Consider the following 55,822-nt stretch of genomic DNA (forward strand, 5'->3'; position numbering starts at 1 on the left):
GAGACGTTTGCCCGGGCAGGGCATCCATGGGCGGTGCTGACTGTGGAGCGTGCATGATGGAAGCGACGTGGCAAACTCTCGCGACGTGGTTCGGCCCGACTTGGCCGGCGGTTTGGGTGCTATTGAAGATCATCGCCCTCCTCATCCCCTTGATGCTGGCGGTGGCGTACCTGACCTTTGCCGAGCGCAAAGTCATCGGCTACATGCAGGTGCGCATCGGTCCGAACCGTGTCGGCCCCAAGGGGTGGTTGCAACCGATCGCCGACGCCTTGAAGCTCCTTTTCAAGGAAGTGATTTTCCCGACCCAGGCGAACAAAGGGCTGTACGTGATCGGTCCGATCATGGCGCTCACACCGGCCCTGCTCGCCTGGGTGGCGATTCCTTTCGGCGAGAACACGTGGATCGCCAACCTCAACGCGGGTGTCCTCTTCGTCTTGGCCGTTACGTCGTTGGAAGTCTACGGGGTGATCATCGCAGGCTGGGCCTCGAACTCCAAATATCCGTTTCTCGGAGCGATGCGTGCCTCGGCCCAGATGGTTTCCTACGAAGTGGCGATGGGGTTCGGCCTGATCTCGGTGCTGCTCGTGGCTGGTAGCCTCAATTTCATCGATATCGTGCATTCACAGGCTCAGGGTCGGTTCGCCGAGATGGGCCTGGGGTTCCTGTCCTGGAACTGGCTGCCGCTCTTGCCGCTCGCGGTGGTGTATTTCATCTCGGGCGTGGCCGAGACCAACCGTGCACCCTTCGACGTGGTCGAGGGTGAATCCGAGATCGTGGCCGGGCACATGGTGGAGTATTCGGGGATGGCGTTCGCGCTCTTCTTCCTCGCCGAATACGCCAACATGATCCTGGTTTCTTTCCTCACCTCGATCTTCTTCTTCGGCGGCTGGCTTTCCCCGGTGGGATTCCTGCCTGACGGCCTGCACTGGCTGCTCATCAAGGCGGCGGTGTTCCTCTTCCTCTTTCTGTGGTTCCGCGCCACCTTCCCGCGGTTCCGTTATGACCATATCATGCGTCTGGGGTGGAAGATCTTCGTCCCGATCACCTTGATCTGGCTGTTCGTGGTGACGGTGTGGCTGCTCTCGCCACTGTCGATCTGGCGCTGAGGAGAATACGATGGGCGCGCACAACCTGATCGGAACCTTGTTCCTCAAAGAGCTCTTCAAAGGGCTCGCCGTGACCGGGCGGCACTTTTTCGCCCGCAAGATCACGGTGCAATATCCCGAAGAGCGCACGCCGCAGAGTCCTCGTTTTCGCGGGTTGCACGCGCTGCGTCGCTATCCCAACGGCGAAGAGCGCTGCATCGCCTGTAAGCTGTGCGAGGCGATCTGTCCGGCCATGGCCATCACCATCGAGGCCGAGCCGCGTGCCGATGGCTCGCGCCGTACCACGCGCTACGACATCGACCTGACCAAGTGCATCTTCTGCGGCTTTTGTGAGGAGGCCTGCCCCGTGGATGCCATCGTCGAGACGCGGGTGTTCGAGTACCACGGGGAGCAGCGCGGCGATCTCTATTACACCAAGCAGATGCTGCTGGCAGTGGGCGACAAGTACGAAGCGCAGATCGCTGCCGATCGTGCGGCCGACGCGAAGTATCGTTGAGCCGGGAAAAGGACAGGCCATGGAATTCCAAACCGTCGTTTTTTATCTCTTTGGCGCGATCGCGGTAGCCGCAGCCCTAGGGGTGATTCTGGTGCGTAATCCGGTGCATGCCGCCCTGTGCCTGGTGCTCGTTTTCTTCTCTTCCGCGGCGATCTGGCTCTTGCTCGAGGCAGAATTCCTGGCCATCACCTTGGTGCTCGTCTATGTGGGCGCCGTGATGGTGCTCTTCCTCTTCGTCGTGATGATGCTCGACATCAACGTCGATCGTTTGCGCGAGGGATTCTGGTCCAACCTACCGCTGGGTTTGTTGGTGGCGGCGGTGCTGGTAGTCGAGATGCTGCTCGTGCTCACGGGAGATGTCTTCCGCCAGGCTTCCTCTCCACCCGCCTTGCCAACCGATGCGAGCAATACCGAATCGATCGGTCGAGTGCTCTACACCCTCTATTCCTATCCCTTCGAGCTGGCGGCGATGATCCTGCTCGTGGCGATGGTGGCTGCGGTGAGCCTGACGCTGCGCAAGCGCAAGGACGTGCGTTATCTCGATCCGGCCGAACAGGTGAAGGTGAAAGCAGCCGATCGGTTGCGGGTGATCTCCATGCCCGCAGAAAAAGAGTGAGCGGGGAGACATTATGCTGACTTTGTCCCATTATCTGGTGTTCGGCGCCATCCTGTTCGCGATCAGCGTGGTCGGAATTTTCCTCAACCGCAAGAACCTGATCGTGTTGTTGATGGCCATCGAGTTGATGCTGCTGGCGGTGAATACGAATTTCGTGGCTTTTTCCCGCTACCTGGGAGACATCCATGGACAGATCTTCGTCTTCTTCATCCTGACGGTGGCGGCGGCCGAGGCCGCGATCGGGCTGGCGATCCTGGTGGTGCTGTTCCGCAACCGCCGCTCCATCCACGTCGATGACCTCGACCAACTGAAGGGTTGATTGCGATGAGCGCGATGAACGAAATGAAAACGCTCTATCTCCTGGTCCCGTTCGCGCCGCTGGTGGGTTCCATCGTGGCGGGGCTCTTCGGTCGCTGGGTGGGGCGCCGTGGGGCGCATACGGTCACCATCCTCGGTGTGCTCGTGTCCTTCCTCGCCTCGATCGCGATCTATTTCGACGTGCAGGCGGGTAACACGTTCAACGGGCCGCTCTATGTCTGGGGTACGAGCGATGGGCTCTCCTTCCAGGTGGGATTCCTCATCGACCCGCTCACGGTGATGATGATGCTCGTGGTCACTTTCGTGTCGCTGATGGTGCATATCTACACCATCGGCTACATGGCCGATGATCCGGGCTATACGCGCTTTTTCAGCTACATCTCGCTCTTTACCTTCTCGATGCTGATGTTGGTGATGGCCAACAACTTCCTGCAGCTCTTCTTCGGCTGGGAAGCGGTGGGCTTGGTGTCGTACTTGTTGATCGGTTTCTGGTACACGCGTCCTAGTGCCATCTACGCCAATCTCAAGGCCTTCTTGGTCAATCGCGTCGGCGACTTCGGCTTCCTCTTGGGTATCGGTCTGGTGGCGGCCTATGCGGGTTCTCTCGATTATGTCGAAGTATTTGCCAAGGCCGAGCATCTGGCGGGGCTCACCGAGACGGTCACCGGTTGGCCGCTCGTGACCGCCATCTGTATCGCGCTCTTCGTCGGCGCCATGGGCAAATCGGCCCAGGTCCCCTTGCACGTGTGGCTGCCGGATTCGATGGAAGGTCCGACGCCGATCTCGGCGCTCATCCACGCCGCGACCATGGTCACGGCCGGTATCTTCATGGTGGCGCGTATGTCGCCGCTCTTCGAGCTCTCCGACACCGCGCTCTCCTTCGTGCTGATCATCGGCGCCACGACCGCGCTCTTCATGGGTTTTCTCGGGATCGTGCAGAACGACATCAAGCGCGTGGTGGCCTATTCGACCCTGTCGCAGCTCGGTTACATGACGGTGGCGCTGGGCGCGTCGGCCTATTCGGCGGCGGTGTTCCACCTCATGACGCACGCATTCTTCAAGGCGCTGCTCTTCCTCGCCGCCGGTTCGGTCATCATCGGCATGCACCACGACCAGGACATGCGGAACATGGGGGGCTTGCGCAAGTACATGCCCATCACCTGGATCACGGCGCTCATCGGCTCGCTCGCGCTCATCGGCACGCCCTTCTTCTCCGGGTTCTACTCCAAAGACACCATCATCGAGGCGGTGGCCGAGGCGAACGTCTTCGGCGCGGGGTACGCCTATTTCTGCGTGCTCGCCGGCGTCTTCGTCACGGCGTTCTACACCTTCCGCATGTATTTCCTCGTCTTCCACGGCAAGGAGCGTTTCGGGAAGGCGCACCATGGGCACGAGGCGCATGGTCACGACGAGCATCATGGGCTGGCGCCGGGCGAGAAACCGCATGAATCCCCTGCCGTGGTGACGGTGCCGCTGGTGCTCTTGGCCATTCCCTCGGTGGTGATCGGCTACTTCACGATCGAGCCCATGCTCTACGGCGGTTGGTTCGGTGACGCGATTCAGGTGCTCGCCGAGAAACACCCGGCCATGGAGAAACTCGCCGAGGAATTCCACGGGCCTCTGGCGATGGCTTTGCACGGTTTCACCACGGCACCGTTCTGGCTCGCGCTCGCCGGAGTCGTGTTCGCTTGGTTCTGCTACCTGGTACGTCCACAGGTGCCGGAATTCTTCGCGCGCACGTTCCGCCCGATCTACGTGCTGCTGGAGAACAAGTACTATTTCGACCGATTCAACGAGGTGGTCTTCGCCGGCGGGGCGCGGTTGCTCGGGCGTTTCCTCTGGCAGATCGGCGATCGCACCATCATCGACGGAGCCGTGGTCAATGGCTCGGCCTCCATGGTGGGTGAGATCGCTGCTGCGGCGCGCACCTTGCAGTCCGGGCGGCTCTACCACTACGCCTTCGCGATGATCGTCGGCATGGTAGTGTTGCTCTGGTTCATCTACGGCGGACATTGAGGCGGGATCAGGTCCCGATTTTTACGATACCAAGACGACGCGCACACGGAAGAGCGATATGGCGGGAATTCCTTTATTGAGTTTGGCGATCTGGATTCCGATCCTCGGGGGGCTGCTGGTGCTGGCGGTGGGAGGGAACGACCGCAACGCGCCTTTGGCGCGGGTGACGAGTCTCTTCGCGGCGGCGCTCGGCTTCGCGGTGACGCTTCCCTTGTGGTTCCAGTTCGATGCGGGCACTTCGGCGCTGCAGTTCGTCGAGATCCGCGACTGGATTCCCCGCTATTCAGTGCGCTATCACCTCGGCGTGGATGGCATCTCGATGCCTTTCGTGCTGCTCAATTCCTTCATCACGCTCATCGTCGTGATCGCCGGCTGGCAGGTGATCCAGGAGCGGGTGGCGCAGTACATGGCCGCCTTCCTCATCATGTCCGGCATCATCAACGGCATTTTCTCGGCGATGGATGCCGTGCTCTTCTACGTCTTCTTCGAGGCTTCCCTCATTCCGCTGTATCTCATCATCGGCATCTGGGGCGGACCGAACCGGGTCTACGCGGCGATCAAGTTCTTCCTTTATACGCTCGCCGGCTCGCTTCTGATGCTGGTGGCGTTGCTCTATCTCTTCTACGCCTCCAACGGCAGTTTCGAGATCCTCGACTGGCACCGGCTGCCGCTCGATCTGCGCACGCAGCAGCTGCTCTTCCTGGCGTTCCTCGTGGCCTTTGCCGTCAAGGTGCCGATGTGGCCGGTGCACACCTGGTTGCCGGATGCGCACGTCGAAGCGCCCACCGGTGGCTCGGTGGTGCTGGCGGCGATCGCGTTGAAACTCGGGGCTTATGGTTTCCTGCGCTTTTCCCTGCCGATCGCGCCGGATGCCTCCATGAGCTTCCAGTGGCTGATGGTGACCCTGTCCCTGATCGCTGTGGTCTACATCGGCTTCGTCGCCCTGGTGCAGGAGGACATGAAGAAACTCGTGGCCTACTCCTCCATCGCGCACATGGGATTCGTCACCTTGGGCTTTTTCCTGTTCAACCGGCTTGGGGTGGAAGGAGCCATCGTGCAGATGATCTCGCATGGGTTCGTATCGGGGGCGATGTTCCTGTGCATCGGCGTCCTCTACGATCGGATGCACTCTCGGCGCATCGCCGACTACGGCGGGGTGGTGAACGTCATGCCCAAGTTCGCGGCCTTCTTCCTGCTCTTCGCCATGGCCAACTCGGGTCTGCCGGCGACCAGCGGTTTCGTCGGGGAATTCATGGTGGCGCTCGCCGCGGTGAAGACCAACTTCTGGATCGGCTTCGTGGCCGCCACCACGCTCATCCTCGGCGCGGCCTACTCGCTGTGGATGTACAAGCGCGTCGTCTTCGGTCCGGTGGCCAATGACCGCGTCGCGGCGCTCGACGACATCGGGGCGCGCGAATTTTGGATGCTGGCGGTGCTCGCGTTCTTCGTGTTGCTGCTGGGGGTGTATCCGGCGCCGCTCTTGGACGTGATGCACGCCTCCGTCGATGAACTGCTGCGGCACGTGGCCGCCGGCAAACTGCACTGAGTCAAGCCCTCTACGCTGGGACGGGATAGAACATGGAATTCGAACGACCGGACTTCTCCTTGGCAGCTGCCGAGATCTTCGTGGCGGTGATGGCGCTCGTCGTCATGGTGACGGGGACTTTCCTGCGCCGCATCAGCCGGGAGCTCGGCTATGCGCTGGCGCAGCTCACCGTCATCGGCGCTGCCTTCATCACGGTCTTTTCGGTCGACGACCCGACGGTGCGCTACACCTTCGGCACGATGTACGTTTCGGACTGGCTCGGCCAGGTGCTCAAGCTCTTCATCTACCTGTCGGTGTTCGCCTCGCTTCTCTACGGACGGCTCTACCTCATCGAACGGCGGCTGGAGAAAGCGGAGTATTATGTGTTGATGCTGCTGTCGATGCTGGGAGCGATGATCCTGGTGTCGGCCAACAACCTGCTCGTCCTCTATCTCGGCCTGGAGATGATGACGCTGGCGCTCTACGCTCTGGTTGCTTTCGACCGGGACAATGGTTTGCGTTCCGAGGCGGCGATCAAGTATTTCGTTCTGGGGGCGATCTCCTCGGGACTGCTCCTCTACGGTATGTCGATGATCTATGGCGCCACTGGCTCGCTCGATCTGGGCGTGGTGGGCCAGGCGGTGTCCCTGGGGGCAGGCGATGAGCTGGTGTTCAAGTTCGGTCTCGCCTTCCTCGTGGCCGGCATCGCCTTCAAGTTCGGCGTGGTGCCCTTCCACATGTGGGTGGCCGACGTCTATCACGGTGCTCCGACGCCGGTGACGCTGCTCATCTCGTCGGCGCCCAAGCTGGCAGCCTTTGCCCTGGCGGTGCGATTGCTCGTTGGTGGTTTTTTCGGTCTGGCCGAGACCTGGCAACCCATGCTGATGCTGCTCGCGGTGGCCTCTATCGTGCTCGGCAACCTCGCGGCGATCGCCCAGAGCAACATCAAGCGCATGCTCGCCTACTCGGGCATCTCCCACATGGGGTTCGTGCTGCTTGGCTTGCTCGCCGGCGTCACCGATGGCGGTCATCAACAGGTCTTCAATGCCTATAGCTCGGCGCTCTTCTACGCCGTGTCCTACGCACTCATGAGCCTGGCGAGCTTCGGCATGGTGTTGTTGCTCGCACGTACCGGGTTCGAGGCCGAGCACATCGACGACTTCAAGGGGCTCAACCGCCGTAGTCCCTGGTTCGCGGCGATGATGATGCTCGTCATGTTCTCCATGGCCGGCATCCCCTTTTTCCTCGGCTTTTTCGCCAAGTTCGCCGTGCTCGAAGCGGTGGTCAGCGCGGGGCATACCTGGCTCGCCGTGCTCGCCGTGATCATGTCGGTGATCGGTGCATACTACTACCTACGGGTGGTCAAAGTGATGTACTTCGATGAGCCGATGGATCGCACGGCGCTCATCGCCTCCAGCGAGACGCGCGTGCTGCTCTCGGCCAATGCCCTGACGCTGGCGGTGGCGGGACTCATGCCGCAGGGGTTGATGGCGGTGTGTGGCTACGCCGTGCTCACGTCCTTCTGAGCGAGGCGTGCCCGTGTCCTCGGCCGACGACCTCCTGCGCGAGCGGACGCTGGCCTCGGACACGGTATGGGAAGGAAGTTTTCTGCGCGTGCTGCGCGATCGCGTGCGTCTCCCCGATGGGCACGAGACGACGCGCGAATATCTGCGCCATCCTGGCGCCGCGGCGATGATCGCGCTCACCGACGCAGGCGAAGTGGTGCTGGAACGCCAGTTCCGCTATCCCCTGGGATGCAGCATCGTCGAGCTGCCGGCAGGCAAGCTCGATGCAGGCGAACCCGCGCTCGATTGTGCGCGGCGCGAGCTGGAAGAGGAGACTGGTTATACGGCCGAGCACTGGGAAGCGATCGGGCGCTTCCATCCCTGTGTCGGCTATTCCGACGAGGTGATTCACGTCTTTCTCGCCCGCGGGCTGCGTGCCGGTCGCCGTCGTCTCGATCATGGCGAATTCCTCGAAGTGCTGCACTGGCCGCTGCCGCGCCTGTGGCAGGCGATCTTCGCCGGTGAGATCATCGACGGCAAGACGCTCTCGGCGCTCCTGCTTGCGCTGCCGCGGCTACGTGCGCTCGGGCTGTCCACACCATGAGCGCGCTCCTCTACGCCCAATCGGGCGGAATGACGGCGGTGATCAACGCGAGCGCCGTGGGCGTGATGCGCGCCTGCGCTGCGGCGGGGGTGTCGTTTCTCGCCGCACGGCACGGCATCCTCGGTGTGCTCGAAGAGGAGCTCGTCGCGCCCGGTACGCTCGATTCTTCCGTGCTCGCGCGCATCTCGCGCACGCCGGGCGGGACTTTCGGCTCCTGCCGTTTCGACTTGCCTCCGCTCGATGAAGCGCCAGCGCTCCACGAGCGGCTCTTTGCCGTGCTCGAGGCGCATGAAGTGCGCTGGTTGCTCTACAACGGCGGCAACGGCTCGATGGATACGGTGCGCCAGTTGCACCTGAGCGCGCAACGCCTGGGTTATCCCCTCACGGTGGTTGGTGTGCCCAAGACCATCGACAACGACCTTCTCGGCACCGATTTTTCTCCCGGTTATCCTTCGGCGGCGAAGTATCTTGCCACGAGCTATCTCGAAGCGAGCCTCGATCTGGCCTCTCTTTATGTGCGTAAGCCTCGGCTCTTCGTCATGGAGACGATGGGGCGCAACGTCGGTTGGCTCGCCGCCAGCACCTCGCTCGTGCAGCGGTTCGCGCCCGACGAAGGGCCGCACCTGGTGTTGCTGCCGGAGACGCCTTTTCGTCCTGAAGCGGTTTTCCCTCGCGTGGAGGAGGCGCTCTCCCGCCTCGGTTTTTGCTCCCTCGTCATCGCCGAAGGGGTCAAGGACGAAACGGGGCGACTGCTGTCGATGCGCGGGGTGGAGGAGGGGCGCTACGTGCAACTCGGCGGGGCGGGAATGGCGCTCGCGCAGCGGCTTGCGCAGGAATTCGGTGTGAAGTATCACGTTGCCGTGCCGGATTATCTGCAGCGGGCCGCGGCGCATTGGGCAAGCCCAGTCGATTACGAGGTGGCCGCTCGCCTGGGTGAATTCGCCGTGGAAACGGCGCTCGGGGGCAGTTCGGCGGTGATGGTGGCGGTGGAGCGCCTCGACGAAGCCCCTTGCCGTCATCGGTGCGTGACGGTGCCGATCGATACGCCGGCCAACCGCGAGCGAGGCTTTCCGCCCCAATGGATCGATACCGCCGGCTGTGGCGTAAACGAGGCTTTTTCGCGCTGGCTCTTGCCCCTCATCGAAGGAACCTTGTCTACCCCTTGCCGTGGTGGGTTGCCGGACGTGCATTTGCCTGTCTGGGAGAGCCTGCCGAAGCGCTGTACGCCTTGGTCCATGCCTTGATCGGATGGCGGGACTATAATTTCCTTGAGACTATGGAGACAGGAGACGAGGATGCGCGCCCGGTTATTGCCCGTCGTTGTCATCGTTGCGGTGCTGCTGGGGGCATGCACCACACCGCTCATCCATACGCCCGTCTTCGAGACGGAGGCGCAGCTCCTTGCCGCACGCGGTTCGCCCACGCGGGTTTGGGAAAATCCCGACGGCACGCGCACCCTGGAATACGCCACGCAACCTTATGGTTGGACCTGTTGGATGTACACGGTGGATGCTGAGGGGCGTATCGTCGAGCAGTACGATGCTCTTGCGCCCGAGAACCTGGAGCGGGTCAAGCCGGGTATGACCAAGGCCGAGGTCTCCCGTATTCTGGGGACGCATCGCCGCGAACGTTACTTCAGGCTTTCGGGCGAGGAAGTGTGGGACTGGAACATCAAGACCGAGTGGCGCGGGGTGCTCTTCACACTTTTCAACGTGCATTTCCGCAATGGCGTGGTCGAGCGCACCAGCGTGAGCTACGTCTATGGTTGGCTCGATCCCGACGCGATGTAGGCGCACCGTGCCTCGTCACGCACCGCCTTGGCGGCGGAACTCGGCCAATCTCATCCCCAAGGCGTAGAGCGTGCCGAAATAGGCGAGGCCGCAGGCGGCCAGGAGCACAGAAAGCCATAGGGCGCGTTCGAGGGAGGGTAGATGGGGCCAGTCGCCAGCCATTTGCGCCCCGATCCAGGCGATGGCTCCGAGCACGATCGTAGCCGACATGACTCGGAAAAGAAATTTTCCCCAGCCCGGCAGGGGGCGGTAGGTGTTGCGCTGCCACAACCCTCGCAGCAGCAGCGCCGCATTGAGCCAGGCCGCGAGACTGATCGACAGCGCCAGACCCGCGTGCGCGAGCTGCAGGACGAAGACGAACACCACGTTCATGGCTTGAGTGGCCACGAGCGAGATCACGGCGATTTGCACGGGCGTGCGCACGTTTTGTTGGGCATAGAATCCCGGGGCGAGGATTTTTACGGCGATCAAGGGCGTAAGCCCGATGGCATAGGCGAGGAGCGCGCGGCTGGTGGCTGCTACGTCTGGTACCCCGAAGGCCCCACGCTGAAAGAGGGTGCTCACGAGGGGTTCGGCCAGCAGGGCCATGCCCGCCGCTGCGGGCAGCGTGAGGAGCACCGTCAGGCGAAGTCCCCAGTCGAGTAGAGCTCGGTAGTCTGCTTGGCTGGCGCGCGCGTGGGCTCGGGACAGGCTCGGCAAGAGGATGGTGCCGAGCGCCGCTCCCAAGAGCCCGGCGGGAAACTCCATGAGGCGATCTGCATAGTAGAGCCAGGAGACGCTGCCGCTGGGTAGCAAGGAGGCGAATACGGTGTTGATGAGCAGCGAGAGCTGGGCGACCGAAACCCCGAGTACGGCTGGGGCCATGAGCCGTAGCACGCGGCGCACGCCTTCGTCGCGCGGTGCCCAGTCCCAACGAGGCCAGATGCCGATCCGCCGTAAGGCAACGGCGTGAATCAACACCTGGGCGAGTCCCCCGACGAGCACGGCCCACGCGAGCGCCTTCACCGGCACGGAGAAGAGGGGCGGGCCAGCGAGCACGAGCGCCGTGAAAGCGATGAAGGAGATGTTGAGCGCCACAGGCGTGACTGCCGGTACCGCGAACCGGCCCCACGTGTTGAGGATGGCCGAAGAAAACGCCACCAGGGTCATGCACAAGATGTAGGGAAAGGTGATTCGCGTCAGCGACACGGCGAGCGCGAAGGTTTCGGGCTGAGCGAGGAATCCGGGAGCGGAAACGGAGATGAGGACCGCGGCGGCGAGGATTCCCAAGAGCGTTACGGCGCTCACGGAGGTGAAGAGCAGGGTGAAGATGCGATCGATCAGCGTTTGCGTGGCGCGAGCGCCGTGGCGCTCGCGGGTGTGCCCGAGCACCGGCACGAACGCTTGGGAAAACGCCCCTTCGGCAAAGAGCCGCCGCAAGAGATTCGGCAGTCGAAAGGCGACGAAGAAGGCGTCGGTGGCAGGGCCGGCACCGAAGACGGCGGCGATCAGAAGGTCGCGCACGAAACCGAGGATGCGGGATGCCAGGGTAAAGCCGCTGACGGTGGCCAGCGCGCGCAACAGATTCATCGTGTTGGTTGCATCGGAATGGCGGAAAGGCTAAAATTATAGTTTCTTCCAAGTATTTCGGGGTTGAAGGACATGGCCAACACGGCTCAAGCTCGCAAGCGCGCCCGTCAAGCGCTCAAGCGCCGCGCGCACAACCGCAGTCTGCGCTCGCGTCTGCGTACCGCGATCAAAGCGGTTCGGCGGGCGCTTTCCGCTGGTGACAAGCAACAAGCGCTCGTTGCTTTCCAGTCCTCTCAGGGTGTGATCGATTCGATGGCTGGCAAGGGCATCATTCACAAGAATGCCGCTGCACGCTACAAGAGTCGGTTGATGGCGCGGATCAAGGCGCTCGGCTGAGAAGTCGCCCGACAGGGATCGCCACATCGGTGCGAAAAAGGCAGCTCAAAGGCTGCCTTTTTCATTTTCCCGCTCGCCGCCGTTGGAAATCGAGGATTCTTCTTCGAGGAATCTTAGCTGAAGGTCGTTGTCTTTGGCGAAATTGAGCAAGAAGTGGTAGGCGAGCGGTTCGATGTCGTAGAGACGGGCGTCGACTCGTACGGTCTTGGCGCCGTTTTCGTCGGGGCCGGGTTGGACGTAGGGGGAATAGCGCATCTTGTGGTCGGCGCCGAACTGCGACATGATGCCGCACAGGCGTTCGGCCCAGTCGCTGGGGCGGAACCGTTTGCCTTCGGAAGTGAGCCCGATGATCAAGAAATTATGTACATTGGGTTTCATGGATGGCCTGCCAAATTGTCGTCCCGGCCTCGAACAGAAAAAGCCATTATAGCCCAGCCCGCCACACCCCCACTCATCCAAAGTTTGATGCGATAATCGCCCTTTCGTTGCAGGGGCGCATGGCCGTCCTGCGCTCATCGTAAAGGAAGGCGGTTCCATGTTCGAGGTCATTCGCAAGAAGAAACGCATCGCCCAAGGCATCCTGCTGTTGTTGATTCTGCCTTTTGCTTTCTTTGGAGTCGAGCACTACTTCTCCGGCGGGCCCAATCGTCTGGAGGTGGCCAAGGTAGGGGATACGGTCGTGACCGTGGCCGAATTGCAGCGCGCACTGGAAGATCGTACGGCGCAATTGCGTCAGCAGTTCGGCGCGAACTTCGACGTGCGCATCGCACGCGACCCCGCCTTCGTCGAGATGATACTGCGCGAGCTCATCGAACGTCGTCTGATTCAGGCCGAGGCTGCCCGGGCGCGGGTGGTGGTGACGCCCGAGACCTTGCAGCGCGCGATTGCATCCTTCGAGGTGTTCCAGCAGGACGGTCAATTTTCCTACACGCGCTATGAGACCGTGTTACGAGCGCAGGGACTGACTCCCAAGGCGTTCGAAGCGATGCTCGCACAGGATCTCGCGGTCCAGCGTCTGGTGGAGCCGATCGCGCAGGGGGCCATCGTTCCGCGCGAACAAATGCTGCAATTGGTGGCACAGCAGCTCGAAGAGCGTGAAGTGCGCGTGGCGGTACGTACGGCGCTGCACGAAGCCGATCCCGCTCGCCTCTCGGAGGATGACTTGCGTGCCTACTACGAGGCGAATGCCTCGCGCTACGTCGAGCCGGCCAAGGTCCGGCTGCAATACTTGCTCGTCGATGAAGCAGAGATCGGACGGTCGCTGACGCCGAGCGAGTCCGACTTGCGCTCCCTCTATGAGCAGGCGCCAGAGCTGTTTCGCGATCCGGCTACCCAGCAACTACGGGCTTTCGCGGACGTGCGAGAGGTGTTGGCCGATTCCTGGCGCGCTCGCCAGGCGAGGGTACGCTACGGGGAGCTGCACGAGGAGCTGGGTAACGCCGTGTTCGAGGCGATCGACCGGCTCGATCCGGTGGCCGAACGTTTTGGTCTGGAGATCCACGAGACGGGGCTCGTTCCTCTGCAGGAAGTCGAAATCGCCGGCGTGAAGAGCGACAAACTCATCGCGGCCCTTCAGGAAGCGCAAGCGAAGGAAGGACAGAATCTCGATCCGATCGAACTCGCGCCGGGCAAGCTCGCCGCAGTGCGGGTAGCCGAATACGTTCCGCCGAGGCAGATGACGTTCGACGAGGCGCGCGAGCGAGTGACCCAGGATTTGGCGCGAGAAAAAGGACGAGAGCGGCTGCGCGAGCTGGCGCCGCTATGGCTGGATCGGCTGACGCAGGGCGAAGCGCTCCCCGAGCTGTCCTGGCAGTCCGCGCGTAGTGTGACCCGGGCTTCCAGCGTGTTGCCTCCCGAGCTCGTCGATGAGGTTTTCAGGGCCGTTGCGCCTTGGCCCCGTTACCTTGCTTGGGAGGCCGAGAACGGTGATCATTGGTTCGTACGGATCGAGGGAGCGCGGCGTCCGCAATTACAGGCAGACGACCCCATGGTGCGTTTTGCCGGCGAGCGCATCCGCTCGGTGGTAGGCAACGTCGAGTGGCGCGCCTGGCTGAGAACGTTGGAAGCGCGCCACCCGGTAGTGATCCGCCGTGAGGCGCTGCAGGCGCTCACGACGGCACAATGACCCTGCGCTGGTAAGGCCCGGCGCAGCAGAAGCTCATTGCCGGTTTACTCCTGTTCGGGATTGCCGAGCGCAGTGGTGTTGAACCCCCCGTCGACGTAGAGAATTTCGCCGGTGATGCCGCTTGCCAGATCCGAGCAGAGGAAGGCGGCGGCATTGCCCACCTCTTCGATGGTGACGTTGCGCCGCAGCGGGGCATTGTGCTCGTTGAAGCGCAGCAGTTTGCCGAAACTGCCGATGCCAGAGGCGGCCACCGTTTTGATGGGACCGGCCGAGACGGCATTGACGCGCGTGCCTTCGGGCCCGAGGCAGGCAGCCATGTAGCGCACGGCCGCTTCCAGGCTCGCCTTCGCCAGCCCCATGATGTTGTAGTTGGGCATGGTGCGCACGGCGCCAAGGTAGGTGAGGGTGAGGAGCGACCCGTTTCGTCCCCGCATCATCGGCCTGGCGGCTTTGGCGAGCAAGGGAAAGCTCGCTGCGCTCACTTCCTGAGAGATGCGAAAGGCTTCACGGGTGAACCCATCGAGGAAATCGCCATCGAGCGCTTCGGTGGGGGCGTAGGCGATGGAGTGCACCAGGCCGTCGAGGCCGTCCCAGTATTGACTGATCGCCGTAAACAGCCCTTCGATTTGCGCATCGTCGGTGACGTCGAGCGGGAAGACCAGCTCCGAGCCGAATTCAGACGCCATCTTGCGGATACGTTCCTCGAAGCGTTCGTTCTGGTAGGTGAAGGCAAGGATGGCACCTTCGCGGTGCATCGCTTTGGCGATGCCATAGGCGATCGAACGGTTGCTCATCATCCCCGTGATGAGGATCTTTTTGCCGGTGAGAAAGCCCATTGGGTGTGCTCCGTCATGGTTATCTTATGGCGGCGATTATACGGCAAGCCCGAAGGGGCATTCGTATCGGCGCCGGTGAATCGTACGTCGTGCGGTCCGATCGCGTCGTTATGCGGGTTCGGCTGCTCGGCCATCTTTGTGATTTGTCTTGCGTTCCGTGCCTCGGGCGCCTTGCTCGGCAAACGCGCGTAGCGGTTTTCGTGGCGTCCGTGATCCTCAACGCTTCTCGCGCATCAGGCGTGCCTTCTCGCGCTGCCAGTCACGTTCTTTCTCGGCCTCCCGTTTGTCGTGCAGTTTCTTGCCCTTGGCCAGACCGATCGTCGTTTTGATGCGGCCGCGGGAGAAGTGCAGATCGAGGGGTACGAGCGTATAGCCTGCGCGTTCTACCTGGCCGACGAGGCGATCGATCTCGCGCCGGTGCAGCAGCAGTTTGCGGGTGCGCGTGGGGTCGGGGTGGACGTGGGTCGAGGCACTCGCCAGCGGTGTGACGTGCATGCCGAGCAGGAAGATCTCGCCGTCTTTGACGATCACGTAGGCCTCTTTGAGGTTTACGCGGCCAGCGCGGATCGCCTTGACTTCCCAGCCCTGTAGCTCGATGCCGGCCTCGAACGTCTCCTCGATGAAGTAATCGTGGCGTGCCTTGCGGTTTTCGACGATGCTCATGGACGACGTTCCGGTGAAGTGCTGGGGTAGAATCGCCCAATTATAGGTGAGCAGCCGGCGAAAGGGCACGGATGGCCGAAGTCCACAAGCGCGTCTTGATCGATTCCCCAGCGGAGACGATGTTCGAACTCGTCGACCGTTGCGAGGACTACCCCGAGTTCCTGCCCTGGTGTGGCGGGGTCGAGCTGCACCGACGCACGGATGCGATAACCGAGGCGACGCTGCACGTCGATTTCCATGGCATCAAGACCCACTTTACCACGGTCAACGAAAAGGAATTCCCTCTTCGCATGCGCATTCGCCTCAAGGAGGGGCCTTTTCGCCGCCTGGAGGGAGAATGGCGCTTCGTGCCGTTGGGGGAGCAGGCCTGCCGCGTGGAGTTCGACCTCTCCTACGAATTCTCGTCGCGCGTGCTGGAGAAGGTGCTGGGGCCGGTGTTCAATCGCATCGCGGCCACTTTCATCGATGCCTTCGTGCGCCGGGCTCGTCAGATCAAGGGGGAAGGCAGTGGCTGAACTGCGTATCGAGCTCGTCTGCGCCCCCGCCCCGAGGGTGATCGATCGGGTATCGCTCGTGTTGCCTGAAGGGGCGACGGTGCGCGATGCCGTGCTGCGCTCGGGGGTGCTCGAACGGCATCCGGCGTTGCAGCGAGACTGGGAGCGCGCGTGCAGCCTCTACGGCCGGCTCGTACCGCCGGAGATGCCCCTTGCCGAGGGTGACCGGCTGGAACTCACTCGCGCGCTCATCGCCGACCCGAAAGCGGTGCGCCGGCGTCGCGCCCGAACGTCTCGCAACAAAAACTAGCCCTCTCGAAGCTGCCTCGCCGGTATAATTCCGTTTTGGTCTAAGGACTGTACCATGCGATTGCTGAAGAAAGCCCTCACCTTCGACGACGTCCTCCTCGTTCCCGCCCATTCTGCCATTCTGCCGCGCGACGCGGACCTCTCCACCCGGCTCACGCGCGACATCCGCTTGAATCTGCCGCTGGTGTCCGCCGCGATGGACACCGTCACCGAAGCGCGCCTGGCGATCGCGCTCGCCCAGGAAGGCGGCATCGGCATCATCCACAAGAACCTCACGCCCAAGCAACAGGCGGCGGAAGTCGCCAAGGTCAAGCGTTTCGAATCGGGCATTCTCAAGGATCCGGTGACCATCCCGCCGACGATGACCGTGGGCGAAGTACTGGCGTTGACGCGCCAGCTTGGGGTCTCGGGGCTGCCGGTGGTCGAGCACGGCAAAGTGGTGGGCATCGTCACCAACCGCGATCTGCGCTTCGAGACGCGCTTCGAGGCACCCGTGTCCGTCATCATGACCCCGCGTGAGCGGCTCGTCACCGTGCCAGAAGGCTCTTCGCTCGAAGAGGCGAAGGCGCTGATGCAGCGTCACCGCCTCGAACGCGTGCTGATCCTCGACGAGCACGATACGCTCAAAGGGCTCATCACGGTCAAAGACATCCAGAAATCGAGCGAACATCCCCTCGCCACCAAGGACGAACACGGTCGCCTGCGCGTGGGGGCGGCGATCGGCGTGGGCCCCGGGACCGAGGAGCGCGCCGAGTTGCTGGTGGCCGCCGGCGTGGACGTGCTGGTGGTCGATACGGCGCACGGCCATTCGCAAGGGGTGCTCGATCGCGTGCGCTGGGTCAAGCGCACCTATCCGCAGGTGCAGGTGGTGGGCGGCAACATCGCCACCGCCGAGGCGGCGCGGGCGCTGCTCGATGCCGGCGCCGACGGCGTGAAAGTGGGCATCGGCCCGGGCTCGATCTGCACCACGCGCATCGTCGCCGGAGTGGGCGTGCCGCAGATCACCGCCATCGACGACGTGGCCGCGGCGCTGGCTGGCACCGGCGTGCCGCTCATCGCCGACGGCGGCATCCGCTATTCCGGCGACATCGCCAAGGCGCTCGCGGCCGGCGCCGATGCCGTGATGCTGGGCAGTCTCTTCGCCGGGACGGAAGAGGCGCCGGGCGAGACGGTGCTCTACCAGGGGCGTTCCTACAAGGCCTACCGCGGCATGGGCTCGCTCGGAGCGATGCAGCAAGGCGCGGCCGACCGCTATTTCCAGGACGCGAGCGCCAACGTGGAGAAATTGGTGCCCGAGGGCATCGAAGGCCGGGTGCCCTACAGGGGTCCGGTGAGCGCGGTGATCCACCAGCTGGTGGGCGGCGTGCGCTCGGCCATGGGCTACCTGGGCTGCCGCACCATCGCCGAGCTGCAGGAAAAAGCGCAGTTCGTCGAGATCACCGCCGCCGGCGTGCGCGAATCGCACGTGCACGACGTGCAGATCACCAAAGAAGCCCCCAATTACCACGTCGAATGATCCCATGACCCGACACGACAAGATCCTGATCCTCGATTTCGGCTCGCAGCTCACCCAACTCATCGCCCGGCGCGTGCGCGAGGCGCAGGTCTATTGCGAGATCCATCCCTTCGACGTGGGCGAGGACTTCATCCGCGCCTTCGCGCCCCAGGGAATCATCCTCTCCGGCGGGCCGAATTCGGCCTACGCGGCGCTCGATTGGCGCGCGCCTGAGATCGTTTTTGCGCTAGGGGTGCCGGTGTTGGGCATCTGCTATGGCATGCAAACCATGGCCGAGCAGCTGGGTGGCAAAGTGGCGGCGAGTGGCAAGCGCGAATTCGGCTACGCCCAGGTCCGCGTCACCGCACCGAACCGCCTCTTTGGATCGCTCGCCGATCGCCGGGACGAGGAAGGGCACGCGGTGCTGGAGGTATGGATGAGTCACGGCGACAAGGTGGTCGAGTTGCCTCCGGGTTTCACCGTGATCGGCAGCAACGAGTCCACTCCCATCGCCGCCATGGCCGACGAGGCGCGCGGTTTCTACGGTGTGCAGTTCCACCCTGAAGTCACGCACACGCTCAAGGGCAAGGAGATGCTCGAGCGCTTCGTGCATGAGATCTGCGGCTGCGGACGCGATTGGACCATGCCCGATTTCATCGGCGAGGCCATTGCCCGCATCCGGGCGCAGGTCGGTGACGAGGAAGTGATCCTGGGGCTCTCCGGCGGGGTGGATTCGTCGGTCGCCGCGGCGCTCATCCACCGCGCCATCGGCGATCGGCTCACCTGCGTCTTCGTCGACAACGGCCTGCTGCGCCTCAACGAGGCCGAGCAGGTCATGGCGACATTCGCGCGCAATCTGGGTGTGAAGGTGATCCACGTCGATGCGAGCGAGCGTTTTCTCTCGGCGCTCGCTGGCGTGGCCGACCCGGAGCAGAAGCGGCGCATCATCGGGCGCATCTTCGTCGAAGTATTCCAGGAAGAGGCGGCGAAGCTGCCGCGTGCGCGCTGGCTCGCCCAGGGTACCATCTATCCCGACGTGATCGAATCGGCCGGAGGCAAGACGAAGAAGGCGGCGAGCATCAAGAGCCACCACAACGTGGGGGGGTTGCCCGAGACCCTGAACCTGAAGCTCCTCGAGCCGCTGCGCGAGCTCTTCAAAGACGAGGTGCGGGAGCTGGGCATCGCCCTGGGGCTGCCGCACGACATGGTCTATCGCCATCCTTTCCCCGGACCGGGGCTGGGGGTGCGTATCCTCGGGGAAGTGAAGCGCGAGTACGCCGACACCCTGCGCCAGGCCGATGCGATTTTCATCGACGAGCTGCGCCGCGCCGACTGGTACGACAAGGTGAGCCAGGCGTTTGCCGTGTTCCTGCCGGTGCGCAGCGTCGGCGTGATGGGGGACGCCCGCACTTACGAGCACGTGATCGCTCTGCGCGCGGTGCAGACGCAGGATTTCATGACAGCGCACTGGGCGGAGCTGCCGCACGCGTTGCTTGCCCAAGTGTCGCACCGCATCATCAACGAGGTGGCTGGCGTCAACCGGGTGGTCTACGACATTTCCGGCAAGCCGCCAGCGACGATCGAGTGGGAGTGATTCAGCACTGGCTTTCCGTCGGTGCGTCATTCCTGAATTGACGTTGATCCCCGAGCACGTCGCACAGTTCGGGCAACGCAAACGCCTTGCCTTGTGCTGCTGTCAGGCCCCGAACGATTACGTGGCATTTTTATGAAAAGTTCCGGTTTTTCTGCGTACCATTTTTTCATGGCCTCGATGGGGGTGATATGCCCCAGGGCCTTCTGGGGGATGTGGTGATTGTACAGCCAGACGTAGCGCTGAATCGTCGCCTCCAACGAGGCTCGGCTGTCGAAGCGGTGGGTGGCAAGCACTTCGCTGATGCGGTCGTTGAGCCATTCGACCATGCCGTTCGTCTGCGGGCGTCGAGGTTTGGTCAGCCGATGTTCGATGCCGAGCGCCTGGCACGGTTCATCGAAGGCATGCGTTCCCGTAGGAGTACGCTCGCCGCGAGTGATGAAGCGGTCGGTGAACTCCTTGCCGTTGTCGGCGGGAATCGTACGCAGGCGAAAGGGGGCGGCCTCGAGGAGCGAGCGCAGGAAGGCGCCGGGCGTTGGCGGCCGTCTTCTCCGGGTAGATGGCGTTGAGCTCCCAACGCGTGGCTCGGTCGATCGCCACGAAAAGGTAGCGGCGCTTGTCCTCGTCAGGGGGCGACCCGGTGTCGGCCTCAGTGCCTTGCGGAACAACGGAGTCCCGTGCAGCCGTTCAACCATGCCCGATGCGCTCCCACTTCTCTTTGAAGCATTCTCGGTCGTAGCTAATTGGTTGAAGCCAGAATGAAACACGGCCATCTTTCTCGCCTCGGTGGGCAAGTTCTTTTACCTCGGACGGTAGGAGGATAAAGGCAGACGGGGACGAAGTGACTTTGTTCACAATGACCCAGACATCGCCCATGACCTTTTCCAAGGACGTGCCAAGGGGAACGGGGGATCGCTTGCTCAGCGCCTTGACCTGAATGGCGAGCTTGCGGGTTGCGTCCCGACTGTAGGCGATGATGTCGACGCCACGGGCGTTCCGTGCCGTGGGCATAACGTTCCACCCGAGCAGCGAGAGGTGGTAGCAACAGTAGTAGAGGCCGGCGTTGCCGGTGAGCTGGGAATCAAGCGCCATGTAGTGAGGTCCAACGTGGAGGTCACCGGCGCTGCGTGGTTTTATCGCGCAGCGTCTGGTACCTGACAAAAGAAGAACGCCGCGGTGATTCGACCCCGTCGCCTCACTGCGCGCGTCCGCTGCCTCCCAGCAACACCGCCACCGCCTTCTTGCTTCCGGCGCGATGCGCTGCCGTCTGCTGCTTCGTCGTGGCAAGCACGGCGCCGGCCTTGGGTTCGTAGGGCCGGGAGAAGTCGAAACCGTCGGGGGCGCGTCCGCTGCGCTCGGCGCTGCGACGGCGGGTGGGTTCGGCGCGGCGCTCGCGGGGCGGTGCTTCGAGCGTTTCGGCGGGAATGGGGCGGCCGAGCATTTTTTCGATCGCCTGCAGCCGCTCCTCTTCGCTCGCATCGACGAGCGAGATCGCCAAGCCTTCGTGTCCGGCGCGGCCGGTGCGTCCGACGCGGTGCACGTAGTCTTCGGGGTTGGGGGGCAGGGCGTAGTTGATGACGAAGGGCAGTTCTTCGATGTCCAGCCCCCGGGCGGCGACGTCGGTGGCCACGAGCACCCGCAGCGAGCCGTTCTTGAAGGCTTCGAGCACCTCGAAACGCTGCTGCTGGGATTTGTCGCCGTGGATCGCCTCGGCCTGGATGCCGCGCCGCTGCAGGAGCGAGGCGAGCCGTCCGCAGGCGATTTTGGTGTCGACGAAGACGAGCGCCTGACCGGGATGGCGCTGCAGTAGCTCGACGAGCGCGTCGCGCTTGTGTGCGGCCTCGCAGCGCACGACACGGTGCGTGATGGTCTCGCTCACCGTGTTGCGCCGCGCGACTTCGATCGTTTCCGGATCGCGTAGCAGCTGTTGGGCGAGTTTCTTGATTTCGGGCGAGAAGGTGGCCGAGAAGAGCACGGTTTGGCGCTCTCGCGGCAGGCGCTCGATGATGCGGCGGATGTCGGGCATGAACCCCATGTCGAGCATCCGGTCGGCCTCGTCGAAGACGAGGAATTCGACCTGGTTGAGCTGGATGGTCTTCTGTTCGAGGTGATCGAGTAGCCGCCCCGGGGTGGCCACGACGATCTCCACGCCGCGGCGCAGTTCCTCGATCTGCGGCTTGATGTCCACGCCTCCGTAGATCGCCGCGGCGCGCAACGGCAGATGTTTGCCGTACTGGCGCACCGATTCATAGACCTGCAACACCAGCTCGCGCGTGGGAGCGAGCACCAGCGCGCGCACGGGATGGCGGGCGGGGCTCGCCGAAGTGTTGGCGTGGGGCGCGAGGCGCTGCAGCAGCGGCAGGGTGAATCCGGCGGTCTTGCCGGTGCCGGTCTGGGCGGCGCCGAGCAGATCCTTGCCGGCGAGGATGCGCGGGATGGCTTGGGCCTGGATCGGCGTGGGTTCGGTGTAACCGAGGTCGTTGACGGCGGCAAGCAGTTCGGGCAGAAGCCCAAGCTCAGAGAAGGTCATCGGAGGTCGTGCGCTCCAGAAACGGAAGAAAATGGCAAAGACAAGAAATTATACGCCGGCATCGGGCGATCGGCGGCGAACTCAAGCCAAGGCTCGGGCAAAGACGGTGACTTCCTCGCGGTCGTGGTAGAGCTGCTTGCAACGCAGCTCGATGCCGCCGGCCTCGCGCGTGAGCCGCTGTAGCCGCTTGCGGGCGTCTTCTAACGCTTCGAGGCGTTTTTTCATCGGGAGTTTCAGGTTGAAGAGGGCATAGCGGCACAGGCGTTGGGCAAACCAGCGACCGACGAGTTCGGCGATGCGGCTGGGTTGCTCCACCATGTCGCACAGTAGCCAATCGACGCGACCGCGCGGGCGCCAGGTAAACCCGTCGGCGCGCTGCCAGTCGACGAGCCCCGAGGCGAGGAGCCGCGCATCCAGCCGACCGTTGTCGATCGCGCTCACGCGCAATCCCCGCTGGACCATCTGCCAGGTCCAGCCCCCCGGGGCGGCGCCCAGATCCACGGCTTTCGTGCCGGGGCGCAGCCAGCGAGCACGTTCGTCTTCGTCGAGCAGCACGAGGAGCGCTTCGGCGAGTTTGAGCGCCGATCGGCTGGGGGCTTCCGCCGGCAGGCGCAGCCGCGGAATGCCGTTTTCCCAGGGAGAGAGGAGCGCGGCGGGAGCATTACCCAAAAAGGCTTCGCGTGAGGAAGGGAAGAAGACGACGAGGGTCTCGCGGGCGCGCTCGGCGAATTTGCCGCGCTCGGCGAGCGCCGTCTCGAGGTGCGGCCGCAGCCGGCGGGTGAAACCGGAGAGGGGCCGGCCTTCGTCGCTGTCGGGAAAGGCGAGGCGCAGGGCGCCGAAGCGCGTCCGGGGGTGATGGTGCTCGACGTTCTCGACCAGGGGACGCACGCGATCGCGTTCGGGCAGCGCCAGCCGGTCGAACCAGGGCAGGCACTCGCGGGCGAACACGAGCTCGCGCCAGGAGGGCAGGGGAAGGTCGTCCGGCAACGGGGCGTGGGCATCCAGCAGCACGTAGCCGCTGCGCACCTGCATGGTGACTTCAGCGGGAATGCCGTGGGTCTCGGCCCAGCGGCTCAGCTCGACGGCGACTTCGGGCTCGAAACCTGGGCGGGTGAGGGCGATCAGCCCTTGCGGCGGGGAGTGCATGGCGTACACTACGGATGAAACGGCAATGATACCGCGGTGCGCCGGCGGCGGCGCGCTTTTCGACGAAGGAGAGAACGGCAATGGAGTATCGCACGCTGGGGGATGGCGCCTTGCAGGTGTCGGCGATCTGCATGGGGACGATGACTTTCGGGGAGCAGAACGACGAGGCGCAGGCGCACGCGCTGCTCGATCGCGCCTGGGAGGCCGGGGTCAATTTCTACGACACGGCGGAGATGTATCCCGTCCCGGCGCGCGCCGAAACCTACGGTGCGACGGAGCGCATTCTCGGCACCTGGCTCAAGCGCAAGCCGCGCGATCGGGTGATCCTGGCCACCAAGGCTGCTGGCCCGGCACGCAGTTTGAATTGGATTCGCGGCGGTCCCGGCGGGTTCGACGAGCGTAATCTGCGCGAGGCGATCGAAGGCAGCCTGCGGCGCTTGCAGACCGATTACGTCGATCTCTATCAGCTGCACTGGCCGGATCGCAACCAGCCGATGTTCGGACAATGGCAGTTCGATCCGGACAAGGAGCGACCGACGGTGCCGATCCGTGCCCAGCTCGAGGCACTGGCCAAGCTGGTCGAGGAAGGAAAGGTCCGCTACGTCGGCGTCTCGAACGAACATCCCTGGGGCGTGATGCAGTTCGTGCGCCTGGCGGAAGAGCATGGTTTGCCGTGCATCGTCTCGATCCAGAACGCTTATCACCTGATGAACCGGACGTTCGAATATGGGTTGGAAGAAGTCTGTTTCCGCGAGCGCGTGGGACTGCTCGCCTACTCGCCGCTTGCGTTTGGCCTGTTGAGCGGCAAGTACCTCGCCGATCCCCATGCCGAAGGGCGTCTGACGCGCTTTGCCAACTTCGGGCAACGCTATGCCAAGCCCAACGTCCAGCCGGCGGTCGAGTCCTACGCCCGGTTGGCGCGTGAGCTGGGAGTGAGCCCGGCCACGCTCGCCTTGGGTTGGGTCTATCACCGACGCTGTGTGACGAGCACCATCATCGGGGCGACTCGCCCCGAGCAGCTGGAGGAGAACCTGCAGGCATGGAATTGGCGCCCGAGCCCGGAGGTGCTCGCGCGCATCGATGAAATCCACCTGCGCTATACGAATCCGGCGCCTTGAGAAGGTCTGGACACTAGCGACCCAGTGGGGCGGCCGTGGACGGTGGTGTTCCGGGAGCCGGAGCGCCGGGCGCGCTTTCCGGCTTTGGGATGATGGGCTGCGAGCGTTTGAGCGGTTCGGTGGGGGCGAACACCGGGGGTACTTCGCGCAGGTTGTTCTGCAGCATGTAATCGTTCATTTCCCGCCACCCCTCGAAGATTGCCGACTTCGAGGCGTTGGGGTTGAGGGCATAGCAATCTTCGAGCGAGCGTCCGGCGTGCCGGCAGGCGGCCCCGATCGCCTTGGCCTCCGCCTCGGCCTTCTTGGCGTCGTTGAGGCCGATGGCGTCGTAGAAGGCATCGCAGCCGGACAGCGATGCGGCCAGAAGGAGCAGCAAGGGCAGGGATCGGCGGAGCATCGAGTCCTCCTCGCGGGAGCGAATGGAATCATTAACGGCATGGCCGCGGAAAACTTTATGCCTGCGCGCCATCAAGCGCGAGAGTATGGATTTTTTTCGGGAAATTGGCTACAATTTCTCTCTTCAGGAGAGGTACCGAAGCGGTCATAACGGCGCCGACTCGAAATCGGATGGCCGGGTAAAACCGGCACGCGGGTTCGAATCCCGCCCTCTCCGCCAGGTTTCATCGGCAATGCCGCAAGGCGTGCTGAACCGGTTTACAGTGAATGGTTTTTTTGCTACCATGCGCGCTCTTCTGCCGGGGGTATAGCTCAGTTGGTAGAGCGCTTGCATGGCATGCAAGAGGTCAGCGGTTCGACTCCGCTTACCTCCACCAGGGAAACGGTTTTGCGGGTCCCCATCGTCTAGAGGCCTAGGACACCGCCCTTTCACGGCGGTAACCGGGGTTCGAATCCCCGTGGGGACGCCAGGTTCATGAGTGCGGAGTGGTAGTTCAGTCGGTTAGAATACCGGCCTGTCACGCCGGGGGTCGCGGGTTCGAGTCCCGTCCACTCCGCCAGGAATACCGCAGGTGCTGCATCGGGGGTGTAGCTCAGTTGGTAGAGCGCTTGCATGGCATGCAAGAGGTCAGCGGTTCGATTCCGCTCACCTCCACCAGGGAAACGGTTTTGCGGGTCCCCATCGTCTAGAGGCCTAGGACACCGCCCTTTCACGGCGGTAACCGGGGTTCGAATCCCCGTGGGGACGCCAGGTTCATGAGTGCGGAGTGGTAGTTCAGTCGGTTAGAATACCGGCCTGTCACGCCGGGGGTCGCGGGTTCGAGTCCCGTCCACTCCGCCAGTTCTTCGCAAAAAAGCGGGCTTCGTGCCCGCTTTTTTGCGTCTACGCGCACCACCGCTGGTGGGTCTCTTGCATGGTCACCGATGACCCTTTATGCTCTTGGGGACGGTCGGCGCAACCGCCGGGGCGGGGAATGGGAGATGGACGATGGGCGAGGGGGCGGGCAAAGCGGACTCCGGCGCGGGATTCCTGATTTTTCATGGCAACCGGGTGGAAAACCTGCGCCAGCTGGCGGTGACCTGGCTGGGACGGGAGCCGCTGCCGCCGCTCGTGCCGGAGTGTTTCCTCGTGCAGGGCAACGCCATGGCGCAGTGGCTGCGGCTCGCGCTGGCTGCGGGGGCAAACGAAGGGGGCTATGGCGTGGCGGCGGCGCTGGAGTTTTCCCTGCCCTCGACCTTCCTGTGGCGTTGTTACCGGGCCGTGTTGGGGGCGAAAGCGGTGCCGGAGCGCTCGCCCTTCGATCTGCCCTTGCTGCGTTGGCGCTTGCTGCGTTTGCTGGGATCTCTGCCGGAGGATCCGGTCTATGAGCCGCTGCGCCGTTTCCTCGCGGAAGAAACGCAAGCCGAGGAGCACGCGCCGGGCGAGGGTCTACGGCGTCAGGTGAGCGCGGAGCGGGCGGTGCGCAAGCGTGATCAGCTGGCCGCGCGCATCGCCGAGCTGTTCGATCAGTATCAGGTCTATCGCGCCGACTGGTTGCAGGACTGGGGCGCGGGTCGGGACGTGCTGCGCGACGCGCACGGCAAGGAATCCCCGCTCGAGGAGGGGCAGCGCTGGCAGGCGGCGTTGTGGCGGCTGCTGTGCGCCGACGTGGCGCGCACCGATCCGGGAGCCGAGCGCACGGCGCGCTCGAGCGTGCACTCGGCCTTTCTCGAAGCGGTCGGAACCTGGCAAGGTCCGCCTCCGCCGGGACTGCCACGGCGGCTCGTCGTCTTCGGCATTTCGAGCCTGCCGCAGCAGTGGGTGGAGGCGCTGGCGGCGCTGGGGCGCTGGATTCCGGTGCTGCTCTTCGTGCACAACCCTTGCCGTTACCATTGGGCCGACGTGGTCGATGGGCGCGAACTGCTGCGGCAGCAGGAAAAATGGCGTCGGCGCCGGCAGCGGCGCGAAGGACAGCCGGATTCGATCCCGGAAGAGGAGCTTCATCGCCACGGTCATCCCTTGCTCGCGGCCTGGGGCAAGCAGGGAAGGGATTTCATCGCCTTGCTCGACGAGTTCGACGAGGAGGCGGTGCGCCGGCGCTACGCGGGGAAGGTGGAGGGAAACGGCGGGCGGCTCGACTGGTTCGAGGCGCCCGAAGCAACGAACACTTTACTGCAGCAACTGCAGGAGGACATTCTCGAATTGCGTCCTCTTGCCGAGACTCGGGAACGATGGCCGGGCGTGGATCTCGATCACGACCGTTCCCTCGTCTTTCACGTGGCGCACGGCCCGCAGCGGGAAGTGGAGGTGCTGCACGATCAGCTGCGCGCGGCCTTCGATGAGGATCCGACGCTGCGTCCCGACGAGGTGATCGTCATGGTGCCGGACATCGAGGTCTATGCGCCACACATCGAGGCGGTGTTCGGTGCGATCGAACCCGATGATCCGCGCCACATCCCGTTTTCGCTCGCCGACCAGGGGCTGCGTGCGCGCGACCCGCTGCTGCAGGGGCTGGAGCTCCTGCTCGATCTGCCGCAGGGGCGGGCACGGGTGGGGGATGTGCTCGATCTCCTGGACGTACCGGCACTGCGCCGGCGATTCGGGATCGACGACGAGGCGTTGCCGCGTCTGCGTTCCTGGGTCGAGGGGGCGCAGATCCGCTGGGGGCTGAATGGGGATCATCGGCGCGACCTGGGCTTGGGCGAACAGGGGGGAGGGGAGTGGCTCGAGCAAAATTCCTGGCGGTTCGGTCTCGAGCGCATGCTCTACGGCTATGCGGCGGGTGATGCGCCGGCCTGGAGGGGGATCGAGCCTTTCGCGGAGGTCGGTGGGCTGGAGGCGGAGCTCGTCGGGCCGCTGGCGGAGGTGCTCGAGGCGTTGGAGACGGCGTGGCGGCAGCTGTGCGAGCCGGCCACGCCTGCCGAGTGGGGCGAGCGGCTGCAAGCGCTGCTCGCACGTTTTTTCGCCGCCGGGGACGACGAGGAAACCGTCACCCTGATGCGGCTGGAGACGGCTCTGCAGGACTGGGTGGAAGCGTGCGCCGCGGCGGAGCTCGAGGAGCGTTTGCCGCTGGCGGTGGTACGCGAACCGTGGCTGGAGCGTTTGGAGGAACAGGGCCTGTCGCAGCGTTTCTTTGCCGGGCGGGTGATCTTTGCCACCCTCATGCCGATGCGGGCGATCCCGTTTCGGCACGTCTATCTGCTGGGGATGAACGACGGAGATTATCCGCGCGCGCGCGTGCCTTCCGATTTCGACCTCATGGCGCGCAATTATCGTCCGGGGGACCGCTCACGGCGCGAGGACGATCGCTATCTCTTCCTGGAAGCGCTCCTGTCGGCACGTGAGCGCCTCTACGTTTCCTGGGTGGGGCACCGCATCACCGACAATGCGCCGCAACCGCCTTCGGTGCTGGTGGCCCAGCTGCGCGAGCACCTGGCGGCGGGCTGGACGGGGCATCGGGCGGGAAAGAAAGAGCCCGTGCAAGGGGAGGATCTGCTGGCGGCGCTCACGACCGAGCATCGGCTGCAGCCTTTCAGTCCGGCCTATTTCCCACCCGAATCGGCGCAGGGGGCGCTCTTCACCTATGCCCGCGAATGGCGTGCGCGACGTGAGGCAGAGCCCCGTGCTCCTTCCGGGCCGTTACAACCGCCCGTGCTCGAGGAGTCGCTACGGGTGCGGGAGCTCGCGCAGTTCCTGCGCCATCCGGTACGGTCCTTCCTGCGCGATCGACTCGGCGTCTTCCTCGAACTGGAGGATCCGGGCAGCGAGGAGGCCGAGCCGTTCGCGCTCGATGGTTTGACCCTGTGGAGCCTGCGCCAGGAAGTGATCGACGCGCAGCGGGTGGCCCTGCGGCAGGGACGGGACGTGGCTGCGGCGCGAAGGGCGGCGATCGCCCGCATCCGTCGGCGCGGCGTGCTGCCTGCCGGGGAGCTGGGAACGCTGTGGGCGGTGGAACTCGAGGAGGGGATGGACGAACTCTTCGCGCGCTATCAGGAAGCGCTGACGCCTTGGCCGGTGGAGCACGCAGGCGGCGAGGCGGTGCGCTTTGCCGCCGACGGCCTGGAGCTCGCCGACTGGCTGGGAGAATGGCGCCGCAACGGTGAGGGCGAACGAGCGCGAGTACTGATCTCGCCGAGCGAGCTCGTGAAAGACGGCAAATACCGCCCGGATCGGCTGGCGGGCTACTGGGTACAGCATCTGGCGGCCAATGCCGGGGCCGGGCCGACGCAGACGATCGTTTTGAGCCGCGTGGGGGACTACATCTTTGCCCCGCTTGGGACCGCGGCGGCCGGACCGCTCGCGGCGCTGCTGCACGCCTGGGCCGAGGGCATGTGCCGGCCGCTGCCCTTTGCGTTCCAGACGGCGCTGACGTGGTGGAAAGCGTGGTGTAAAGCGCCGAACAAAGGCGAGGAGGCGTGGGAGGCGGCGCGCAAGGCGTACGAAGGCAATGGGTGGACGGTTGGCGAGCGCGACCAGGACCCCTACCTGGCGCGTGCCTGGCCGAGGTTTGCCGACTTGCGCGCGAGCGGCGAGTTCGCGCACTGGGCCGAGGTGCTGCTCGGGCCTTTGCTGCAGTACGTGGAGGCGACCAAGGAAGGGAAAAAAGGAGCGCAGGCGTGACGGAAGAGGCGAATGAGGTAGATCTGCTGCGTTTTCCCCTGTGGGGCAGCCGCCTGATCGAGGCAAGCGCCGGTACCGGCAAGACGTACACCATCGCCGCGCTCTACGTGCGCCTGGTGCTGGGGCATGGCGGAGCAGAGGCGTTTTGCCGTCCGCTCACCCCGCCCGAGATCCTGGTGGTGACCTTCACCGAGGCGGCCACCAAGGAGCTGCGCGAGCGCATCCGCCGGCGCCTGAGCGAGGCGGCGCGCTGGTTCGGCCATCCGGCCGGGGAGGAAATCCCCGAATGGGTGGATGAGTTCCTGCGCGCATTGCGCGCCCAATATCCCGAACAGGATTGGCCGGGGTGCGAGCGCCGGCTGCAGGCTGCGGCCGAATGGATGGACGAGGCGGCGGTCTCGACCATCCACGGCTGGTGCCACCGCATGCTGCGCGAGCACGCGTTCGACAGCGGCAGCCTCTTCAGCGAGACGCTGGAGACGGAGACGGAGGACCTGTTGCTCGAGGCGGTGCGCGATTACTGGCGCGAGTTTTTCACGCCGCTGCCGGCCGAGGCGCTGGCGCTGCTGCGCGGCTGGTTTGCTGCGGATTTCACGCCGGAAGGGATGCAGCGGCGCTTGAGCCGCCTGCTGCCGCTCGCCGCGGATCTGGAAGGGGATACTGCGCCGGCGGAGGTGACGGCGGAAGTCCTGCGGCAATGGCGGGAGGAGAAGGAACCATGGGGGAAATGGGTGCCCGAGTTGCAGACCCTCTTTGATGAGGCGCGCAATCGCAAGGAGCTCGACGGGCGGAAAGTGCGCGCCGACTACGTGCAGGGCTGGTTGGCGGCGTTGGTTCGGTGGCGCGACGATCCGTTGGCGGAGGCGCCGGATTTGTCCGATTCGGCCTGGAATCGTTTGACGCGCGTAGGTTTGGACGAGGCGTGGAAGGGCGGCAAGGCGCCGAGGCACGAGGCGATCGAAGCGCTGGAAAACTTGCACATACGGCTCGAACGGCTGCACGAGCAGGGCAAGGCGAGCGTCCTTGCACATGCGGCGCGCTGGGTGGCGCAGCGTTTTGCCGTGCTGCAGCGGCGGCGGGCGCAGATGGGATTCGACGATCTGCTCACCCGTCTCGACGAGGCGCTGCGCGGACCCAACGGCGAGCGGCTCGCCGCGCGCATCCGGCAGTCTTTCCCCGTGGCCTTGATCGACGAATTCCAGGACACCGACCCGGTACAGTACCGCATCTTCGAGGCGGTCTATGCGCCGCAGAAGAACGACCCTCAGACTGCACTCATCCTCATCGGCGACCCCAAGCAGGCGATCTACGCCTTTCGCGGCGCCGACATCTACACCTATCTCGAAGCGCGCCTGGCCTGCGACGGGCGGCGCTACACCCTGCGGCGCAATTTCCGTTCGACCCCGGCGATGGTGGAGGCGGTCAATCGCGTCTTTCTCAACGCGCAGGAACAGAACGAGGCCGGTGCTTTTCTCTTCAAAATCTCGGAAGAGGAGGATCTCCTGCCTTTCCTGCCGGCGACCGCCCGGGGACTCAACGAACGGTTCGTGTGTGAGGGGCAGGAGCCGCCGGCGCTCGTGGCGTGGTGGGTGGAGAAAAACGAGGATGCGAATCAGGCGATCAAGGTGACGGCGTATCGGGAGCTGGTCGCCCACGGCTGCGCCGAGGAAATCGTGCGCCTGCTGCGGCTGGGGCGGGAAGGGCGGGCGGGGTTCGTCGATTCGAGCAAAGGGACGATGCGGCCGGTGAAGGCTGCCGACGTGGCGGTGCTGGTGCATACGGGCGAAGAGGCCAAGCTGGTGCGGGCGGCGCTCGCGCGGCGCGGCGTGCGCAGCGTCTATCTCTCCGAGCGCAGCTCGGTGTTCGCGAGCCCCGCGGCGGCCGACCTGCAGCGTTGGCTCGAAGCCTGCGCCGAGCCGCAGAACGACGCGCGCCTGCGCTCGGCCTTGGCGAGCGCCACGCTCGGGCGATCATGGGCAGAAATCGAGTCGCTGGAGCGCGACGTCCTCGCCTGGGAAACGGAGGTGGCGCGCTTTCTCGGTTATCGCGACTTGTGGCGGCGGCAAGGGGTGTTGCCCATGCTGCGCCGCCTGATGCACGACTTCGACGTGCCTGCGCGCCTGCTCGCCGGGGAGACGCCCGACGGCGACAGCGGCGAGCGGCGGCTCACCGACCTGCTGCATTTGAGCGAGCTCTTGCAGAAGATGAGCCGGGGGTTGGACGGCGAACATGCCCTCATCCGCGCCTTGGCCGAGGCGCGCCAGGATGGCGGACAGGGCGCCGAGGAGCGGCAGCTGCGCTTGGAGAGCGACGAGGCGCTCGTCAAGGTGGTGACGGTGCACAAAGCGAAGGGGCTGGAGTATCCCCTCGTGTTTCTGCCGTTTGCCTGTTCTTGCCGGCCGGTCGGGGAAAAAGACTTTCCCCTCGTCTGGCACGACGAAGCGGGTCGGCGTCGGGTGTCGCTCGTCGTCGACGAAACGGCGCTCGTTCGCGCCGAGCGCGAGCGCCTGGCCGAGGACGTGCGCAAGCTCTACGTGGCGCTCACCCGGGCGCGGTTTGCCACCTGGATCGGCGTGGGGGCGCTGGAGAATCTGCACGCGAGCGCCATGGGCTATGCCCTGGGCGTGCGGCAGGGCGATTCCCCGGCTCAGGTGCATGAGGCGCTGGAAGTGCTCGCCAAAGGGTGCGATTCCCTCTTCGTCGCGCCCTTGCCGGTACCGGGCGAGGAACGCCTGCCGGCGGACGAGGAAGGGATCGCCCTGGGCCCGGCGCGCACGCCGCGGCGCCGTCTCTTCGCGCCGTGGGCGATCTCCAGCTATTCGGGATTGCGCGGCGCGCTCGCGGCCGACCCGCAGACACCGGACGAAGCCAAGGCGCGCGAGCTCGTTCATGCGCCCCTCGCGGCGCCGACGGGAGCGGCGACGGGGATCCATGCCCTGCCGCCGGGGGCAGCGACCGGCACCTTCCTCCACGGCCTGCTCGAATGGGCGGCGCAGCAGGGGTTCGACGCGGTGTGCGCCAACGGCGGGGTGCGGCTGCGCGATCAGGTGGCACGGCGCTGCGCGGTGCGCGGCTGGACGACGCACGTCGACATGCTCACCGATTGGCTCCTGACGGTGATGCAGGCCGATCTGCCTTTGCCGGGTGGGGGAACGTGCCAATTGGCCGCATTATCCGATTATCTGCCGGAGATGGAATTCTGGTTCTCGGTGCCCGAGACCCGCATCGAGGCGCTGGATGCTCTGGTGCAGCGGCACACCTTGCAGGGAGCGGATCGCCCGAGGCTGACGCCGGGGCGGATCAAGGGCATGATCAAGGGGTTCATCGACCTCGTCTTCTGCCGGGAGGGGCGCTATTACGTGCTCGACTACAAGTCCAACGTCCTGGGGGCGACGGATGCCGCCTATGGGTGGGCGAACCTGGAGGCGGCCGTGCTCGAGGGGCGCTACGATCTGCAATATGCGCTCTATCTGCATGCCTTGCACCGGCATCTGCGCGTGCGCCTGCCCGATTACGATCCGCAGCGCCATCTGGGCGGCGCGGTGCTGCTCTTCCTGCGCGGCATCCACGACGAACCCGGCAAAGGCGTGTTTTTCGCGCAGGCGGAGGCACCGCTGCTCGATGGGCTCGACGCCTTGCTCGATGGCCCCGGCGGGAGGCTGACATGAGTGAGACAGACCTGCGCGACGATCTGGCGCGCTGGGTGCAGGATGGCTGGTTGCGGCCGCTCGATGCGGCCTTTGCGCGATTCCTGCAGGAAAAAGTGCCGCAGGCGCCGTCACGGGCGATCCTGGCCGCGACCCTGGCGAGCCACCAGTTGGGGCGCGGCCACGTGTGCCTCGATCTCGCCGCGCTCGCCGACGATCCGGTGTTCACCCTGGCGATCCCCTCGCGCGATGCCAACGGGCTGCCGACGCCCGCCGGGGCGGCCCAGGGGGAATCGCTCGAATCCTGGTTCGCCGCGCTCGACTGCCCCGAGCTGGTAGGACAGGGCGAGGAGGGAGAGGCGGCGCCGCTCGTGCGCCGGGCGCATCGCCTCTATCTGCGCCGCCAGTGGGACAACGAGTGTGCCGTGCGGCAGGGGGTTCTCGCCCGGGTACGGGAAGTCGTCCCGCTCGCGCCGGAGCCGGTGCGAGCTCTCCTCGAGGCGCTCTTTCCCTCCGGCGAAGGCGACGTATGGCAGCGGCTTGCCTGTGCGCTCGCGCTGCGGCGACGTTTTGCGCTGATTACCGGCGGTCCTGGCACGGGCAAGACGAGCACCGTGGTGCGCCTCATCGCCTTGCTGCAGGCGCTCGCCCTGCAGGGAAGGTTGGCGGGGCGGGGCGAGGCGCCGCTGCGCATCCGGCTCGCCGCGCCCACCGGCAAGGCGGCCGCGCGGCTGAGCGAATCGATCGGTCGTTCCCTCGGGCGGTTGCCGTGGGAGGCGTTGCCCCAAGGCGAACGGATCCGTGCCACACTGCCGCAGGAGGTGTCGACGCTACACCGGCTGCTGGGTGCCCGGGCCGGGTCGCGGCGGTTCCGCCACGACGAGGCCGATCCGCTGGTGCTGGACGTGCTGGTGATCGACGAGGCCTCGATGGTCGACCTCGAGATGATGGCGGCGGTGCTGCGGGCCTTGCCTCCGGCGGCGCAGTTGGTATTGCTCGGTGACAAGGATCAGCTTGCCTCGGTCGAGGCCGGCGCCGTGCTCGGCGGTCTGTGTCGGCGTGCCGACGAGGGGCACTATACGCCCGAGACGATCGCCTGGCTGCGGGCGACGGTGGGCGAGGAACTGCCCGAAGGATTTGCCGTGGAGAAGGGCGGGGAGGCGGAGTCCTCTGGTTTCATCGATTCCCAAGGTACGGCGCTCGATCAGGCGATCGCCATGCTGCGCGAAAGCCACCGTTTCGCCGCCGGGAGCGCCATCGGCCGGCTCGCGGCGGCGGTCAATCGGGGCGATGCGGCCGCGGCGCGGGGGGTTCTGGGTGGGCCCCTCGCGGGCGATCTGGACGCTCCGGGCGAAGAGGGCGGGGAAGGGCGCGCCTCGATCACGCCCGGCCATCCGCGCTCCGAAGTGGCCCTTCTCGTTCCCCAAAGTCAGGAGGACGCAGCGTTGCGTCGGCTCGTGTGCGGCACGCAAAAGAATCCCGCGGGCTATGCGCTTTATTTACAAGTGCTGCGTGCGCAGCGCCCGCTGCCCGAAGCGCCGCAGGCGGCGTGGGACGACTGGGCACGGGCGGTGCTCGCAGCCTATGCCGAGTTCCAGATACTATGCGCCCTGCGAGAGGGGCCTTGGGGCGTGGGGGAGATGAATCGACGCATCGCGTACTGGTTGCGCCGCCAAGGGGTGTTGCCGGACGAAGAGGGCTGGTACGAGGGGCGTCCGGTGTTGATGACGCGCAACGCCTATGCCTTGGGTCTGATGAACGGCGACGTGGGGGTGACGCTTGCTCTGCCTGGGGCTGAAGGGCAAGCCCCGCGGCTGATGGTGGCCTTTGCCGCCGCTGGTGGGCTGCGTTGGGTGCTGCCCGCTCGTCTGCCCGAGGTGGAAACGGTGTTCGCGCTCACGGTGCATAAGTCGCAAGGCTCGGAGTTCGGGCACGCGGTGCTGGTGTTGCCGGATACTCCCAGCCCTTTGCTCACGCGCGAGCTGATTTATACCGGTATCACCCGCGCCCGCTCGCGGTTCACTCTGGTGGATCCGTCGGGCGGGGCCATGCTGGAAGCGGCGATCGCGCGCCGCGTGCTGCGCTCGTCCGGGCTGGAGGCACCTCTGGAATAAGCGGGGGGATTCAGTCGCGGCGCTGAATTTTGATCACGATGGTGTCGGTGCCGCGTGGCGACAGCGCCAGCGACACGACCCAGGTGAGGATGCTATAGACGATGGCGCCCCAGAAAGCCGCCCAGAAATCCTCGACCACGACGCCGGCCACCAGCCCCGTTCCCGCCCAAAAGAGCAGCGCATTGAGGATGAGGGTAAAGAGGCCGAGCGTGAGGATGCTCGCCGGCAGGGTGAGGATGAGGAGCACCGGCTTGAGGAAGAGGTTGATGAGACCGAGCACCAACGCCGCCGCCAGCGCCGGTACGAAGCCGGTGATGGTGATGCCATCGACGAGCTGGGCGGTGACCATCAGCGCCACCGCGTTGAGCAGCCACTGGATGAGCATCCAGAATCCGGGTCTCATTGTTTCGCTCCCATTGCCTTGGCCCGTGCGAGGCGTGCCTGCAGCTCTTCGTCCGTGGCCGGCGTGCGATCGGGCCACTGGCCGAGGTGGTCTTCGAGGAGGGCGGCAAAGCGCTCGACCCAGAAAGGGGAATCGTTGAGACAGGGGACGTAATGGAATTGCTTGCCGCCGGCCTCGAGAAAAGCGGTGCGGCATTCCATGCCGATCTCTTCCAGGGTTTCGAGGCAATCGGTGGCAAAGCCAGGGCAGAGGACGTCGACGCGCGCCACCCCCTCGCGGGCGAGCCGCTCCAGCGTGGGCTGGGTATAGGGTTCGAGCCAGCGCGCCCGGCCGAAGCGTGACTGGAAGGTGACGAGCCATTGGTCGGGGGCGAGCCCAAGCCGCTCGGCCACCAGCCGCGCCGTCTTGTGGCATTCGCAGTGGTAGGGGTCGCCCAGCTCCAGCGTGCGCCGCGGCATGCCGTGGAAACTGAGAATCAGCTTGTCGGGGCGGCCGTGCTGCGCCCAGTGGGCTTCCAGCGTCTGCGCCAGCGCCTCGACGTAGCGGGGATCGTCGTGCCAGTGGCGCACGAGCCGCAGCTCGGGCAGATTGCGCCATTTCATGAGTTCGGCGGCCACGGCGTCGAACACGGAAGCCGTGGTGCTGGCGCAATACTGGGGGTAGAGCGGCACCACGAGCAGCCGCTGCAGACCCGCTTCTTTCATGCGGGCGAGCACCTTGGCCACGCTCGGTTCGCCATAGCGCATGGCCCAGCCCACCAGCGGCTCGCGCCCGCGCTCATGCCAGTGCGCTTCCAGCGCGTGCGTGAGCCGCTCGGTATACACTTCGAGCGGAGAACCCTCGTCGAGCCAGATGCTGGCGTATTTCTGCGCATTCGCCTTGGGGCGGCGCGGCAGAATGAAGAGGTGCAGGATCGTCTGCCACAGCCAGCGCGGCAGCTCGATGACGCGCGGATCGGAGAGGAATTCGCGCAGAAAAGGGCGCACGGCCTCGGGCGTGGGGGCGGCGGGGGTGCCGAGATTGACGAGCAGCACGCCGGTGCGTTGCGGCCGGTCGTGGCGAAAGGGGGGCTCGGGGGCGTAGCGGGGCATGCGGGCTCCTTCAGCGTTCTTCGGCGGTGGCGGTGAGCGCTTGCGACAGGCGCTGCGCCGTGAGCTCGACGATGGGGATCACGCGGTCGTAGGCCATGCGGTTGGGCCCGATCACGCCGATCGAACCGAGCATGCGTCCGTCGAAGGTATAGTTGGCGGTGATCACCGAGCACCCTTCGAGTTCTTCCAGCCCGGATTCGGCGCCGATGAAGATCTGCACGCCGCGGGCGCGCTGGGCGAGCTCGAGGAGCTGCAGCAGCCCCGTGCGTTCCTCGAACAGGCGGAAGAGTTCGCGCAGGTGCTGCATGTTGGTAGTGAAATCGTCGACTTCGAGCAGGTTCGTCTCGCCGGCAACCAGGCAGTCTTCGTCTTCATGGGCGAGCGCGCTCGGCGAGAGCGCCAACGTCATGAGTTCGCAGACGTGGTCTTGCAGTTTGGCCAGTTCGTCGCGCAAAAGGGAGCGGATTTCGTCGAGCGTGTGGCCGGCGAAGCGGCTGCTCAGGAAATTGCTCGCCTGCTCGAGCTCGCTCGCGCTGAAGGGGCGGGGCGTCTGCAACAGGCGGTTTTGCACGTCACCGCTCTGGGTGACGACGATCAGCAGCACCCGGTTGCCGCTCAAGGGGACGAATTCGATCTGGCGCACGCGTTCTTGATCGCGCGGCGGGACGATGACGACGCCGGCGAAGTGGGTGAGCTCCGAGAGCAGTTCGGAGGCTTTCCTGAGGAGCTTTTGCGGCTGGTCGGGCTGGAGGTTGACCTCGATCTCGGCGCGGGTCTCTTCTTCGAGCGGCGCGACGGTGAGCAGCGCGTCGATGAAAAAACGGTATCCCTTGGCCGTGGGCACGCGACCGGCGGAGGCGTGCGGGCTATAGACGAGGCCGAGTTCGTCGAGGTCGCTCATCACGTTGCGCACCGTGGCCGGAGACAGGTCGAGGCCGCTCGCGCGCGACAGGGTGCGCGAACCGATCGGTTGCCCTTCGGCGATGTAGCGTTCGATCAGCGTCTTGAGCAGGATGCGGCTGCGCGGGTCGAGCATCATCGTTCTTCCCTCCGGAAGGGTGCCGCGCGACGGCGCCGATCGTGGCCGAGTTGTGGAATAATCCGGGTCATGGCGAATCCATTTACCTCCATCGGTTTGATCGGCAAGCACCAATCGGCGGAAGTCGCCGCGGCGCTGGTCGAGACGGCGCGGTTTCTGCACGAACGAGGTTATCACGTTTTGATCGAGGCGGAGACGGCGAGTTCGCTCGGCAATTGTGCCCCTTTCACGGCACTGCCCTATGCGCGCCTGGGCACGCAGATCGACCTGGCGGTGATCGTCGGCGGCGACGGTACGATGTTGAACGCCGCACGTCATCTCGTCCATCACGACGTGCCGCTCGTGGGCATCAACCAGGGGCGGGTCGGGTTCCTCACCGACATTCCGCGCGACGAGGCGCAGGAACGGCTCTCCGAGATCCTCGCGGGCGACTATCAAGAAGAAGTGCGCTCCATGCTCCTCGGGCAGCTGCTGCGCGGCGACAAGGTGCTCACCTCCAGCCACGCGCTCAACGACATCGTGGTGAACAAGGGCGATTTGGGCCGGATGATCGAATTCCGGCTCACGGTCGATGGGGCCTATGTCTATACCCAGCGCTCCGACGGGATGATCGTCGCCACGCCCACCGGGTCGACCGCCTATGCGCTCTCGGCCAATGGCCCCATCCTGCATCCGGGAGTGGATGGCATCGCCCTGGTGCCGCTGTGTCCGCACGCGCTCACGGCGCGGCCGGTCACCTTGCCCGATCGCTGTACCATCGAGATCGAGCTCCTGCCGGGTCACATGGCCGACGTGCATTTCGACGGGCAGGGGCGCATCGAAATGCTGCCGGGCGACGTGCTGCGCATCCAGCGGGCACAGCGCGGCGTGCGGCTGCTGCATCCGCGGCAATACTGCTACTTCGCCATGCTGCGCGAGAAACTGCACTGGAGCGCGCTGCCTCGCGGTTGAGGCGCAAGGGGGAGAAAGTGCTCGTTCGCCTGACCATCCGTGAGTTTGTGCTGGTGCGCAAACTGGAACTCGGCCTGGCGCCGGGATTCGGCGTGCTCACCGGCGAGACCGGCGCGGGCAAGTCGATCCTGCTCGATGCGCTCGACCTTCTGCTCGGCGGGCGCGCGAGCGCCGAGGTGATCCGCCAGGGGGCCGAACGCGCCGAGGTGGCGCTCGAATGCACCCTGCCGCCAGCGGCGGAGGCGCGCGCCTGGCTCGAGGCGCACGGCATCGAGGTCGAGGGCGATACGCTCCTCTTGCGCCGCAACATCGAGCGCTCGGGCCGTTCTCGCGCCTGGATCGAGGCCGTGCCGGTGCCGGCCACGGCGCTGCGCGAGTTCGGCGCCTGGATCGCCGACATCCACGGACAGCACGCCCACCATGCGTTGCTCGAGAGCGCGGTGCAGCGACGCATGCTCGACCGGCTCGCCGGGGCCGAGGCGCTCGCCGAGGACGTGCGACAGCGTTTCGCCGCCTGGGAGTCGGCGCGCGAACGGCTCGCCCGGGCGCGCGAGCGCCAGGAGAGCCTGGGCGAGGAGCGCGAGCGGCTGCTGTGGCAGCTGCAGGAGTGGGAACGGCTCGCGCTGCGCCCCGGCGAATGGGAAGAGGTGCAGCAGGAACACCGCCGGCTCGCGCACGCGGCGCAGCTGCTGCAACAGGTGGCGCAGGCGGCGGCGCTCCTGAGTGAAGACGAACCCTCGGCGCAGGCTTTGCTCGGGCAGGCCGAACGCGCGCTCGCCGGCAGTCTCGAGTTTGACGCCAAGCTGGCCGAGGCCGTGCAACTGGTGAGCGAGGCGCGCATCGGGGTACAGGAGGCCGCCGCCGGCCTGCGGCGCTATCTCGACGCCTTCGAGCTCGACCCGGCGCGGCTCGCCGAGCTCGAGCGGCGGCTCGCTGCCATCGACGAATTCGCCCGTCGCTACCGTGCGTCGCCGGAAGATCTCTTCACGCTCGCCGAGCGCTGGCGCGAGCGCCTCGCCGCCCTGGAAGAGAGCGCCGACCTCGGGCGGCTCGAATCCGAGGTGCGCGCGGCCGAGTCGGCCTACTTCGAGTCCGCCCGCGCGCTCGGCGAACGCCGGCGCGAAACGGCCGAATGGCTCTCGGCCGAGGTCAGCGCGGCGATGCAGGAGCTGGCGATGAAAGGCGGGCGCTTCGCCGCGGCGCTCGTTGCCGGCGAGCCGGCGGCCACGGGCTTGGAGCGGGTGGAATTTCGCGTCGCCGCCAACCCGAGCCAGACGCTCGCCCCGCTCGCGCGTGTGGCCTCCGGCGGGGAACTCTCGCGCATCGGCCTGGCGATCCAGGTGATCGCCAGCCGCGCGAGCGATACGCCCACGCTCATCTTCGACGAGGTCGACGTCGGCATCGGCGGGGCGGTGGCCGAGATCGTCGGCCGCTCGCTCTGGCAGCTCGGTCGCGACCGGCAGGTGCTGGCGGTGACGCACCTGCCGCAAGTCGCCGCCTGGGCCGACTGGCAGCTGCGCGTGTGGAAAGAGGAAGAGGGAGGAACCGTGCACACCCGAGTCGAATCGCTCGATGCTGCCGCCCGCGTCGAGGAGATCGCCCGCATGCTGGGCGGGCTGGAAATCACCGATACGACCCGCGAACACGCGCGGGAGTTGCTGGGGCGTCGGGGGATGAGTCAGGTCGAACCCCCCCACTCTGGATGACGACGCAAGCCCGTTCGATTTCCTGGCGAAACGGCTCGGGCGCACCGAGGAAAAGGTCGATCATGGGGTGTCCACGGTCATCCTTTGCCGTACCTCACCAACGCCACCGCGGCCATCGCGGCGATTACGGCGCCTACGAGGAAAGCCGCGGCGGCGCCCCAGGTGCTCCATAGCCAACCGGCGAGCGCGCTCGCGGCCAAGAGCGCGAGGCCCGTCAGCAGGTTGAATCCGCCGAAGGCCGTGCCGCGCAGCTCGGCCGGGGCGGCGTGTGCGATCATCTTGGCGAAGATGCCTTGGGTGGCGGCAAGATGGACGCCCCACAGGAGGGCGGCGAGGAAGACCACGATCGGACCGCTTGCCAAGGCGAGCATCAGGTCGGCCAGGATGAGGGCAGCGATGCCGGCAAGCAGCAAGCGCCGCGGTCCGAGGCGGTCGGCGGTGGCGCCGGCCGGATAGGCGAGCACGGCGTAGGCGAGGTTCATCGCGATCATCACGAGGGGTACCGCACCCACGGCGAGCCCCACGTCGTGTGCCCGCAGCAGCAGGAAGGCTTCGCTGTAGCGCGCCAGCGTGAAGATCACACCCAAGCCCACCACCGTCCAGTAGGCACGGGGCAGATGCCAGAGGTGGCGCCAGGAGAAAGGCTCGCGTTCCGGACTGGCGGCGGGGTGCCGGGGTTCGGGAACGAAGCGCACCAGGATCACGACTGACAGAATCGCGGGGATCACGGCGAGCCAGAACACCAGCCGGAGGTCGCCGGCAAACCATGCCATGAGGGCGAAAGCGAGCAGCGGCCCGACGAAGGCGCCCACCGAATCGAGCGCCTGGCGCAGGCCGTAGGCGGCACCGCGCAGATCGTCGGGCGTGACATCGGCGATCAGCGCATCGCGCGGCGCTTCCCGTATTCCTTTGCCGAAACGATCGAGCAGGCGCGCCGCGAGCACCCAGGAGACCGAGGCGGCGAGCGCGAAGAGCGGCTTGGTGAGCGCCGAGAGCGCATAACCGGTCACGACGACCGCCTTGCGGCGGCGCAGGAAGTCGGAGAGCGCCCCGGAGAAGACCTTGGTGAAAGCCACGGTGGCCTCTGCCAGACCCTCGATCACACCGATCGTCGTCATCGAGGCGCCGAGCACCGTCGAGAGAAAGAGCGGCAGTAGGCTGTGGACCATCTCCGAGGAGATATCCATGAAGAGTGAAGTGAGCGCCAGGCCCCAGATGCTCGCAGGCAAGGCGCGCAGGCCGTGGGTCAAAGGACGATCAGGCAAAGGTAGGCTCTCGGTGTCGTGGTCAGTCTATTGCGACTGCATGTATTTGTTTTTGTGACCAATCGGTTAATTAAGAGCCATGCGCTCGGCGTGGGCAATTCTCGCGCCGGCAGTGGGCGTAGAGGTACATCGCGTGATCGGCGACCTCGAAGCCGCGCTCCTGGGCGATCTCGCGTTGCCGCGCCTCGATCGTCGCGTCGAAGAACTCTTCGATGTGGCCGCAGTCGAGGCAGACGAGATGATCGTGGTGCTCGCCGGCGGCCAGCTCGAAGATCGCCTTGCCCGACTCGAAGTGGTGCCGCTCCAGCACGCCGGCCTGCTCGAACTGGGTGAGCACCCGATAGACGGTGGCGAGCCCGATTTCCACGCCGGCGGCGTCGAGCAGGCGATAGACGTCCTCGGCGGTGAGGTGGCGGTGTTCACCGCTCTGGAAGAGCTCGAGGATCTTGAGCCGCGGGTAGGTGGCCTTGAGGCCCATGTTGCGTAGATTCTTCGTGTTGTCCATCGGCAGAAGCCCTCATCTTGGTGCGTGCGTTCCGGCGGCACGACATGCGCTATGATATAGTTTTTCGCCGTTCGGCAGAACCTTAGTGAGACTCATGTCGCCTCGTATTCTCTTGCCGACCGTCGCGTTGGCGCTGCTCTCGAGCGCGTGCTCGATGGACCGACTGGCGGGCCTGGCTTCGCCCTACCGTGCCGACGTGCGCCAGGGTAATTTCCAGGATCCGGAAGCCGTCTCTCGTTTGGAGAAGGGGATGACGCGCGACCAGGTCCGTTTCCTTCTGGGAACGCCGCTGCTCGTCGATCCATTCCGCAACGATCGCTGGGACTACGTCTACTACGTGAAAAAGGGCGACGGCACGATCCAGCAGCGGCGGCTCACCGTGTTTTTCGAGAACGACGTGCTCGTGCGCGTGGCGGGCGACGTCATGCCGGCCGAAGGGGATGCACCGGTGACGAGTTCCGCGCCGCGAGTGGTCGAGATTCCCGGCAAGCCAACCAAAAGCGAGAAGAAAAACGGCAAGAACGAGCGGAATCCGGAAAAAGCGGGCGAGGTGGAGCAATCCACCGCAGCGGGAGAGCCGAAGGACTCAGACCAAACGAAGCGGGAGGCGGAGCAATGAAACCGGTACGGGTAGCGATCGCCGGCGCGGGTGGCCGGATGGGGCGGATGCTGGTCGAGGCGGCGCAGGAAGATCCCGGCATCGAACTGGTAGCGGCCTTGGAACGGCCGGGGAGCGAGTGGATCGGGCGTGATGCCGGGGAGCAGCTTGGCCGTTCCACGGGAGTTGTCATCGATGACGATTACGAACGAGCCATTGGTGCCGCCGATTGCCTCATCGACTTCACGCGGCCCGCGGTCTCCGTTGGTCTGGTGCGCACGGCTCAGCGCCTGGGCAAGAGCATGGTGATCGGTACCACCGGGTTCGATGCCGAGCAGCGCGCCATCATCGAGCAAGTGGCCACGGAGATCTCCATCGTGCTCGCACCGAACATGGCCATCGGGGTCAACGTCGTCTTTCGGCTCCTCGAAGGGGCTGCTGCCTTGCTCGGCGAGGGGTACGACGTGGAGGTGATCGAGGCGCATCACCGCAACAAAGTGGATGCGCCTTCGGGCACCGCGCTCGAAATGGGACGCACCGTCGCCCGCGTGTTGGGCTTCGACCTCGACCGCGAGGCCGTCTACGGTCGCCAGGGGACGGTGGGGGTGCGCCCGTCGCGGCAGATCGGTTTTTCCTCCATCCGGGGCGGGGACATCGTGGGGGATCACACCGTGCTCTTTGCCGGCATGGGTGAGCGCATCGAGATCACCCATCGCGCACAGAGCCGCATGCCCTATGCCGTGGGCGCCATGCGTGCGGCGCGCTTCCTGCAGGGGCGTGCGCCCGGGCTCTACGACATGCGCGACGTGCTCGGACTGCGCTGAATCAGCGCGGCGCGATTGCCGCCGGCAGGTTTTCGCGGTAAAATGTAAATATAAAGAACGGGATGGCGAAGCGTGCCCATCCCGTTTTTTTCGGCAGGCCGCTCAGGCGCCGCTGAATCCACTGCAAGGAGCCGTCGTGTCTTTCAATCCCGCGATCCTCGTCCTCGCCGACGGAACGGTGTTCCACGGCGAGGGTATCGGTGCGACCGGTCACACCGTCGGCGAGGTGGTGTTCAACACCTCGATGACGGGCTATCAGGAAATCCTCACCGATCCGAGTTATTCCCGGCAGATCGTCACGCTCACCTATCCCCACATCGGCAATGTCGGTGTCAACGACGAGGACGTCGAGTCCGAGCGTGTGATGGCGGCCGGACTGGTGGTGCGTGACGTGCCGCTCTTGGCGAGCAACTTCCGCATGCGCTGCGCTTTGCCCGAGTATCTGCGCGCACAAGGGGTGGTGGCGATCGCCGGCATCGACACGCGCAAGCTCACGCGCATCCTGCGCGATCGCGGTGCGCAGGCGGGCGCCCTCGTCACGGCCCCGGCGGGCAAGACGCCCGACGTGGCCGAGGCGCTCGCTCTGGCGCGCGCATTTCCCGGGCTTGCCGGCATGGATCTGGCCAAAGAAGTGAGCCGGCGCGACGTCGCCGCCTGGCACGAGGGCGAATGGGCGCTGGGGCGGGGCTACGTACCGGCAGGCGAGGGGCCACGGCACGTGGTGGTCTATGATTATGGCGTGAAGCACAACATCCTTCGCATGATCGCCGCGCGCGGCTGCCGCGTCACGGTGGTGCCGGCGCAGACACCCTTCGAGCAGACGCTCGCGCTCGCGCCCGACGGCATCCTGCTTGCCAACGGGCCGGGCGATCCGGCGGCCTGCGACTATGCGATCGCCACGGCGCGTGAGGCGATCGCGCGACGCATCCCCACCTTCGGCATCTGCCTGGGGCATCAGATCCTGGGGCTTGCCTCGGGGGCGAAGACGGTGAAGATGAAGTTCGGCCATCATGGGGCAAACCACCCGGTCAAGGATCTCGACACCGGGCGCGTGTATATCACCAGCCAAAACCACGGCTTTGCCGTGGATGCCGACACGCTGCCGGCCAATTGCCGCGTCACGCACGTCTCGCTCTTCGACGGCAGCCTGCAGGGGATCGAGCGCACCGACGCGCCGGCCTTCGGTTTCCAGGGTCACCCCGAGGCGAGCCCGGGGCCGCACGACGTCGGCTATCTGTTCGACCGTTTCGTCGCGCTGATCGACGCGCACCGCAACCAACGTCCATGAGCTTTCCGCCGCCGGCCCCGTCCGTCACGAGCGGGCGGGGCCGGCGGCCACCCACCGACGACAGGGAACGACATGCCCAAGCGTACCGACATCCACAGCATCCTCATCATCGGCGCCGGCCCGATCATCATCGGCCAGGCGTGCGAATTCGACTATTCCGGCGTGCAGGCATGCAAGGCGCTGCGCGAGGAAGGCTACCGCGTGATCCTGGTCAATTCCAACCCGGCCACGATCATGACCGACCCGGAGACGGCCGACGTCACCTACATCGAGCCGATCACCGCCGCCGTGCTCGAGCGCATCATCGACAAGGAGCGGCCCGATGCGCTGCTGCCCACCATGGGCGGGCAGACGGCGCTCAACTGTGCCCTCGAGCTCGCCCGTAGCGGGGTGCTCGAACGCTACGGCGTGGAGCTCATCGGCGCACGCGAGGAGGCGATCGACAAGGCCGAAGACCGGCAGAAATTCAAGGAGGCGATGACGCGCATCGGGCTCGATTCGGCGCGTTCGGGCATCGCCCACACGCTCGAAGAGGCGATGGCCGTGCAGGCGCAGATCGGGTTCCCGGTCATCATCCGGCCTTCCTTCACGCTCGGGGGCACGGGTGGCGGCATCGCCTACAACATGGAAGAGTTCGTCGAGATCTGCAAGCGGGGCTTGGACGCGAGCCCCATCAGCGAGCTCCTCATCGAAGAGTCGCTCATCGGCTGGAAGGAATTCGAGATGGAGGTCGTGCGCGATCGCGCCGACAACTGCATCATCGTCTGTTCCATCGAGAACCTCGACCCGATGGGCGTGCACACGGGCGACTCGATCACCGTGGCGCCGGCGCAGACGCTCACCGACAAGGAGTACCAGCGCATGCGCGATGCCTCCATCGCCGTGCTGCGCGAGATCGGGGTCGACACGGGCGGTTCCAACGTCCAGTTCGCCATCAATCCCGAAGACGGTCGCATGATCGTCATCGAGATGAACCCGCGCGTGTCGCGCTCCTCGGCGCTCGCCTCCAAGGCCACGGGCTTTCCCATCGCCAAGGTGGCGGCTAAGCTCGCGGTGGGGTACACGCTCGACGAACTCAAGAACGAGATCACCGGCGGGGCGACGCCGGCATCTTTCGAGCCGACGATCGACTACGTGGTCACCAAGGTGCCGCGGTTTGCTTTCGAGAAATTTCCCCAGGCCGACGATCGTCTCACCACGCAGATGAAATCCGTGGGCGAGGTGATGGCGATCGGTCGCACCTTCCAGGAATCCTTTCAGAAAGCCTTGCGCGGGCTGGAAGTGGGCGCCTATGGGCTCGACGAGGTTGACACCGACCGCGCCCGGCTCGAGCACGAACTGGCCAACCCTGGCCCCCAGCGCATTTGGTACGTGGCTCAGGCGTTCCGCGAAGGCTACACCCAGGCCGACGTGCATCGCCTGTCGCACATCGATCCGTGGTTTCTTGCCCAGATCGAGGATCTCGTGCGCACGGAACAATCGCTCGTGGGGCGCTCGCTCGAGGCGATCGACGCCGCCCAGATGCGTGCGCTCAAGCGCAAGGGGTTCTCCGACCGGCGGCTCGCCAAGCTGCTGCAACGCGACGAGACCGCCGTGCGCCTGCACCGCCATGCCCTGGGCGTGCGTCCGGTCTATAAGCGGGTCGATACGTGTGCGGCCGAGTTCGCCACCCAGACGGCCTACCTCTATTCCACCTACGAGGAAGAGTGCGAGGCGGCGCCCACCACGCGGCGCAAGATCATGATCCTCGGCGGCGGCCCCAACCGCATCGGTCAGGGGATCGAGTTCGATTATTGCTGCGTGCATGCGGCGCTCGCGCTGCGCGAGGACGGATTCGAGACCATCATGGTCAACTGCAATCCCGAGACCGTCTCCACCGACTACGACACCTCCGACCGGCTCTATTTCGAGCCGATCACGCTGGAAGACATCCTCGAGATCGTCCACGTCGAGCGCCCCGAAGGGGTTATCGTGCAGTTCGGCGGACAGACACCGCTCAAGCGAGCCAGGGCGCTGGAGGCGAACGGCGTGCCCATCATCGGTACCTCGCCCGATGCGATCGACGCCGCCGAAGACCGCGAACGCTTCCAGCAGCTGCTCGTGCAACTGGGCCTGCGCCAGCCGCCCAACCGCACGGCGCGCACGCCCGAGGAGGCGCTGCGGCTCGCCGCCGAGATCGGCTATCCGCTGGTGGTGCGCCCCAGTTACGTGCTCGGCGGACGCGCCATGGAGATCGTGCACGAGCAGAAGGACCTCGAGCGCTACATGCGCGAGGCGGTGAAAGTGTCGAACGACTCGCCTGTCCTGCTCGACCGGTTCTTGAACGACGCCACCGAGGTCGATGTCGATGCGCTCGCCGACGGCAAGGACGTGGTGATCGGCGGCATCATGGAGCACATCGAGATGGCCGGCGTGCATTCGGGCGATTCGGCCTGTTCGCTGCCGCCCTACACGCTTGCTCCTGCCGTGCTCGACGAGATGCGTCGCCAGACGGTGGCCATGGCTCGGGCGCTCGGCGTGGTGGGCCTGATGAACGTGCAGTTCGCCATCCAGGGCTCGGGTGAAGAGGCCGTCGTCTATGTGCTGGAGGTCAATCCGCGCGCCTCGCGCACGGTGCCTTTCGTCTCCAAGGCCTGCGGCGTGCCGCTCGCCAAGGTGGCGGCGCGCTGCATGGTGGGGCGCCCGCTCGCCGAGCAGGGCGTCACGCGCGAGATCGTGCCGTCTTACTATTCGGTGAAAGAGGTGGTTTTCCCCTTCGTGAAATTCCCCGGCGTCGATCCCATCCTGGGGCCCGAGATGAAATCGACCGGCGAAGTCATGGGCATCGGTCAGACCTTCGCCGAAGCCTTTTACAAGGCGCAATTGGCCGCGGGGGTGCGCTTGCCCACCAAGGGACGCGCGTTCATCAGCGTCAAGCCCAAGGATCGGCCCGCAGCGGTGGAGATCGCCCGTAAGCTGCACGCGCTCGGGTTCGATCTGGTAGCCACGCGCGGTACGGCCGGCGTGATCGCCCAGGCCGGTATCCCCGTGCGCGTGGTGAACAAAGTCACCGAAGGGCGGCCGCACATCGTCGACATGATCAAAAACGGCGAGATCGATTTCGTCGTCAACACCGTCGAGGAGAAACGCCAGGCCGTGCTCGATTCGCGCTCGATTCGCACCAGTGCCCTCGCAGCCAAGATCACGGCCTTCTTCACGACGATCGAGGGAGCCGAGGCCGCTTGTTTGGGGATCGAACAGGCTGGTCGCTATGACGTGTATTCCTTGCAATCCCTGCACGCCCAGTTGCGGGAGGAGGCGAGATGAAATATCCCATGACGGTCGAAGGCGCGGAAAAGCTGCGCCAGGAATTGCATCGTCTCAAGACCGTGGAGCGGCAGGCGGTGATCGCAGCGATCGCCGAAGCGCGCGCCCACGGCGATCTTTCCGAGAACGCCGAATACGACGCCGCGCGCGAGCGTCAGGCCTTCATCGAAGGGCGTATCCAGGAGCTGGAGGCCAAACTGGCGAATGCGCAGATCATCGACCCGAAAACTCTGGATGCCGACGGGCGGGTCGTGTTCGGTGCCACCGTCGAGCTCGAGGATATGGAAAGCGGTGAGAAAGCGTGCTATCAGATCGTGGGCGACGAGGAAGCCGACGTGAAGGCGGGGAAAATCTCGGTGAGCTCACCGATCGCCCGCGCCCTCATCGGCAAGTACGCGGGCGACGTGGTGCAGGTACAAACTCCCGGAGGGCTGCGCGAGTTCGAGATCCTGGACGTGCGCTACGTTTGAGCGGCGGGGGATGGATCGTCGCCAGCGAGCCGATCGCGAGGTGGCTGTGCGCACGGCAGCTTCTCTCATGGACTTCGCGGCTTGCGGCCCTGCTTTTTGGCGGGGCGTCGAGCTGCTTTGGCGGTTGCGCGTTGCTCGATGAGCGCACGTAGCCGGGCCGCCCGAGCAAATGCCTTGGCCGACTTGGCGTGTGCCCCTGGCGCAGAGGATTTTTCCACCACTTCCTGGGGTGGAGTCTCGGGTCGGGGGCGCCATAGCACCAACAGGTTCCCGATGTGCTGCACAGGCGCACAGTCGAGCCGCTCGCAGATTTCGGTCATGAGTGCTTCGCGCGCCTCGCGCTCGGAGCCGGCCACCCGCACCTTGATGAGCTCGTGCGCCGTCAGCGCCCGGTCGATCTCCGCGAGTACCGCCTCGGTGAGCCCCTTGCCCGCGATGATGACGACGGGGTTGAGGTGATGGGCCTGGGCGCGCAGGGCCCGGCGGGTATGGCTGTCGATCTGGCGCATGGATCAGGGGCTTTCTTGGTGTAAAGCAGAATTTTAGCTCAAGGATCATGGGAAAGAACAAAAGCCATCGGGATTGGATCCATCGCCATTTGACCGATCCCTACGTACAGGAAGCCGCGCGTGCCGGCTACCGCTCGCGAGCGGCCTTCAAGCTGCTCGAGATCGATGACAAGGATCGGCTGCTGCGGCGCGGTCAGTGTGTGCTGGATCTGGGTTCGGCACCGGGCGCCTGGTCGCAAGTGGCGCGCGAACGGGTGGGGGAGACGGGGCGGGTCTTCGCCCTCGACCTCCTGCCGATGGCGCCCCTTGCCGGCGTGGAATTCGTGCAGGGAGATTTCACCGAGGAGGCGACGGAACGGGCGCTGGAGGCGCTGCTCGCCGACGCCAAGCTCGACGTGGTCTTGAGCGACATGGCCCCCAATCTTTCGGGCATCGCCTCGGTCGATCAGGCGCGTGCGATGCACCTGGCCGAGCTGGCACTCGATTTCGCCGTGCGCCATTTGCGTCCCGAAGGGGTTTTTCTCATCAAGGTGTTCCAGGGGGAAGGATTCGAGGAGTTCCGCCGGGCGATGGGTGCGGCGTTTCGCAGCGTGGCGGTGCGCAAACCCAAAGCTTCGCGCGATCGCAGTGCGGAGGTGTATCTGCTCGGGCGGGGATTGCGCGGCACTTGAGCGTGATCACCCAGATAGGCGAGCATCCGGGCGCCGCGCAACGCCGCCATGCAGCCGCGCAGCAGGTTATTCGAGGTGTCCCAAGAAAAAAGGCCGGTTTTACCCGGCCTCAAGATTGTCTGCGCGCGGCCGTCTGATGCGGCCGCGGACTCCTCCCTCTCTCGTGATCAGTGGAACTGCTCTTCCTCGGTCGAGCCGGTAAGCGCCGTGACGCTCGATTGGCCGCCTTGGATCACCGTGGTCACGTCGTCGAAATAGCCCGTGCCGACTTCGGCCTGGTGCGCCACGAAGGTATAGCCCCGTTCGCGGGCGGCGAATTCGGGCTCCTGCACTTTCTCGACGTAGGCCGACATGCCCCGGCGCACGTAGTCATGGGCCAGGTCGAACATGTTGTACCACATGGAGTGGATGCCGGCGAGCGTGATGAACTGGTACTTGTAGCCCATGGCGCCGAGCTCGCGCTGGAACTTGGCGATGGTGGCGTCGTCGAGGTTCTTCTTCCAGTTGAAGGACGGCGAGCAGTTGTAGGCGAGCAGCTTGCCGGGGAACTTGGCGTGCACCGCCTCGGCGAACTTGCGCGCGAATTCGAGATCCGGCGTACCGGTTTCGCACCAGACGAGGTCGGCATAGGGCGCGTAGGCGATCGCGCGGGCGATGGCCTGCTCGAGCCCGTTGCGGGTGCGATAGAAGCCTTCGGCGGTGCGCTCACCGGTGAGGAACGGCTTGTCGTATTCGTCGTGATCGGACGTGAGCAGATCGGCCGCCTCGGCGTCGGTGCGGGCGATCACCAGGGTAGGAACGCCGCAGACGTCGGCGGCGAGCCGCGCGGCGACGAGTTTCTGCACCGCTTCGGAAGTCGGCACCAGCACCTTGCCGCCCATGTGGCCGCACTTCTTCACCGAGGCGAGCTGGTCTTCGAAGTGCACGCCGGAGGCCCCGGCGCGGATCATGGCCTTCATGAGTTCGAAGGCATTGAGTACGCCCCCGAAACCGGCTTCGGCATCGGCGACGATGGGCGCGAAATAGTCGATCCAGCCCGGATCGCCGGGGTTGAGCCCCTTGCTCCACTGAATCTCATCGGCGCGCTTGAAGGCATTGTTGATGCGCTCGACCACCACCGGCACGGAATTGACCGGATAGAGGGATTGGTCGGGGAACATGGCGCGGTATTCGTTGTTGTCCGCGGCCACTTGCCAGCCGGAGAGGTAGATGGCCTTGACTCCGGCTTTCACTTGCTGCATCGCCTGACCGCCGGTGAGTGCGCCGAGGCAGTTGATGTAAGGCTCCTCGTGCAGCAGCTTCCACAGCTTTTCGGCGCCGCGGCGGGCGAGGGTGTATTCCGGATTGACCGAGCCGCGCAAGCGCACCACGTCTTCGGCGCTATAGGGACGGGTGACACCTTTCCAGCGGGGGTTTTCGGCCCAGTCTTTTTTCAGGGCAGCGATCTGTTGCTGACGATCCATGACGGTTCCTTCCTTGAGAGAGGAGAAAAAAGCCCATGAGCAAAGCCCATGGGCTGCATGGTACGTCAGCTCGGACGCGACGTCAACAGTCTTATATAAGACATAAGATAAGGTGGGTATGCTGCGGCATCAGGCGATGTTTATGGGTCATACGAGTGGTACGTCGGACACGATCACACCGTCTTCGTCGGCATAGGCGAACATCCCCGGCGCGAAGGTGACGCCGCCGAAACTCACCGCAATGTCGCGCTGCCCTTCGCCGCGTTTCACCGTTTTCTGCGGATGCGTGGCGAGCGCCCAGACCCCCAAGGGAAGACGGCCGATGGCGGCCGAGTCGCGGATGCAGCCATAGACGACGACCCCGGCCCAGCCGTTCTTCACCGCGAGTTCGGCGAGGTTGTCGCCCAGGAGCGCCCGGCGCAGCGACCCTCCGCCGTCGATCACCAGCATCGCGCCTTGGCTGGGCTCGGAGAGCATCTCGCGCACCAGCCCGTTGTCCTCGAAAATCTTCAGGGTGCGCACGGGCCCGCCCGCGGCGCGGGCGCCGCCATAGGAGCGCACCATGGGGGCGAGCACGCGCACGCGGTCTTCGTGCGCGTCGCAGAGGTCGGCGGTATGGAAGTCCATAAAAATCTCCGGTCGGTGGAAGACGACCGGAGATTCTAGCAGCAGCTCGGACGCGGTATGGCGTCCGCCCGGGCTCAGGATTCGAGCACGGCTTCTTCGTCGAAGAGCAGCTTCACCTTGCCTTCGGCATCGACGTCGATCGTGACGTGCCCGCCGTTCACCAGCCGTCCGAAGAGGAGCTCGTCGGCGAGCGCGGCGCGGATCGTGTCCTGGATGAGCCGGGCCATGGGGCGCGCGCCCATGAGCGGGTCGAACCCCTTGGCGGCGAGCCAGGCCTTGAGCTCGTCGGTGAAGTGCACCTCGACCTTGCGCTCGTGCAGCTGAGCTTCGAGCTGCATGAGGAACTTCTCGACGACGCGCTGGATGATCTCGTTGTCGAGCGGCTTGAAGGAGATGATCGCATCGAGCCGGTTACGGAACTCCGGCGAGAAGATCCGCTTGAGCTCGCCCATCTCATCGCCGGCCTCACGCTTGGAGGCGAAGCCGATGGTGCTCTTTTGCATGGTCTCGGCGCCGGCGTTCGTCGTCATGATGATGATGACGTTGCGGAAGTCGGTCGAGCGGCCGTTGGCATCGGTGAGCGTGCCGTGGTCCATCACCTGCAGCAGGATGTTGAACACGTCCGGGTGTGCCTTCTCGATCTCGTCGAGCAGCAGCACGCAGTGCGGTTTCTTCATCACCGCTTCGGTGAGGAGCCCTCCCTGTTCGAAGCCGACGTAGCCCGGCGGCGCGCCGATCAGGCGGCTGACGGTATGCCGTTCCATGTACTCCGACATGTCGAAGCGGATGAGGTCGATCCCCAGCGTGTAGGCGAGCTGGCGCGCGACTTCGGTCTTGCCCACGCCGGTGGGGCCGGAGAAGAGGAAGGCGCCGATGGGTTTTTGCGGATTGCCCAAACCCGAGCGCGACATCTTGATGGCGCGGGCGAGTGCCTCGATCGCCGCGTCTTGCCCGAAGACGACGCTCTTCAGGTCGCGTTCGAGACTGGCGAGTTTCTCGCGGTCGTCGGCGGCCACGGTGCGCGGCGGGATGCGCGCGATCTTGGCGACGATCGCCTCGATCTCGCCTTTGCCAATGACTTTCTTCTGCTTGTTCTTGGGCAGGATCTTCTGCGCCGCGCCGGCTTCGTCGATGACGTCGATGGCCTTGTCCGGCAGCTGCCGATCGGTGATGAAACGCGCCGCGAGCTCGGCGGCGGCATGCAGCGCCGCGGTCGAGTATTTCACGTTGTGGTGTGCTTCGAACCGGCTACGCAGCCCCTTGAGGATGGCGATGGTGTCTTCCACGCTCGGCTCGGGTACGTCGATCTTCTGGAAACGACGCGACAAGGCATGATCCTTTTCGAAGATCTGGCGGTATTCGGTATAGGTGGTCGCACCGATGCACTTGAGCTGGCCGCTGGAGAGCGCCGGCTTGAGCAGGTTGGACGCATCCAGCGTGCCGCCCGAGGCGGCGCCTGCACCGATGAGCGTGTGGATCTCGTCGATGAAGAGGATGGCGTTGGGCCGCTCCTTCAGCTGCTTGAGCACGGCCTTGAGGCGCTGTTCGAAGTCGCCGCGGTACTTCGTCCCGGCAAGGAGCGCCCCCATGTCGAGCGCGTAGACCTGGGCGTTGGCGAGGATCTCGGGCACCTTGCCTTCGACGATCATGCGTGCGAGCCCCTCGGCGATGGCCGTCTTGCCCACGCCGGCTTCGCCCACGAGCAAGGGGTTGTTCTTGCGCCGACGGCAGAGGGTTTGGATGACGCGTTCGAGCTCGGTGCCACGACCGATGAGCGGGTCGATCTTGCCTTCGCGGGCGAGCTGGTTGAGATTGACGGTGAAGTTCTCCAGCGCGCCGCCGTTGCCCTGCGGTGTTTCTTCCTCGTCGTTCGCCTCGTGCTTGGCTTTACTCGCCGCGGCTTCGCCTTGAGCGGCGCTGCGCGACTTGACGATGCCGTGCGAGAGGTAGTTGACGAGGTCGAGACGGGTGATCTTCTGCCGCTGCAGCAGATAGAGCGCGTGCGAATCCTTCTCGCCGAAGATGGCCACCAACACGTTGGCGCCGACCACTTCGGCCTTGCCCGAGGATTGCACGTGCAGGATGGCGCGCTGGATGACGCGCTGGAAGCCCAGCGTGGGTTGGGTGTCGACCTCACCGTTGCCCGGCACGCGGGGCACGTGCGTGTCGATGAACTGCGATAGTTCGCGGCGCAATTCGTCGAAATTGGCCCCCACCGCACGCAACGCATCGGCCGCCGACGGGTTGTCGAGCAGGGCGAGCAGCAGGTGTTCGACGGTGACGTATTCGTGCCGCTTCTGCCGCGCGTCGACGAACGCCATGTGTAAGGTGACTTCTAGCTCTTGGGCGATCATTTTCAAACTTCCTCCATGACGCAGGCGAGGGGGTGTCCGTGTTGCCGGGCAAAGGTCGTGACTTGTTCGACCTTGGTGGCGGCGATGTCTTTCGGATAGACGCCGCACACTGCCATCCCCTCATGATGGACTTTGAGCATGATTTGCGTCGCGCGTTCGCGGCCCATGTGAAAAAAACGCTCCAGCACGATCACCACGAAGTCCATGGGGGTGTAGTCGTCGTTGAGCAACAGCACCTTGTAGAACCGCGGGGGAGTAACCCGCGCCTCTTCTTTCTCGAGGATCGGGATGGTGGTATGCCGTGTCGTCATGGTTTCATTCTAATGCGTCCGTGCCCAAACGCAACCCCGGCGCCGACGATGTGATCGATCGTTGCGCTCAATCGTCGCGTTCGGAAAAGTCGCTCTCGATCCGGTCGATCAGGGCATGGAACACTTCGCGTACCTGACGTTCGCTCACGCCCATGAGGAGCGCGTCGTCGAGGGTATCCTTGAGCATCTGGGCGAGTTCCTCGAGATTCTCGCGCAGGACTTTGCGCTTTTCCGTACAGCCGATCGCTTCGCCCGAGGGAGTGCGCCAGACGAGGTGTTCGAGGAAGGCGTCGAGGTCGTTCATGGGAGGAGGGTGCCGCCCCGAGCGGGGCGGCGGAAAGGGACTCAGCCGCGCAGGACGGCGGCGATCGCTTCGGCGACGTAGTCGAGGTTGCGCGCGTTGAGCGCGGCGATGCAGATGCGCCCGGAGCGTACCGCGTAGATGCCGTACTCGCTCTTGAGCCGTTCGACCTGCTCGGGGGTGAGCCCGGTGTAGGAGAACATGCCGCGCTGGCCGGTGACGAAGGAGAAGTCCTTGCCCGGCACGGCGGCTTCCAGGCGCTGGCGCAGCCCTTCGCGCATGGCGCGGATGCGTCGGCGCATGCCGCCGAGCTCTTCTTCCCATTGTGCGCGCAGCTCGCTCGAGGCGAGCACGTCGGCCACGAGCGCCGCGCCGTGCGAGGGTGGGTTGGAGTAGTTGGTGCGGATGACGCGCTTGAGCTGCGACAGCACCCGCTCGGCCTCGTCACGCGAGCCGGTGACGATGGACAGCGCCCCGACGCGCTCGCCGTAGAGGGAGAAATTCTTCGAAAACGAGCTCGAGACGAAGAAGGGGATGCCGGTGGCGAGAAAGTGGCGCACCGCCGCGGCGTCGGCGTCGATCCCTTCGGCGAATCCTTGGTAGGCCATGTCGAGGAAGGGGACGAGCTCGCCCGCCACGCAGGCTTGGGCGACTTCTTTCCACTGTGCTTCACCGAGATCGGCCCCGGTGGGGTTGTGGCAGCAGGCGTGCAGCACGACGATGCTGCGCGGGGCCATGGCCGCGAGCGCCGCCTTCATGCCGGCGAAATCCACCCCGCCGGTGGCCGGATCATAGTAGCGGTAGGTGCGCACGGGAAAACCCGCCGCCTCGAAGATGCCGCGATGGTTTTCCCAGCTGGGGTCGGAGATGTAGACGGTGGTATCGGGCACGATGCGCTTGAGGAGATCACCGCCGATGCGCAGCGCCCCGGTGCCGCCCAGCCCTTGGGCGGTGACGACGCGTCCTTCGGCGAGCAGCGGGGAATTGGCGCCAAAGAGCAGACGCTGCACGGCGCCGGTGTAGGCGGCCGGGCCTTCGATGGGCTGGTAGCCGCGAGGCTTGGCTTGACGCACGCGCGCTTCCTCGGCGATCTTCACCGAGGCGAGCAGCGGAATGCGTCCTTCTTCGTCGTAGTACACGCCCACGCCGAGGTTCACTTTCTGCGGGCGCGGGTCGGCGGCGAAGGCTTCGTTGA

At 65.2% G+C, this 55,822-nt stretch carries 49 protein-coding genes, 7 tRNA genes and 1 pseudogene (2 of these 57 cut by a window edge); 36 read left to right on the forward strand and 21 right to left on the reverse strand.

The genetic code is table 11. From position 1 onward, the window contains the following. The 11 genes in view from nuoG to EPD81_RS08655 are tightly spaced (at most 58 nt apart) and all read left to right on the forward strand, a layout consistent with a single transcriptional unit that may run on beyond the window. On the forward strand, positions 1 to 57 hold the 3' end of the coding sequence (gene nuoG / locus EPD81_RS08605) for an NADH-quinone oxidoreductase subunit NuoG (protein ID WP_142805038.1). It extends 2,256 nt beyond the left edge of the window; 57 of the gene's 2,313 nt are visible here — the last part of the coding sequence; its start codon lies beyond the left edge, outside the window; it ends in the stop codon at positions 55 to 57. Next, entirely contained in the window at positions 57 to 1,106 is a 1,050-nt protein-coding gene (nuoH, locus tag EPD81_RS08610) for an NADH-quinone oxidoreductase subunit NuoH (RefSeq protein WP_142805120.1), read from the forward strand. The genes nuoG and nuoH overlap by 1 nt, the downstream gene beginning before the upstream one ends. Before the next feature lie 10 nt (positions 1,107 to 1,116). Beyond that, positions 1,117 to 1,602, forward strand: coding sequence for an NADH-quinone oxidoreductase subunit NuoI (nuoI, locus tag EPD81_RS08615; protein WP_028874905.1), 486 nt, complete (start codon positions 1,117 to 1,119; stop codon positions 1,600 to 1,602). Between the two features lie 19 nt (positions 1,603 to 1,621). Then, positions 1,622 to 2,218 carry an NADH-quinone oxidoreductase subunit J gene (locus EPD81_RS08620; protein ID WP_142805039.1) on the forward strand — a complete coding sequence of 199 codons (597 nt, stop codon included), beginning with the start codon at positions 1,622 to 1,624 and terminating at the stop codon, positions 2,216 to 2,218. A 13-nt stretch (positions 2,219 to 2,231) separates the two neighbouring features. Next, positions 2,232 to 2,537: an NADH-quinone oxidoreductase subunit NuoK gene (nuoK, locus tag EPD81_RS08625; protein ID WP_142805040.1), complete on the forward strand. Its 306-nt coding sequence runs from the start codon at positions 2,232 to 2,234 to the stop codon at positions 2,535 to 2,537. 14 nt (positions 2,538 to 2,551) lie between these two features. Further along, positions 2,552 to 4,552, forward strand: coding sequence for an NADH-quinone oxidoreductase subunit L (nuoL, locus tag EPD81_RS08630; protein ID WP_142805041.1), 2,001 nt, complete (start codon positions 2,552 to 2,554; stop codon positions 4,550 to 4,552). A 58-nt stretch (positions 4,553 to 4,610) separates the two neighbouring features. Beyond that, complete coding sequence (locus EPD81_RS08635; protein WP_142805042.1) at positions 4,611 to 6,098, forward strand: NADH-quinone oxidoreductase subunit M; 1,488 nt, start codon at positions 4,611 to 4,613, stop codon at positions 6,096 to 6,098. A gap of 32 nt (positions 6,099 to 6,130) precedes the next feature. Continuing rightward, on the forward strand, positions 6,131 to 7,603 hold the full coding sequence (gene nuoN / locus EPD81_RS08640; protein WP_142805043.1) for an NADH-quinone oxidoreductase subunit NuoN: 1,473 nt from the start codon (positions 6,131 to 6,133) through the stop codon (positions 7,601 to 7,603). A gap of 7 nt (positions 7,604 to 7,610) precedes the next feature. Beyond that, positions 7,611 to 8,186 carry an NUDIX domain-containing protein gene (locus EPD81_RS08645; protein WP_221929280.1) on the forward strand — a complete coding sequence of 192 codons (576 nt, stop codon included), beginning with the start codon at positions 7,611 to 7,613 and terminating at the stop codon, positions 8,184 to 8,186. Further along, positions 8,183 to 9,430 (forward strand): 6-phosphofructokinase, encoded by a 1,248-nt coding sequence (locus EPD81_RS08650; protein WP_142805044.1) that lies wholly within the window; start codon positions 8,183 to 8,185, stop codon positions 9,428 to 9,430. Before EPD81_RS08645 ends, EPD81_RS08650 begins: the two co-directional genes overlap by 4 nt. 51 nt (positions 9,431 to 9,481) lie before the next feature. Then, the gene (locus EPD81_RS08655; RefSeq protein WP_142805045.1) at positions 9,482 to 9,976 is read left to right on the forward strand and encodes an outer membrane protein assembly factor BamE; all 495 of its coding nucleotides are present in this window, start codon (positions 9,482 to 9,484) and stop codon (positions 9,974 to 9,976) included. A 15-nt stretch (positions 9,977 to 9,991) separates the two neighbouring features. Here the strand turns inward: EPD81_RS08655 and murJ are convergent, their stop codons facing one another. After that, on the reverse strand, positions 9,992 to 11,545 hold the full coding sequence (gene murJ, locus EPD81_RS08660) for a murein biosynthesis integral membrane protein MurJ (RefSeq protein WP_142805046.1): 1,554 nt from the start codon (positions 11,543 to 11,545) through the stop codon (positions 9,992 to 9,994). Positions 11,546 to 11,617: 72 nt separating this feature from the next. On the opposite strand from murJ, the gene rpsT reads away from it, so the two are divergent. After that, entirely contained in the window at positions 11,618 to 11,881 is a 264-nt protein-coding gene (gene rpsT, locus EPD81_RS08665) for a 30S ribosomal protein S20 (protein ID WP_142805047.1), read from the forward strand. Positions 11,882 to 11,926: 45 nt separating this feature from the next. Here rpsT and EPD81_RS08670 read toward each other — a convergent pair whose 3' ends face one another. Next, entirely contained in the window at positions 11,927 to 12,259 is a 333-nt protein-coding gene (locus EPD81_RS08670) for a DUF3579 domain-containing protein (RefSeq protein ID WP_142805048.1), read from the reverse strand. A gap of 157 nt (positions 12,260 to 12,416) precedes the next feature. Between EPD81_RS08670 and EPD81_RS08675 the strand changes: the two genes are divergently transcribed. After that, complete coding sequence (locus EPD81_RS08675) at positions 12,417 to 14,006, forward strand: peptidylprolyl isomerase (RefSeq protein ID WP_142805049.1); 1,590 nt, start codon at positions 12,417 to 12,419, stop codon at positions 14,004 to 14,006. A gap of 44 nt (positions 14,007 to 14,050) precedes the next feature. On the opposite strand, the gene EPD81_RS08680 is transcribed toward EPD81_RS08675, so the two are convergent. Beyond that, on the reverse strand, positions 14,051 to 14,842 hold the full coding sequence (locus EPD81_RS08680; protein WP_142805050.1) for an enoyl-ACP reductase: 792 nt from the start codon (positions 14,840 to 14,842) through the stop codon (positions 14,051 to 14,053). A gap of 216 nt (positions 14,843 to 15,058) precedes the next feature. Next, complete coding sequence (gene smpB / locus EPD81_RS08685; RefSeq protein ID WP_142805051.1) at positions 15,059 to 15,505, reverse strand: SsrA-binding protein SmpB; 447 nt, start codon at positions 15,503 to 15,505, stop codon at positions 15,059 to 15,061. Positions 15,506 to 15,576: 71 nt separating this feature from the next. On the opposite strand from smpB, the gene EPD81_RS08690 reads away from it, so the two are divergent. The 4 genes from EPD81_RS08690 to guaA are packed head-to-tail and all read left to right on the forward strand — an operon-like array spanning position 15,577 to position 19,397. After that, on the forward strand, positions 15,577 to 16,020 hold the full coding sequence (locus EPD81_RS08690; protein ID WP_142805052.1) for a type II toxin-antitoxin system RatA family toxin: 444 nt from the start codon (positions 15,577 to 15,579) through the stop codon (positions 16,018 to 16,020). Then, positions 16,013 to 16,309, forward strand: a complete 297-nt coding sequence (locus tag EPD81_RS08695) for an RnfH family protein (RefSeq protein ID WP_221929281.1) — start codon at positions 16,013 to 16,015, stop codon at positions 16,307 to 16,309. Before EPD81_RS08690 ends, EPD81_RS08695 begins: the two co-directional genes overlap by 8 nt. A gap of 54 nt (positions 16,310 to 16,363) precedes the next feature. Beyond that, complete coding sequence (gene guaB, locus EPD81_RS08700) at positions 16,364 to 17,824, forward strand: IMP dehydrogenase (RefSeq protein ID WP_142805054.1); 1,461 nt, start codon at positions 16,364 to 16,366, stop codon at positions 17,822 to 17,824. A gap of 4 nt (positions 17,825 to 17,828) precedes the next feature. Beyond that, a complete protein-coding gene (guaA, locus tag EPD81_RS08705; RefSeq protein WP_142805055.1) occupies positions 17,829 to 19,397 on the forward strand; it encodes a glutamine-hydrolyzing GMP synthase in 1,569 nt (522 codons plus the stop codon). Between the two features lie 26 nt (positions 19,398 to 19,423). On the opposite strand, the pseudogene EPD81_RS08710 reads toward guaA, so the two are convergent. The 4 genes and pseudogenes from EPD81_RS08710 to rlmM all read right to left on the reverse strand — a co-directional run. Further along, positions 19,424 to 20,021: pseudogene (locus EPD81_RS08710) on the reverse strand (integrase core domain-containing protein); the annotation flags it as partial. A gap of 60 nt (positions 20,022 to 20,081) precedes the next feature. Further along, positions 20,082 to 20,486: a hypothetical protein gene (locus EPD81_RS08715; protein WP_142805057.1), complete on the reverse strand. Its 405-nt coding sequence runs from the start codon at positions 20,484 to 20,486 to the stop codon at positions 20,082 to 20,084. 103 nt (positions 20,487 to 20,589) lie between these two features. After that, positions 20,590 to 21,924, reverse strand: a complete 1,335-nt coding sequence (locus tag EPD81_RS08720) for a DEAD/DEAH box helicase (RefSeq protein ID WP_142805058.1) — start codon at positions 21,922 to 21,924, stop codon at positions 20,590 to 20,592. An 81-nt stretch (positions 21,925 to 22,005) separates the two neighbouring features. Next, on the reverse strand, positions 22,006 to 23,070 hold the full coding sequence (gene rlmM, locus EPD81_RS08725) for a 23S rRNA (cytidine(2498)-2'-O)-methyltransferase RlmM (protein WP_142805059.1): 1,065 nt from the start codon (positions 23,068 to 23,070) through the stop codon (positions 22,006 to 22,008). Positions 23,071 to 23,150: 80 nt separating this feature from the next. Here rlmM and EPD81_RS08730 point away from each other — a divergent pair, with 80 nt between their 5' ends. Beyond that, on the forward strand, positions 23,151 to 24,188 hold the full coding sequence (locus tag EPD81_RS08730; RefSeq protein ID WP_142805060.1) for an aldo/keto reductase: 1,038 nt from the start codon (positions 23,151 to 23,153) through the stop codon (positions 24,186 to 24,188). Between the two features lie 13 nt (positions 24,189 to 24,201). On the opposite strand, the gene EPD81_RS08735 is transcribed toward EPD81_RS08730, so the two are convergent. Then, entirely contained in the window at positions 24,202 to 24,585 is a 384-nt protein-coding gene (locus EPD81_RS08735; protein ID WP_142805061.1) for a hypothetical protein, read from the reverse strand. A 126-nt stretch (positions 24,586 to 24,711) separates the two neighbouring features. Between EPD81_RS08735 and EPD81_RS08740 the strand changes: the two genes are divergently transcribed. The 10 genes from EPD81_RS08740 (at position 24,712) to recD (ending at position 34,945) form a co-directional block, all read left to right on the forward strand. Then, a tRNA-Ser gene (locus EPD81_RS08740) sits at positions 24,712 to 24,804 on the forward strand. Positions 24,805 to 24,885: 81 nt separating this feature from the next. Beyond that, positions 24,886 to 24,961: transfer RNA gene (locus EPD81_RS08745), tRNA-Ala, on the forward strand. Positions 24,962 to 24,978: 17 nt separating this feature from the next. Further along, positions 24,979 to 25,054: transfer RNA gene (locus tag EPD81_RS08750), tRNA-Glu, on the forward strand. A gap of 13 nt (positions 25,055 to 25,067) precedes the next feature. Continuing rightward, a tRNA-Asp gene (locus EPD81_RS08755) sits at positions 25,068 to 25,144 on the forward strand. Positions 25,145 to 25,166: 22 nt separating this feature from the next. Next, positions 25,167 to 25,242 (forward strand) — tRNA-Ala (locus EPD81_RS08760). Positions 25,243 to 25,259: 17 nt separating this feature from the next. After that, a tRNA-Glu gene (locus EPD81_RS08765) sits at positions 25,260 to 25,335 on the forward strand. Between the two features lie 13 nt (positions 25,336 to 25,348). Continuing rightward, positions 25,349 to 25,425 (forward strand) — tRNA-Asp (locus tag EPD81_RS08770). Positions 25,426 to 25,572: 147 nt separating this feature from the next. Further along, positions 25,573 to 29,184: an exodeoxyribonuclease V subunit gamma gene (gene recC / locus EPD81_RS08775; protein WP_142805062.1), complete on the forward strand. Its 3,612-nt coding sequence runs from the start codon at positions 25,573 to 25,575 to the stop codon at positions 29,182 to 29,184. Then, complete coding sequence (gene recB, locus EPD81_RS08780) at positions 29,181 to 32,852, forward strand: exodeoxyribonuclease V subunit beta (protein ID WP_142805063.1); 3,672 nt, start codon at positions 29,181 to 29,183, stop codon at positions 32,850 to 32,852. The genes recC and recB overlap by 4 nt, the downstream gene beginning before the upstream one ends. After that, on the forward strand, positions 32,849 to 34,945 hold the full coding sequence (gene recD, locus EPD81_RS08785; protein ID WP_142805064.1) for an exodeoxyribonuclease V subunit alpha: 2,097 nt from the start codon (positions 32,849 to 32,851) through the stop codon (positions 34,943 to 34,945). The genes recB and recD overlap by 4 nt, the downstream gene beginning before the upstream one ends. A 10-nt stretch (positions 34,946 to 34,955) precedes the next feature. Here the strand turns inward: recD and EPD81_RS08790 are convergent, their stop codons facing one another. From EPD81_RS08790 to hrcA, 3 genes are read right to left on the reverse strand one after another with little or no spacing between them, the layout of a single operon-like run. Continuing rightward, positions 34,956 to 35,348, reverse strand: a complete 393-nt coding sequence (locus EPD81_RS08790; protein ID WP_142805065.1) for a phage holin family protein — start codon at positions 35,346 to 35,348, stop codon at positions 34,956 to 34,958. Next, a complete protein-coding gene (gene hemH / locus EPD81_RS08795; RefSeq protein ID WP_142805066.1) occupies positions 35,345 to 36,439 on the reverse strand; it encodes a ferrochelatase in 1,095 nt (364 codons plus the stop codon). The genes EPD81_RS08790 and hemH overlap by 4 nt, the downstream gene beginning before the upstream one ends. A 10-nt stretch (positions 36,440 to 36,449) precedes the next feature. Beyond that, a complete protein-coding gene (gene hrcA, locus EPD81_RS08800) occupies positions 36,450 to 37,475 on the reverse strand; it encodes a heat-inducible transcriptional repressor HrcA (protein WP_142805122.1) in 1,026 nt (341 codons plus the stop codon). Between the two features lie 72 nt (positions 37,476 to 37,547). Between hrcA and EPD81_RS08805 the strand changes: the two genes are divergently transcribed. Both EPD81_RS08805 and recN read left to right on the forward strand, forming a co-directional pair. Next, on the forward strand, positions 37,548 to 38,429 hold the full coding sequence (locus tag EPD81_RS08805) for an NAD(+)/NADH kinase (protein ID WP_142805067.1): 882 nt from the start codon (positions 37,548 to 37,550) through the stop codon (positions 38,427 to 38,429). Between the two features lie 17 nt (positions 38,430 to 38,446). Continuing rightward, positions 38,447 to 40,135 carry a DNA repair protein RecN gene (gene recN / locus EPD81_RS08810; RefSeq protein WP_142805068.1) on the forward strand — a complete coding sequence of 563 codons (1,689 nt, stop codon included), beginning with the start codon at positions 38,447 to 38,449 and terminating at the stop codon, positions 40,133 to 40,135. 77 nt (positions 40,136 to 40,212) lie between these two features. Here the strand turns inward: recN and EPD81_RS08815 are convergent, their stop codons facing one another. Both EPD81_RS08815 and fur read right to left on the reverse strand, forming a co-directional pair. Then, on the reverse strand, positions 40,213 to 41,400 hold the full coding sequence (locus EPD81_RS08815; RefSeq protein WP_370456502.1) for an MFS transporter: 1,188 nt from the start codon (positions 41,398 to 41,400) through the stop codon (positions 40,213 to 40,215). A gap of 70 nt (positions 41,401 to 41,470) precedes the next feature. Beyond that, a complete protein-coding gene (gene fur, locus EPD81_RS08820; RefSeq protein ID WP_142805069.1) occupies positions 41,471 to 41,905 on the reverse strand; it encodes a ferric iron uptake transcriptional regulator in 435 nt (144 codons plus the stop codon). A gap of 94 nt (positions 41,906 to 41,999) precedes the next feature. On the opposite strand from fur, the gene EPD81_RS08825 reads away from it, so the two are divergent. The 5 genes from EPD81_RS08825 (at position 42,000) to greA (ending at position 48,391) form a co-directional block, all read left to right on the forward strand. Beyond that, positions 42,000 to 42,524: an outer membrane protein assembly factor BamE gene (locus EPD81_RS08825; RefSeq protein ID WP_142805070.1), complete on the forward strand. Its 525-nt coding sequence runs from the start codon at positions 42,000 to 42,002 to the stop codon at positions 42,522 to 42,524. Beyond that, positions 42,521 to 43,327, forward strand: a complete 807-nt coding sequence (gene dapB, locus EPD81_RS08830; protein ID WP_142805071.1) for a 4-hydroxy-tetrahydrodipicolinate reductase — start codon at positions 42,521 to 42,523, stop codon at positions 43,325 to 43,327. The genes EPD81_RS08825 and dapB overlap by 4 nt, the downstream gene beginning before the upstream one ends. Positions 43,328 to 43,463: 136 nt before the next feature. Further along, on the forward strand, positions 43,464 to 44,615 hold the full coding sequence (carA, locus tag EPD81_RS08835; protein ID WP_255446504.1) for a glutamine-hydrolyzing carbamoyl-phosphate synthase small subunit: 1,152 nt from the start codon (positions 43,464 to 43,466) through the stop codon (positions 44,613 to 44,615). Positions 44,616 to 44,687: 72 nt separating this feature from the next. Beyond that, entirely contained in the window at positions 44,688 to 47,921 is a 3,234-nt protein-coding gene (carB, locus tag EPD81_RS08840; protein ID WP_142805073.1) for a carbamoyl-phosphate synthase large subunit, read from the forward strand. After that, positions 47,918 to 48,391 carry a transcription elongation factor GreA gene (greA, locus tag EPD81_RS08845; protein WP_142805074.1) on the forward strand — a complete coding sequence of 158 codons (474 nt, stop codon included), beginning with the start codon at positions 47,918 to 47,920 and terminating at the stop codon, positions 48,389 to 48,391. The genes carB and greA overlap by 4 nt, the downstream gene beginning before the upstream one ends. A gap of 65 nt (positions 48,392 to 48,456) precedes the next feature. On the opposite strand, the gene EPD81_RS08850 is transcribed toward greA, so the two are convergent. Then, entirely contained in the window at positions 48,457 to 48,900 is a 444-nt protein-coding gene (locus EPD81_RS08850; protein WP_142805075.1) for a YhbY family RNA-binding protein, read from the reverse strand. Positions 48,901 to 48,947: 47 nt separating this feature from the next. On the opposite strand from EPD81_RS08850, the gene EPD81_RS08855 reads away from it, so the two are divergent. Further along, positions 48,948 to 49,571, forward strand: coding sequence for an RlmE family RNA methyltransferase (locus EPD81_RS08855; protein WP_142805076.1), 624 nt, complete (start codon positions 48,948 to 48,950; stop codon positions 49,569 to 49,571). Between the two features lie 167 nt (positions 49,572 to 49,738). Here EPD81_RS08855 and aceA read toward each other — a convergent pair whose 3' ends face one another. The 6 genes from aceA to EPD81_RS08885 form a co-directional block, all read right to left on the reverse strand. Further along, complete coding sequence (gene aceA, locus EPD81_RS08860; protein WP_142805077.1) at positions 49,739 to 51,034, reverse strand: isocitrate lyase; 1,296 nt, start codon at positions 51,032 to 51,034, stop codon at positions 49,739 to 49,741. Positions 51,035 to 51,181: 147 nt separating this feature from the next. Next, complete coding sequence (gene rraA / locus EPD81_RS08865; protein WP_142805078.1) at positions 51,182 to 51,661, reverse strand: ribonuclease E activity regulator RraA; 480 nt, start codon at positions 51,659 to 51,661, stop codon at positions 51,182 to 51,184. A 74-nt stretch (positions 51,662 to 51,735) separates the two neighbouring features. Next, positions 51,736 to 54,015, reverse strand: coding sequence for an ATP-dependent Clp protease ATP-binding subunit ClpA (clpA, locus tag EPD81_RS08870; protein WP_142805079.1), 2,280 nt, complete (start codon positions 54,013 to 54,015; stop codon positions 51,736 to 51,738). Between the two features lie 2 nt (positions 54,016 to 54,017). Then, positions 54,018 to 54,326, reverse strand: coding sequence for an ATP-dependent Clp protease adapter ClpS (gene clpS, locus EPD81_RS08875; protein ID WP_142805080.1), 309 nt, complete (start codon positions 54,324 to 54,326; stop codon positions 54,018 to 54,020). Positions 54,327 to 54,393: 67 nt separating this feature from the next. Continuing rightward, complete coding sequence (locus tag EPD81_RS08880) at positions 54,394 to 54,630, reverse strand: hypothetical protein (protein WP_142805081.1); 237 nt, start codon at positions 54,628 to 54,630, stop codon at positions 54,394 to 54,396. A 41-nt stretch (positions 54,631 to 54,671) separates the two neighbouring features. Continuing rightward, positions 54,672 to 55,822: the 3' portion of an amino acid aminotransferase gene (locus EPD81_RS08885; protein ID WP_142805082.1), read on the reverse strand. It continues 58 nt past the right edge of the window; the window shows 1,151 of its 1,209 coding nt (coding positions 59-1,209); the start codon falls outside the window, past its right edge — the gene reads right to left on this strand; it ends in the stop codon at positions 54,672 to 54,674.

Origin of the sequence: Tepidiphilus sp. J10, from assembly GCF_006980785.1 — a bacterium.
Taxonomy (GTDB): domain Bacteria; phylum Pseudomonadota; class Gammaproteobacteria; order Burkholderiales; family Rhodocyclaceae; genus Tepidiphilus; species Tepidiphilus olei.

What these genes read in the sequence shown, in the direction of transcription:
- nuoH (WP_142805120.1), top strand. Translation starts at nt 57, where the DNA reads ATGGAAGCGACGTGGCAAACTCTCGCGACGTGGTTCGGCCCGACTTGG.
- nuoI (WP_028874905.1), top strand. Translation starts at nt 1,117, where the DNA reads ATGGGCGCGCACAACCTGATCGGAACCTTGTTCCTCAAAGAGCTCTTC.
- EPD81_RS08620 (WP_142805039.1), top strand. Translation starts at nt 1,622, where the DNA reads ATGGAATTCCAAACCGTCGTTTTTTATCTCTTTGGCGCGATCGCGGTA.
- nuoK (WP_142805040.1), top strand. Translation starts at nt 2,232, where the DNA reads ATGCTGACTTTGTCCCATTATCTGGTGTTCGGCGCCATCCTGTTCGCG.
- nuoL (WP_142805041.1), top strand. Translation starts at nt 2,552, where the DNA reads ATGAACGAAATGAAAACGCTCTATCTCCTGGTCCCGTTCGCGCCGCTG.
- EPD81_RS08635 (WP_142805042.1), top strand. Translation starts at nt 4,611, where the DNA reads ATGGCGGGAATTCCTTTATTGAGTTTGGCGATCTGGATTCCGATCCTC.
- nuoN (WP_142805043.1), top strand. Translation starts at nt 6,131, where the DNA reads ATGGAATTCGAACGACCGGACTTCTCCTTGGCAGCTGCCGAGATCTTC.
- EPD81_RS08650 (WP_142805044.1), top strand. Translation starts at nt 8,183, where the DNA reads ATGAGCGCGCTCCTCTACGCCCAATCGGGCGGAATGACGGCGGTGATC.
- EPD81_RS08655 (WP_142805045.1), top strand. Translation starts at nt 9,482, where the DNA reads ATGCGCGCCCGGTTATTGCCCGTCGTTGTCATCGTTGCGGTGCTGCTG.
- murJ (WP_142805046.1), bottom strand. Translation starts at nt 11,545, where the DNA reads ATGAATCTGTTGCGCGCGCTGGCCACCGTCAGCGGCTTTACCCTGGCA.
- rpsT (WP_142805047.1), top strand. Translation starts at nt 11,618, where the DNA reads ATGGCCAACACGGCTCAAGCTCGCAAGCGCGCCCGTCAAGCGCTCAAG.
- EPD81_RS08670 (WP_142805048.1), bottom strand. Translation starts at nt 12,259, where the DNA reads ATGAAACCCAATGTACATAATTTCTTGATCATCGGGCTCACTTCCGAA.
- EPD81_RS08675 (WP_142805049.1), top strand. Translation starts at nt 12,417, where the DNA reads ATGTTCGAGGTCATTCGCAAGAAGAAACGCATCGCCCAAGGCATCCTG.
- EPD81_RS08680 (WP_142805050.1), bottom strand. Translation starts at nt 14,842, where the DNA reads ATGGGCTTTCTCACCGGCAAAAAGATCCTCATCACGGGGATGATGAGC.
- smpB (WP_142805051.1), bottom strand. Translation starts at nt 15,505, where the DNA reads ATGAGCATCGTCGAAAACCGCAAGGCACGCCACGATTACTTCATCGAG.
- EPD81_RS08690 (WP_142805052.1), top strand. Translation starts at nt 15,577, where the DNA reads ATGGCCGAAGTCCACAAGCGCGTCTTGATCGATTCCCCAGCGGAGACG.
- guaB (WP_142805054.1), top strand. Translation starts at nt 16,364, where the DNA reads ATGCGATTGCTGAAGAAAGCCCTCACCTTCGACGACGTCCTCCTCGTT.
- guaA (WP_142805055.1), top strand. Translation starts at nt 17,829, where the DNA reads ATGACCCGACACGACAAGATCCTGATCCTCGATTTCGGCTCGCAGCTC.
- EPD81_RS08715 (WP_142805057.1), bottom strand. Translation starts at nt 20,486, where the DNA reads ATGGCGCTTGATTCCCAGCTCACCGGCAACGCCGGCCTCTACTACTGT.
- EPD81_RS08720 (WP_142805058.1), bottom strand. Translation starts at nt 21,924, where the DNA reads ATGACCTTCTCTGAGCTTGGGCTTCTGCCCGAACTGCTTGCCGCCGTC.
- rlmM (WP_142805059.1), bottom strand. Translation starts at nt 23,070, where the DNA reads ATGCACTCCCCGCCGCAAGGGCTGATCGCCCTCACCCGCCCAGGTTTC.
- EPD81_RS08730 (WP_142805060.1), top strand. Translation starts at nt 23,151, where the DNA reads ATGGAGTATCGCACGCTGGGGGATGGCGCCTTGCAGGTGTCGGCGATC.
- EPD81_RS08735 (WP_142805061.1), bottom strand. Translation starts at nt 24,585, where the DNA reads ATGCTCCGCCGATCCCTGCCCTTGCTGCTCCTTCTGGCCGCATCGCTG.
- recC (WP_142805062.1), top strand. Translation starts at nt 25,573, where the DNA reads ATGGGCGAGGGGGCGGGCAAAGCGGACTCCGGCGCGGGATTCCTGATT.
- recD (WP_142805064.1), top strand. Translation starts at nt 32,849, where the DNA reads ATGAGTGAGACAGACCTGCGCGACGATCTGGCGCGCTGGGTGCAGGAT.
- EPD81_RS08790 (WP_142805065.1), bottom strand. Translation starts at nt 35,348, where the DNA reads ATGAGACCCGGATTCTGGATGCTCATCCAGTGGCTGCTCAACGCGGTG.
- hemH (WP_142805066.1), bottom strand. Translation starts at nt 36,439, where the DNA reads ATGCCCCGCTACGCCCCCGAGCCCCCCTTTCGCCACGACCGGCCGCAA.
- hrcA (WP_142805122.1), bottom strand. Translation starts at nt 37,475, where the DNA reads ATGCTCGACCCGCGCAGCCGCATCCTGCTCAAGACGCTGATCGAACGC.
- EPD81_RS08805 (WP_142805067.1), top strand. Translation starts at nt 37,548, where the DNA reads ATGGCGAATCCATTTACCTCCATCGGTTTGATCGGCAAGCACCAATCG.
- fur (WP_142805069.1), bottom strand. Translation starts at nt 41,905, where the DNA reads ATGGACAACACGAAGAATCTACGCAACATGGGCCTCAAGGCCACCTAC.
- EPD81_RS08825 (WP_142805070.1), top strand. Translation starts at nt 42,000, where the DNA reads ATGTCGCCTCGTATTCTCTTGCCGACCGTCGCGTTGGCGCTGCTCTCG.
- dapB (WP_142805071.1), top strand. Translation starts at nt 42,521, where the DNA reads ATGAAACCGGTACGGGTAGCGATCGCCGGCGCGGGTGGCCGGATGGGG.
- carB (WP_142805073.1), top strand. Translation starts at nt 44,688, where the DNA reads ATGCCCAAGCGTACCGACATCCACAGCATCCTCATCATCGGCGCCGGC.
- greA (WP_142805074.1), top strand. Translation starts at nt 47,918, where the DNA reads ATGAAATATCCCATGACGGTCGAAGGCGCGGAAAAGCTGCGCCAGGAA.
- EPD81_RS08850 (WP_142805075.1), bottom strand. Translation starts at nt 48,900, where the DNA reads ATGCGCCAGATCGACAGCCATACCCGCCGGGCCCTGCGCGCCCAGGCC.
- EPD81_RS08855 (WP_142805076.1), top strand. Translation starts at nt 48,948, where the DNA reads ATGGGAAAGAACAAAAGCCATCGGGATTGGATCCATCGCCATTTGACC.
- aceA (WP_142805077.1), bottom strand. Translation starts at nt 51,034, where the DNA reads ATGGATCGTCAGCAACAGATCGCTGCCCTGAAAAAAGACTGGGCCGAA.
- rraA (WP_142805078.1), bottom strand. Translation starts at nt 51,661, where the DNA reads ATGGACTTCCATACCGCCGACCTCTGCGACGCGCACGAAGACCGCGTG.
- clpA (WP_142805079.1), bottom strand. Translation starts at nt 54,015, where the DNA reads ATGATCGCCCAAGAGCTAGAAGTCACCTTACACATGGCGTTCGTCGAC.
- clpS (WP_142805080.1), bottom strand. Translation starts at nt 54,326, where the DNA reads ATGACGACACGGCATACCACCATCCCGATCCTCGAGAAAGAAGAGGCG.
- EPD81_RS08880 (WP_142805081.1), bottom strand. Translation starts at nt 54,630, where the DNA reads ATGAACGACCTCGACGCCTTCCTCGAACACCTCGTCTGGCGCACTCCC.